59 protein-coding genes, 7 tRNA genes and 2 pseudogenes are annotated in these 56,087 nt (G+C 49.6%); 7 read left to right on the top strand and 61 right to left on the bottom strand.

The annotated features are described in order from the left end of the window. Positions 1–318: 318 nt before the first annotated feature. Together SHK35_RS01015 and SHK35_RS01010 are read left to right on the top strand one after the other, a co-directional pair. A pseudogene (locus SHK35_RS01015) lies at positions 319–862 on the top strand (dihydrofolate reductase family protein). A 172-nt stretch (positions 863–1,034) separates the two neighbouring features. After that, positions 1,035–1,949: a bifunctional helix-turn-helix transcriptional regulator/GNAT family N-acetyltransferase gene (locus tag SHK35_RS01010; protein ID WP_318708123.1), complete on the top strand. Its 915-nt coding sequence runs from the start codon at positions 1,035–1,037 to the stop codon at positions 1,947–1,949. A 32-nt stretch (positions 1,950–1,981) separates the two neighbouring features. Here the strand turns inward: SHK35_RS01010 and SHK35_RS01005 are convergent, their stop codons facing one another. The 15 genes from SHK35_RS01005 to SHK35_RS00935 all read right to left on the bottom strand — a co-directional run bounded on the left by SHK35_RS01005 (position 1,982) and on the right by SHK35_RS00935 (position 17,348). Beyond that, on the bottom strand, positions 1,982–3,010 hold the full coding sequence (locus tag SHK35_RS01005) for a DUF4097 family beta strand repeat-containing protein (RefSeq protein ID WP_318708122.1): 1,029 nt from the start codon (positions 3,008–3,010) through the stop codon (positions 1,982–1,984). A gap of 10 nt (positions 3,011–3,020) precedes the next feature. Continuing rightward, positions 3,021–3,713, bottom strand: coding sequence for a permease prefix domain 1-containing protein (locus SHK35_RS01000; protein WP_318708120.1), 693 nt, complete (start codon positions 3,711–3,713; stop codon positions 3,021–3,023). 78 nt (positions 3,714–3,791) lie between these two features. After that, complete coding sequence (locus SHK35_RS00995; RefSeq protein WP_318703154.1) at positions 3,792–4,115, bottom strand: PadR family transcriptional regulator; 324 nt, start codon at positions 4,113–4,115, stop codon at positions 3,792–3,794. Positions 4,116–4,267: 152 nt separating this feature from the next. Continuing rightward, the gene (locus SHK35_RS00990; protein WP_318708118.1) at positions 4,268–5,425 is read right to left on the bottom strand and encodes a Gfo/Idh/MocA family protein; all 1,158 of its coding nucleotides are present in this window, start codon (positions 5,423–5,425) and stop codon (positions 4,268–4,270) included. A gap of 128 nt (positions 5,426–5,553) precedes the next feature. Next, positions 5,554–6,237, bottom strand: coding sequence for a hypothetical protein (locus SHK35_RS00985; RefSeq protein WP_318708117.1), 684 nt, complete (start codon positions 6,235–6,237; stop codon positions 5,554–5,556). Between the two features lie 101 nt (positions 6,238–6,338). Beyond that, complete coding sequence (locus SHK35_RS00980) at positions 6,339–6,860, bottom strand: hypothetical protein (protein ID WP_318708115.1); 522 nt, start codon at positions 6,858–6,860, stop codon at positions 6,339–6,341. A gap of 121 nt (positions 6,861–6,981) precedes the next feature. Beyond that, on the bottom strand, positions 6,982–8,643 hold the full coding sequence (locus SHK35_RS00975) for an alpha-amylase family glycosyl hydrolase (RefSeq protein WP_318708113.1): 1,662 nt from the start codon (positions 8,641–8,643) through the stop codon (positions 6,982–6,984). Beyond that, complete coding sequence (locus tag SHK35_RS00970; RefSeq protein WP_318708112.1) at positions 8,643–9,920, bottom strand: chloride channel protein; 1,278 nt, start codon at positions 9,918–9,920, stop codon at positions 8,643–8,645. The genes SHK35_RS00975 and SHK35_RS00970 overlap by 1 nt, the downstream gene beginning before the upstream one ends. Before the next feature lie 26 nt (positions 9,921–9,946). Then, complete coding sequence (gene rpe / locus SHK35_RS00965) at positions 9,947–10,606, bottom strand: ribulose-phosphate 3-epimerase (protein ID WP_318708111.1); 660 nt, start codon at positions 10,604–10,606, stop codon at positions 9,947–9,949. A 66-nt stretch (positions 10,607–10,672) separates the two neighbouring features. After that, positions 10,673–11,509, bottom strand: a complete 837-nt coding sequence (locus SHK35_RS00960) for a peptidoglycan recognition protein family protein (protein WP_318708110.1) — start codon at positions 11,507–11,509, stop codon at positions 10,673–10,675. A gap of 366 nt (positions 11,510–11,875) precedes the next feature. After that, positions 11,876–12,835, bottom strand: a complete 960-nt coding sequence (locus tag SHK35_RS00955) for a transketolase family protein (protein ID WP_318708109.1) — start codon at positions 12,833–12,835, stop codon at positions 11,876–11,878. After that, entirely contained in the window at positions 12,835–13,677 is an 843-nt protein-coding gene (locus SHK35_RS00950) for a transketolase (protein WP_318703175.1), read from the bottom strand. Before SHK35_RS00950 ends, SHK35_RS00955 begins: the two co-directional genes overlap by 1 nt. A 138-nt stretch (positions 13,678–13,815) precedes the next feature. Beyond that, positions 13,816–14,520: an L-ribulose-5-phosphate 4-epimerase gene (locus SHK35_RS00945; protein ID WP_318708108.1), complete on the bottom strand. Its 705-nt coding sequence runs from the start codon at positions 14,518–14,520 to the stop codon at positions 13,816–13,818. A gap of 43 nt (positions 14,521–14,563) precedes the next feature. Beyond that, on the bottom strand, positions 14,564–16,162 hold the full coding sequence (locus tag SHK35_RS00940) for a xylulokinase (RefSeq protein ID WP_318708107.1): 1,599 nt from the start codon (positions 16,160–16,162) through the stop codon (positions 14,564–14,566). Further along, positions 16,134–17,348 carry a GntR family transcriptional regulator gene (locus SHK35_RS00935; RefSeq protein WP_318708106.1) on the bottom strand — a complete coding sequence of 405 codons (1,215 nt, stop codon included), beginning with the start codon at positions 17,346–17,348 and terminating at the stop codon, positions 16,134–16,136. The genes SHK35_RS00940 and SHK35_RS00935 overlap by 29 nt, the downstream gene beginning before the upstream one ends. Positions 17,349–17,513: 165 nt before the next feature. Here SHK35_RS00935 and SHK35_RS00930 point away from each other — a divergent pair, with 165 nt between their 5' ends. Further along, positions 17,514–19,373 (top strand): DUF885 domain-containing protein, encoded by a 1,860-nt coding sequence (locus SHK35_RS00930; RefSeq protein ID WP_318708104.1) that lies wholly within the window; start codon positions 17,514–17,516, stop codon positions 19,371–19,373. A gap of 7 nt (positions 19,374–19,380) precedes the next feature. On the opposite strand, the gene SHK35_RS00925 is transcribed toward SHK35_RS00930, so the two are convergent. From SHK35_RS00925 to SHK35_RS00900, 6 genes are all read right to left on the bottom strand, one after another. Further along, positions 19,381–19,833, bottom strand: a complete 453-nt coding sequence (locus tag SHK35_RS00925) for a MarR family winged helix-turn-helix transcriptional regulator (protein WP_318708102.1) — start codon at positions 19,831–19,833, stop codon at positions 19,381–19,383. A gap of 350 nt (positions 19,834–20,183) precedes the next feature. Continuing rightward, the gene (locus SHK35_RS00920) at positions 20,184–20,765 is read right to left on the bottom strand and encodes a hypothetical protein (RefSeq protein ID WP_318708101.1); all 582 of its coding nucleotides are present in this window, start codon (positions 20,763–20,765) and stop codon (positions 20,184–20,186) included. 241 nt (positions 20,766–21,006) lie between these two features. Then, the gene (locus SHK35_RS00915) at positions 21,007–21,618 is read right to left on the bottom strand and encodes a recombinase family protein (RefSeq protein ID WP_318708188.1); all 612 of its coding nucleotides are present in this window, start codon (positions 21,616–21,618) and stop codon (positions 21,007–21,009) included. Positions 21,619–21,990: 372 nt separating this feature from the next. After that, positions 21,991–22,422: a restriction endonuclease gene (locus tag SHK35_RS00910; protein WP_318703181.1), complete on the bottom strand. Its 432-nt coding sequence runs from the start codon at positions 22,420–22,422 to the stop codon at positions 21,991–21,993. 6 nt (positions 22,423–22,428) lie between these two features. Continuing rightward, on the bottom strand, positions 22,429–23,466 hold the full coding sequence (locus SHK35_RS00905; protein ID WP_318708100.1) for an aldose epimerase family protein: 1,038 nt from the start codon (positions 23,464–23,466) through the stop codon (positions 22,429–22,431). 45 nt (positions 23,467–23,511) lie between these two features. Continuing rightward, the gene (locus tag SHK35_RS00900) at positions 23,512–24,030 is read right to left on the bottom strand and encodes a DNA topology modulation protein FlaR (protein WP_318708099.1); all 519 of its coding nucleotides are present in this window, start codon (positions 24,028–24,030) and stop codon (positions 23,512–23,514) included. Between the two features lie 248 nt (positions 24,031–24,278). On the opposite strand from SHK35_RS00900, the gene SHK35_RS00895 reads away from it, so the two are divergent. Further along, positions 24,279–26,336 (top strand): methyl-accepting chemotaxis protein, encoded by a 2,058-nt coding sequence (locus SHK35_RS00895; RefSeq protein ID WP_318708097.1) that lies wholly within the window; start codon positions 24,279–24,281, stop codon positions 26,334–26,336. On the opposite strand, the gene SHK35_RS00890 is transcribed toward SHK35_RS00895, so the two are convergent. From SHK35_RS00890 to SHK35_RS00800, 19 genes and pseudogenes are all read right to left on the bottom strand, one after another. After that, the gene (locus SHK35_RS00890; RefSeq protein ID WP_318708095.1) at positions 26,333–26,860 is read right to left on the bottom strand and encodes a spore maturation protein; all 528 of its coding nucleotides are present in this window, start codon (positions 26,858–26,860) and stop codon (positions 26,333–26,335) included. The two genes, SHK35_RS00895 and SHK35_RS00890, sit on opposite strands and share 4 nt — an antisense overlap. Before the next feature lie 8 nt (positions 26,861–26,868). Next, a complete protein-coding gene (locus SHK35_RS00885; protein WP_318708094.1) occupies positions 26,869–27,474 on the bottom strand; it encodes a nucleoside recognition protein in 606 nt (201 codons plus the stop codon). A gap of 67 nt (positions 27,475–27,541) precedes the next feature. Beyond that, complete coding sequence (locus SHK35_RS00880) at positions 27,542–28,504, bottom strand: beta-ketoacyl-ACP synthase III (protein ID WP_318703188.1); 963 nt, start codon at positions 28,502–28,504, stop codon at positions 27,542–27,544. A gap of 42 nt (positions 28,505–28,546) precedes the next feature. Beyond that, positions 28,547–29,602: an NAD(P)H-dependent flavin oxidoreductase gene (locus tag SHK35_RS00875; protein WP_318708187.1), complete on the bottom strand. Its 1,056-nt coding sequence runs from the start codon at positions 29,600–29,602 to the stop codon at positions 28,547–28,549. A 5-nt stretch (positions 29,603–29,607) separates the two neighbouring features. Then, entirely contained in the window at positions 29,608–30,048 is a 441-nt protein-coding gene (fabZ, locus tag SHK35_RS00870; RefSeq protein WP_318708092.1) for a 3-hydroxyacyl-ACP dehydratase FabZ, read from the bottom strand. Between the two features lie 13 nt (positions 30,049–30,061). Then, positions 30,062–31,294: a beta-ketoacyl-ACP synthase II gene (fabF, locus tag SHK35_RS00865; protein ID WP_318708090.1), complete on the bottom strand. Its 1,233-nt coding sequence runs from the start codon at positions 31,292–31,294 to the stop codon at positions 30,062–30,064. Between the two features lie 65 nt (positions 31,295–31,359). Next, the gene (fabG, locus tag SHK35_RS00860) at positions 31,360–32,100 is read right to left on the bottom strand and encodes a 3-oxoacyl-[acyl-carrier-protein] reductase (protein ID WP_318708088.1); all 741 of its coding nucleotides are present in this window, start codon (positions 32,098–32,100) and stop codon (positions 31,360–31,362) included. Continuing rightward, positions 32,094–33,005, bottom strand: a complete 912-nt coding sequence (gene fabD, locus SHK35_RS00855; protein ID WP_318708087.1) for an ACP S-malonyltransferase — start codon at positions 33,003–33,005, stop codon at positions 32,094–32,096. The genes fabG and fabD overlap by 7 nt, the downstream gene beginning before the upstream one ends. Before the next feature lie 8 nt (positions 33,006–33,013). Continuing rightward, positions 33,014–34,021 carry an enoyl-[acyl-carrier-protein] reductase FabK gene (fabK, locus tag SHK35_RS00850; protein ID WP_318703193.1) on the bottom strand — a complete coding sequence of 336 codons (1,008 nt, stop codon included), beginning with the start codon at positions 34,019–34,021 and terminating at the stop codon, positions 33,014–33,016. Continuing rightward, a complete protein-coding gene (gene acpP / locus SHK35_RS00845) occupies positions 34,011–34,241 on the bottom strand; it encodes an acyl carrier protein (protein WP_318703194.1) in 231 nt (76 codons plus the stop codon). The genes fabK and acpP overlap by 11 nt, the downstream gene beginning before the upstream one ends. Positions 34,242–34,382: 141 nt before the next feature. Next, a complete protein-coding gene (locus SHK35_RS00840) occupies positions 34,383–35,594 on the bottom strand; it encodes a methyl-accepting chemotaxis protein (protein WP_318708086.1) in 1,212 nt (403 codons plus the stop codon). A 140-nt stretch (positions 35,595–35,734) separates the two neighbouring features. Continuing rightward, the gene (locus SHK35_RS00835) at positions 35,735–35,989 is read right to left on the bottom strand and encodes a spore coat protein (RefSeq protein WP_318708185.1); all 255 of its coding nucleotides are present in this window, start codon (positions 35,987–35,989) and stop codon (positions 35,735–35,737) included. Positions 35,990–36,033: 44 nt separating this feature from the next. Continuing rightward, a complete protein-coding gene (locus SHK35_RS00830; protein ID WP_318708085.1) occupies positions 36,034–36,219 on the bottom strand; it encodes a hypothetical protein in 186 nt (61 codons plus the stop codon). A 70-nt stretch (positions 36,220–36,289) separates the two neighbouring features. After that, on the bottom strand, positions 36,290–36,982 hold the full coding sequence (locus SHK35_RS00825) for an LrgB family protein (RefSeq protein WP_318708083.1): 693 nt from the start codon (positions 36,980–36,982) through the stop codon (positions 36,290–36,292). After that, entirely contained in the window at positions 36,979–37,371 is a 393-nt protein-coding gene (locus SHK35_RS00820; RefSeq protein WP_318708081.1) for a CidA/LrgA family protein, read from the bottom strand. Before SHK35_RS00820 ends, SHK35_RS00825 begins: the two co-directional genes overlap by 4 nt. A gap of 11 nt (positions 37,372–37,382) precedes the next feature. After that, positions 37,383–37,562 (bottom strand): DUF6472 family protein, encoded by a 180-nt coding sequence (locus SHK35_RS00815; protein ID WP_318703199.1) that lies wholly within the window; start codon positions 37,560–37,562, stop codon positions 37,383–37,385. After that, a complete protein-coding gene (gene rsmI / locus SHK35_RS00810) occupies positions 37,543–38,406 on the bottom strand; it encodes a 16S rRNA (cytidine(1402)-2'-O)-methyltransferase (protein WP_318708080.1) in 864 nt (287 codons plus the stop codon). Before rsmI ends, SHK35_RS00815 begins: the two co-directional genes overlap by 20 nt. A gap of 44 nt (positions 38,407–38,450) precedes the next feature. After that, positions 38,451–39,188, bottom strand: a complete 738-nt coding sequence (locus SHK35_RS00805; protein ID WP_318708079.1) for a tRNA1(Val) (adenine(37)-N6)-methyltransferase — start codon at positions 39,186–39,188, stop codon at positions 38,451–38,453. Between the two features lie 169 nt (positions 39,189–39,357). Beyond that, positions 39,358–40,263, bottom strand: a pseudogene (locus tag SHK35_RS00800) (PSP1 domain-containing protein); the annotation flags it as partial. A 186-nt stretch (positions 40,264–40,449) separates the two neighbouring features. On the opposite strand from SHK35_RS00800, the gene SHK35_RS00795 reads away from it, so the two are divergent. The 3 genes from SHK35_RS00795 to SHK35_RS00785 are packed head-to-tail and all read left to right on the top strand — an operon-like array spanning position 40,450 to position 42,798. Then, positions 40,450–41,253: a MerR family transcriptional regulator gene (locus SHK35_RS00795; RefSeq protein ID WP_318708078.1), complete on the top strand. Its 804-nt coding sequence runs from the start codon at positions 40,450–40,452 to the stop codon at positions 41,251–41,253. A gap of 1 nt (position 41,254) precedes the next feature. Beyond that, on the top strand, positions 41,255–42,070 hold the full coding sequence (locus tag SHK35_RS00790; protein ID WP_318703222.1) for an ABC transporter ATP-binding protein: 816 nt from the start codon (positions 41,255–41,257) through the stop codon (positions 42,068–42,070). Further along, positions 42,067–42,798, top strand: a complete 732-nt coding sequence (locus tag SHK35_RS00785; RefSeq protein ID WP_318708076.1) for an ABC transporter permease — start codon at positions 42,067–42,069, stop codon at positions 42,796–42,798. The genes SHK35_RS00790 and SHK35_RS00785 overlap by 4 nt, the downstream gene beginning before the upstream one ends. A gap of 35 nt (positions 42,799–42,833) precedes the next feature. Here SHK35_RS00785 and SHK35_RS00780 read toward each other — a convergent pair whose 3' ends face one another. The 21 genes from SHK35_RS00780 to SHK35_RS00680 all read right to left on the bottom strand — a co-directional run bounded on the left by SHK35_RS00780 (position 42,834) and on the right by SHK35_RS00680 (position 55,959). Then, positions 42,834–42,974: an AgrD family cyclic lactone autoinducer peptide gene (locus tag SHK35_RS00780; RefSeq protein WP_318708075.1), complete on the bottom strand. Its 141-nt coding sequence runs from the start codon at positions 42,972–42,974 to the stop codon at positions 42,834–42,836. Then, the gene (locus SHK35_RS00775; RefSeq protein WP_318708073.1) at positions 42,967–43,587 is read right to left on the bottom strand and encodes an accessory gene regulator B family protein; all 621 of its coding nucleotides are present in this window, start codon (positions 43,585–43,587) and stop codon (positions 42,967–42,969) included. The genes SHK35_RS00780 and SHK35_RS00775 overlap by 8 nt, the downstream gene beginning before the upstream one ends. 236 nt (positions 43,588–43,823) lie before the next feature. Next, the gene (locus SHK35_RS00770; RefSeq protein WP_318708072.1) at positions 43,824–45,173 is read right to left on the bottom strand and encodes a sensor histidine kinase; all 1,350 of its coding nucleotides are present in this window, start codon (positions 45,171–45,173) and stop codon (positions 43,824–43,826) included. After that, positions 45,173–45,895, bottom strand: a complete 723-nt coding sequence (locus SHK35_RS00765) for a LytR/AlgR family response regulator transcription factor (RefSeq protein ID WP_318708070.1) — start codon at positions 45,893–45,895, stop codon at positions 45,173–45,175. Before SHK35_RS00765 ends, SHK35_RS00770 begins: the two co-directional genes overlap by 1 nt. A gap of 74 nt (positions 45,896–45,969) precedes the next feature. After that, positions 45,970–46,701: a histidine phosphatase family protein gene (locus tag SHK35_RS00760; RefSeq protein WP_318703209.1), complete on the bottom strand. Its 732-nt coding sequence runs from the start codon at positions 46,699–46,701 to the stop codon at positions 45,970–45,972. Further along, entirely contained in the window at positions 46,702–47,694 is a 993-nt protein-coding gene (gene holB, locus SHK35_RS00755; protein ID WP_318708069.1) for a DNA polymerase III subunit delta', read from the bottom strand. A gap of 17 nt (positions 47,695–47,711) precedes the next feature. Beyond that, positions 47,712–48,152 carry a YaaR family protein gene (locus SHK35_RS00750; RefSeq protein WP_318703211.1) on the bottom strand — a complete coding sequence of 147 codons (441 nt, stop codon included), beginning with the start codon at positions 48,150–48,152 and terminating at the stop codon, positions 47,712–47,714. A gap of 55 nt (positions 48,153–48,207) precedes the next feature. Further along, the gene (locus tag SHK35_RS00745) at positions 48,208–48,798 is read right to left on the bottom strand and encodes a guanylate kinase (RefSeq protein ID WP_318703212.1); all 591 of its coding nucleotides are present in this window, start codon (positions 48,796–48,798) and stop codon (positions 48,208–48,210) included. Between the two features lie 3 nt (positions 48,799–48,801). Beyond that, entirely contained in the window at positions 48,802–50,223 is a 1,422-nt protein-coding gene (pyk, locus tag SHK35_RS00740) for a pyruvate kinase (RefSeq protein WP_318708068.1), read from the bottom strand. A 20-nt stretch (positions 50,224–50,243) separates the two neighbouring features. Then, positions 50,244–51,719 (bottom strand): aminotransferase class I/II-fold pyridoxal phosphate-dependent enzyme, encoded by a 1,476-nt coding sequence (locus SHK35_RS00735; RefSeq protein WP_318708066.1) that lies wholly within the window; start codon positions 51,717–51,719, stop codon positions 50,244–50,246. Then, positions 51,720–52,310, bottom strand: coding sequence for an HD domain-containing protein (locus SHK35_RS00730; protein WP_318703215.1), 591 nt, complete (start codon positions 52,308–52,310; stop codon positions 51,720–51,722). Positions 52,311–52,364: 54 nt separating this feature from the next. After that, positions 52,365–53,921 (bottom strand): L,D-transpeptidase family protein, encoded by a 1,557-nt coding sequence (locus SHK35_RS00725; RefSeq protein ID WP_318708064.1) that lies wholly within the window; start codon positions 53,919–53,921, stop codon positions 52,365–52,367. A gap of 121 nt (positions 53,922–54,042) precedes the next feature. After that, positions 54,043–54,363: a branched-chain amino acid transporter permease gene (locus tag SHK35_RS00720; RefSeq protein ID WP_318703217.1), complete on the bottom strand. Its 321-nt coding sequence runs from the start codon at positions 54,361–54,363 to the stop codon at positions 54,043–54,045. After that, on the bottom strand, positions 54,348–55,040 hold the full coding sequence (locus SHK35_RS00715) for an AzlC family ABC transporter permease (protein WP_318708063.1): 693 nt from the start codon (positions 55,038–55,040) through the stop codon (positions 54,348–54,350). The genes SHK35_RS00720 and SHK35_RS00715 overlap by 16 nt, the downstream gene beginning before the upstream one ends. Positions 55,041–55,260: 220 nt before the next feature. Continuing rightward, positions 55,261–55,333 (bottom strand) — tRNA-Lys (locus SHK35_RS00710). A 29-nt stretch (positions 55,334–55,362) separates the two neighbouring features. Next, a tRNA-Phe gene (locus SHK35_RS00705) sits at positions 55,363–55,435 on the bottom strand. Between the two features lie 6 nt (positions 55,436–55,441). Beyond that, positions 55,442–55,515, bottom strand: a tRNA-Met gene (locus SHK35_RS00700). Positions 55,516–55,547: 32 nt separating this feature from the next. After that, positions 55,548–55,629 (bottom strand) — tRNA-Tyr (locus SHK35_RS00695). A gap of 21 nt (positions 55,630–55,650) precedes the next feature. Continuing rightward, a tRNA-Thr gene (locus SHK35_RS00690) sits at positions 55,651–55,723 on the bottom strand. Between the two features lie 51 nt (positions 55,724–55,774). Beyond that, a tRNA-Val gene (locus SHK35_RS00685) sits at positions 55,775–55,847 on the bottom strand. 38 nt (positions 55,848–55,885) lie between these two features. Beyond that, positions 55,886–55,959, bottom strand: a tRNA-Asp gene (locus tag SHK35_RS00680). Between the last annotated feature and the right edge of the window lie 128 nt (positions 55,960–56,087).

Genomic DNA, 56,087 nt, shown 5'->3' with positions numbered 1-56,087 from the left:
TTGAAAAAATTGAATACCATCTTAAACATCATTATGGGGGCTTTTGTTGGTGTATTTATCGGGCATGGGATTTATACTGTTTGGAACTTCAAGACTCATCCCAAATTATACGCTATGCGATCGGCGCCGTGGTATACAAGCGTCTTAATGTATGGTGCATTTACCATCATTGTGTTACTGATTTGCATTGTGATAAAAGCAATCATTAATCATAAATCTAAACAGAGGAACAACCGATAGCCTGACCGAATTGCTATTCGTTTTCATAGAGGAGAGAATATGCCTCAGTTTTGTTCAATGAGAATTTGGAGGAACGGAATGGAAAGGCCAATTACAACGCCATTTATGCTTATGTCTGTTGACGGAAAAATCAGCACAGGTGCAACAGACGCTTTAGATGTGGATAAGAATTTTCCTAAAATCGCGGGCGTTCAAGAGGGACTGCACCAGTATTATGAGATAGAGCAGACAACCGATTTATGGTCGCTCAACTCCGGCAGGGTTCAGGAGAAAATTGGCGTTAACACGAAGAAAATGCCAAACAAGACGCCGATTTCCTTTGTGGTAATCGACAACAATCATTTAACTGAACATGGTGTCCGTTATCTTTGCACCCTGTCAAAAGATTACCATACAAACCGGCGGCACGTTAAACGGGTTGTTTCTTCGAGAGAAGCTGTTTGATTATATCGATATTGTCGTTGCCCCTGTTTTAATTGGCGGCAAGGACACATCCACCCTGATTGACGGAAAATCTCTGCTGTTAGACAGCGAATTATCACACTTAGGAGTGTTGAAATTGCAGGATTGTATTGTTTTGGAGGACTCATACCTCAGATTGCGTTATAAAGTGATTCGCTGACCAGCTTCCCATTTATTGGGGCATCAAGCAGAGTGTCAAATCGGAATTCCCAATATGCAAGAAAATCGCGACACAGACGCTTTTATAGCTGCATATATTAGTTGACTCAGTCCTCTAAATTTTCTATATTGTGGACAGAGTCAACAATTTACATTTGAAGGGAAACAAAGACATGAAGGAAATTGATATCATTACAGAAATCAGAAGCTTTAACCGGTTTTACACAGGTATTTTAGGCCTGCTGAACCAGCACATTCTGGACTCCGGCTATTCTTTGACAGAATCAAGGGTTCTTTTTGAAATCAGCAAGACAGAATGCTGTACGGCCAATCAGCTCTGCTCCACGCTGGATATTGACCGCAGCTACATGAGCAGAATCATACGGAAGTTTGAGAAAAACGGATTGCTTATCCGTCAGACAGACAGCTCCGACAGCCGCAACATGGAAATTCAGCTGACCGAAAAGGGAAATCAGGTGTTCCAGGAATTGAATCACCGTTCCAACGAACAGGTCAGAGGTCTCATCGCAGGCCTGAACGATGGGGAAAAGGAAAGCCTGATTCATTCCATGCGCACCGTCAAGAAATTTTTTTCCATGGCGTCAAAAAACATATCCATTCGCCCCTTTCAGGAAAAAGACATAGAATATGTGATCGACAGACAATTATCCCTGTATCAATCAGAAAGACAGTTCACCACACAGACCTGGAAAAAATATCTCACACAAGGAGTGCTGGAGCTTGTGGAAAAATTTGATCCAAAAAAGGACTGTATGCTGATACTGGAATGCGGCGGAAATGCTTCGGGCTGTATCGCCATCACTCACACCCAGGACAATACGGCACAATTAAGGTACTTTTTCCTGGAGCCGGAAATACGGGGGCTGGGAGCCGGCACTGCCCTTTTGAATCAGGCCTTGGAATTTTGCCGAGAGAAAAATTATTCCCATGTATTCCTCTGGACAGTGAGTGCCCAGGAATCTGCAAGAAGGCTTTACCAAAAGGCAGGCTTCCGAATCTCTCAGACAAGCGAAAATAATACCTGGGGAAGCCCGGTGCTGGAAGAAAAATGGGACTTGGATTTATAATAGTTCTTCCCGCACCGGAGCTTTCCCGGCAGTCACCGTCTCACCCGGACGTCCCCGCTGGCAAAGCTGCAGGAAACGGAATACTGCGGGCTCTCCCCCACACTTCCCTCCGCCCAGTTTCCTTTATCGTTGAAGGACAAAGCCTGGTCGAAGGAGGTCTGAATACTGCCGCTTGTGGTTCTTGCTTCAAAGGAAAAGGTGCAATCCTGCGGCAGGTGCAGCTTGGCGTCACCGCTGCTTCCCCTTAGATCAATATCTCCCCCAAGGGTTGTCACTCCCAGGGAGATGTCCCCGCTGCCTGTCTCTATCCGGGCCGCTCCTCCAGCATCCCCCACCTGAATGTCTCCGCTGCCTGCGGAAGCGCTCAGATTTCCCTGACAGAGTCCGATTTCCGTATCGCCGCTGGATGCGCTTGTCTGCAGATTCCCCCGGCAGCTGCCAATCTCCTGATCCCCGCTGGAAGAGTTCACCTGCAGATTTCCACTGCAGCTTCCTATATTTATGTCGCCGCTGGCAGTGGACAGCGTAAAATCCCCTTCACAGACTTCGATTTCCACATCGCCGCTGGATGCGGAAATGCTGCCTGCTGCCGTCCGCAAAAGTTCGGCCTGCACGTCCCCGCTTCCACTTTCCACCTCCAGCGTATCCAGCTGTTCAAAAAGCACCCCCGGAACATACAGCTTTACATACTCCCTTTTCCATCCCCCAAAGAAGTTCCGGTCTTTATCCCTGCGGACGGACACCACACCGCCTGTCTTTTCCAAGGCTGCATATTCCTCTTCCTTCGCCTTATAGGAAAAATATTCCTCCAAAATCAGAGCTTCCCCCTCCGTCTCACAAAAAATAATATCACATCCCGTCTTGGAAAAATCCACCTTTAATTGTGACACATCTGTCACATTCAATTCCCGGGTATTCTGCAGTGTACAGAAAGGGCCTCCGCTCTTCCACTCCCAGCCCAATTTTTTGCCCCCTCCCGGCAGGCAGTAAATCAGCACCGCTGTCAGGCAAAGGGCCAGCACAGTTAAAATTACAATCAAAGCTATTTTAAGTCCCTTCATGGCGCCCCTCTCATTTCTCATCCTTCTTCAGACTGAATACAAGCGAAATAATGCTTTCCAGGCAGGCTAAAATCAAAAAGATCACCCAGGTAATCCCCCAGGCTCCTGTGGTAAAGCTCACCACAAAATAGCAGGCAATCCCCAGAGTCCACAGAACAGTGCTCAAAGCGTCCTTTACCGCCTTATCCTTTTTCCGCTCGTTTTTCCATGCCTTGTACTCTTCCACCATGTTTTCCTCTTTTTTCTGATACTTGGGATACATCATGGAACTATAAATCAGCATACAGGTAGGAGGAATGCAGAGAATGCAGGCGAAAATCACGCCAATCATTCCTGTCTCCATTCCAAGCAGGCTTTCTGTGTAATCCTCAAGACTGGCAAAAATAAGAAGCACCGCCAGAGCCAGAATATAAATCCCCACAGAAGCAGACGTAATCACCGCTCTTTTTTTCTGAAGCTGCTGTCGGCCCAGGGGCTCCCTTTCCTCTTCCTCCCCTCTCAGCTCCGAAAACAGCTCCTCCACATTCCCTATGGAATGAATCACAATGTCAAAGGCGTCCTCCTCCTTGTAGCCCTGGCTTAGCAGATCCGCCATTTTTTCCTCTCCATTGTTTATGATTTCCTCCCGCAGATCTACCGCCGCTCTGGTCTTGGGCGCATCCTCAAATAATTCCTCTATATATTCTCTGATTTTCTGATTCATATTTCCCTCTTTTCTGCGCCTGCGCGCTATTGCTCTTTTCCTTTCACTATCTCTTTTCAGTCTCCTTTGGCAAATGACTTACACAAGGAGCCTGTCGATCATATTCTTGGCCTCTTCCCACTCCTTTTTATATCTGTAGTAGGCCTCCCGTCCGCTTTCCGTAATGCTGTAGTAGCGGCGTCTGGCACCCACATTCTCATCTCCCCAGTAGGTGCGGATATAGCCTGCCTGTTCCAGCCTCCGGAAAGCTGTGTACAGGGTAGCCTCCTTCAGCTCGTAGGCGTTTCCCGTCTTTTTCATAATATCCTTGTTGATCTGATAGCCATAGCTGTCATGAGAAAGCAGGCTGGCCAGAATGATGGTCTCCGTATGTCCCCTCAAAATATCGGACGTAATAGACATTCCCTCACTCCTTCCTTTTGTACGACTAACATATCACGATATACCTCATCTGTCAAGGTATATTTAAAATTAATATATTTTAATAATTGCTGTAAAATGCCGCAAAAAAGCAGGAACTCCCTCTTTGGGGAGTTCCCGCCTTTCCTTGTTTTTTATTCTTTATCAGACGCCCTTTCGCGCTCTTTTTCCGCTTTGCAGTGTGCCTCCAGGCATTTCTCATACTGGCTTTCATCACAGGGTATGTCTACCCACTGTTTTGTCCAGTCGGACAGATAGGCGGCATTGACATTTTCCAGCGCCCTTAGTCCATCTGAAAATCCAGCCAGAGGCACAGCCTTTCCCTGGATGGTGTCTGCAAAATTCTGCAGCACAATCAAATATTCATCCCTCTCCTGAAGAATCTCCTTACTCTCCTTCACATAGGGGATCACCGGGTTAGACTCTTCTGCGGTCTTGGATACCTGAGCAGTTGAGGAGGCGTTTTTGTAAAAGGTGAGCACACGATTGTCCTCCACCGTAAGCTTTCCCATGTCTCCATGGATTTCCAGACGGTTGGTGCCGGGAGAATCCCCGGTGGAGGAAAAGAAGGTCCCCTCCATGCCATTTTCATAAGAAAACAAAAGAGTAGCCTCATCGTCTACGGAAATGGAGCTGTAGCGCCCATAGCGGATTCTGGCAAACACCCGGGAAGGCTGCCCGAACAGCCAATTCCACATATCCATAAGATGCTGGCACTGGTTTAACAAAAGGCCTCCGCCCTCGCCATTCCAGGTGCTGCGCCAGGCAGACATTTTATGATAATATTCCGGCCTGTACCAGAAATTTGCAGTCCACAGCACATGGTGCAGACGCCCCAGCTCTTGTCTCTCTAAGATTTCCTTCACCTGCCGGTAAATTTCTCTTGCGCGCCAGTTAAAAATCATGGCCTCCACCAAAGGTTCCCTGTGGCCATCCGCCCCTTCCAGGCGCTTTCTGCCGTCCACAACTCTCCCACACTCTAAAGCAGTGATTCCCAGGGGCTTTTCGCAAAGCACATGAAGTCCTGCCGCCTTCGCCTTTTCAGCCATGCGGACATGCTCTCTGTGGGGCGTAGTAATAATCAACGCGTCAAATTCCTCTGCCGCCTCAAACATGCTGTCCTCATGAGGAAAAATTTTTACCTGGGGCATCTCCCGGCGGATTTTGTCCTGCATCTTAGGATTTCTACAAAGAATGCCAAACAGAGAAAGGCCTTCAATCTGTCCCTTGTAAATCCGGTCCGCATACTTGCTCCCCATATTGCCATAGCCTGCGATCACTGCTTTTTTCACTAGTTTTCCTGCCTTTCTTCTATTCTGCCTTTCCTCTACGGCGTCAGCATCACCTTTAGCGCCGTATCATCCTCCTGCGCAGTCTCAAAAGCCTTTTCCCACTGCGCAAGGGGGAAGCTGTGGATTTTCTATTCTTTTGCAGACAGCTTTCGATACTCTCCCTTTCTGTCGTAGGAATCCAGCAGATAGGAATCATCTGTGAGCACACAGTCGATCTCCAGATCATCCTGGCGGTAGCGGCTGTGCCTGCGCAGGTCTTCTCTGGGCCTCTCCTGCTTGGCCTGAAACTCCTTTTTCCCCGAAAACTGTCCCGTCAGATATTTCGACACCTTCTGGAACCGGATTTTTACCTTCTGAGCCAGCGTGGCCTGCCCGCTCCCCACAGCCTCCGCCGGGGAAAAGTAAGGATTTTGCTGCAGCAGGCTCTGAGGGGTCTGCACTCCCAGCGCTCCCGCCGCCACCTGGGGGCCGTGGAGCTTTCCGGAAGCGTCCTGGGTCTCTTCCAAAACAGGCTCCTGTAAGACTGTTTTTTCAGAATATGCCTCTTTGCTCCCTTCCTCCAGGGTCTCCTGGACGCCCCCTCCCCATAGATTCTGAGCAAACGTTTTTGCCGCATTCAGCGTACTTTTCAGCCAGGCGGACAAGGAAAAGGTCCCCTGGGGCTGTGTAACCGTTTCCGCAGACTGGGGCGTCGCGGAAGCGCTTTCCCACGCCGCGCCCGCTTTGCCCTCCAGCGAATGCGTCTGTGTATGAATACAGGTAGTCACATTATGTGTATCGCTATGACTGTTTCCCACTCCGTTTATCTGCATAGTGCCGTCCTCCTTATCAGTGCTGTGTGGTTTGACGGTTTCACTTATTGTATCGACAGATTACGGCAAAACCTTAATTTCCTTTTCCCTGTTAAATCCCATTATTGATATACAAAGCCGTCCGGCAGAAGCTGATCAGCTAACGCAGCCGCCTCTTTACGATTCTGACACGGAAATGAGATCACCTGCTGATTCTCTCCCCTTTCCGGCGACTCATTCAATAGAATTACTCCCTCTTCCAAAGGCGTTCTCTGAAAAATCATGCCTATGACAGGGAAATTCGCCCCGCGAGAGCTTCCATAAGCCAGAGTACCCATATTGTAGTGGCGGGAAGCGAAATTCACTCTATATAAAAAGCTGTCCTCACTCTGGGTGAAATCATAACCGGATAACATGATCCTTCCTTCAAAATAATCGTTATGAAAAAAATGAAGAAAATATTTTACATATTCCCCTTGTATAGCGATTGTGACCTCCTCACATATCTCAGGTCTGTCAAATTCCCATTTTTGCCCTTGTACGCTTCTGTCAATCTCATATTTTACGGGAATCAGGTTCAAGGCCAAAAATATCAAAAAGACAGCCGCCAAAAGCAAAATACCAATTCCAAGTTTACTTTTCATGCTATTCCCCATTCCGAAGCGTTTTTACGCAACCAAATATCTGAGTGTGAAGCAGCTCTGCATCGCAGAGCGTAAAACTTCTTGGCGAAGCGCCCTCTGGCGCAAGCTTTAGAATTTCTCTTCACACTTCCCCAAGCACAAGCACTGAATATGCAGGCATCACGGTCTCCGTCTGTGTCCGCTCCACGCCCTCTTCTCCGGTGAGCAGTTCTCCCAAAACCTCCAGTTCGGCCGCCGTCTTATCCCCCACGTCCACCTGGTCTAAGGAAACCGATGCGGGTTGGGCCGAAGTATTAAACACCAGCACGATCTCCCGGTCCTGATAGGTCTTGGAGATCACGCAGATCTGTTCATTGGAGACATTTTCATGGAAGGCAACCGTTCCCCTTGCAATCTCCGGGTTTTGATTGCGCAGGCGTATGGCGGCCTTCACATAATTGTAAATGGAATTCTCATCCTGACTCTGCTCCTCAAGACTGTCAAATTTCATCTGGACAGTATCCATGTCCGGAGGGCCGCTGCAAATCCCGGGAGCCGTTTCATCCTTGCTCCAGTACATGGGCGCTCTCTTATTTTCATCCTTTCCGGAGCCTTTCATCCCCAGCTCCTCCCCGTAGTAGAGAAACACATTGCCGCTCATCAAAAGGTTCAGGGCGTTCCCCATTTTTGTCTGGGCCTCGCTGTTTTCTCCCGCGTAGTAGCCCGCGCTGCGCCCCATATCGTGATTGGTATAAAAGGGTGCATTGATATAAGCAGGATTATAACCGGCAAAAAGCTCCTGCTCCTTAACAAGGGCCCTGCCATAGGACTCCGCCCCCGAGCGTCCGCTCACCACATTGGCAATCACCCCGGACTTATCCGCAAAGTCAAAATCAAACATACTGTCTACGCCGCTCTCATAATAGGGAGCATAGGAGGCGCTGTCCATCCAGCATTCACACACAAGATAGCTGTCAGGAGACTGGGCCTTTACAAAGTCATGAAACCAGCGCAAAATTTCCACATTTTTTTCCTCATTGCCGGTCACATACTCCTTCACCGCATCCAGCCTGAAGCCATCCACGCCTTTTTCCAGCCAAAACTGGGCTATCTGTTCAAATTCCCGCCGCACAGCTTCGTTTTCCAGATTCAAATCCGGCATTTCACTCCAAAACTGGGCCTCATAGTACCAGGAGGTTCCCTCCAGGGGAACATAGCCTCCCCTTTGTTCTCTGGAAAAGTGATAGTACTCCACATAAGGACACTCCTCCGGGTCCGGCGAAGCATCCTCCGGCAGGCTTCTCAGGTACTGCGCCGCACTCAAAAACCAGGGATGGGCGCTGGAAGAATGATTCATGGCGAGATCAATGATCACGCGGATTCCCCGGTTATGACACTGATCCAAAAGGGCTTCAAAGTCCTCCATGGTGCCATATTGAGGATCAATGTCCTGATAATCCAGCGTGTCGTATTTATGGTAGGTATTGGAGGGCATGACGGGCATCAGCCATATGCCGTTCACTCCCAGGTCTGTGTCCGTGGAGTCGTCGCCATCGTTTAAATAATCCAGCTTTTCCAGCACTCCCCTCAAATCTCCAATGCCGTCGCCGTCACTGTCGTAAAAGGAATAGACAAAGATTTCATAATAGGTTCTGTACTTATCGTCTATCACCTGCAAGGGCCTGTTTCCGGTCTCTCCCTCCTTTGAGGCGCAGGCCGTCAAAAAGGCCATGCACAGGCAGACTGCCAGGCACATCGCCAAGACATTTGTTCTCTTCTTTCCTTTCTTTTTCTTCTCCCACATCAGTTTTTCTCCTCTCTGCCGCTTTTCTTCAGTTCGGCCCGATACTTGGAATAAATGATTTTCTGGGTATGGTAAAGACTCTGATAGCCCGACAGCATATAGCTTACCGCAACCCCTGTCAAAAAGTAAGGCATCCCTTCCATTCCGAACAGCTCCAGGGCAATCAAAAGAGAGGTGATGGGGCTGTTGGTGACGCCGCAGAATACCGCGATCATCCCCACCGCCGCACAGAGAGAGGGTGACAGTCCCAGAAAGCCTCCCATAAGGCATCCAAAAGCCGCTCCCACGAAGAAAGAGGGAACGATCTCCCCTCCCTTATAGCCCGCCCCCAGGGTAATGGCCGTAAAAATCAGTTTCAAAAGGAAGGCCTCCGGACGCACCTGCCCCTCCAGGCATCGGTCAATCACATCCATTCCCGCTCCCAGATAATCCGTGGTGCCCAAAAGCGCCGTCAGGGCTACGATCAAAGCTCCGGCCAGCCCAATGCGCAGATACGGGTTGGGCAGATACCTTTTGCCCTGGGAGGCCGCCGTATGCAGCGCCACACAAAACAATACACTCAAAACCGCACACAGCATTGCCAAAATTAAAGTCTTGCTTCCCGTGACCACGGTGAATTCCGGCACATAAGCAATCCTCATACTTTCCCCATAAGCGCCCAAAGCTCTGGCAACCCCCGCCGCCGTCAGGGCAGACAGCGCACAGGGCACCAAAGCCGCATAATACATTACCCCTACGCTGACTACCTCCATGGGAAAAATGGCAGCCGCCATGGGGGTGCCGAACAAGGCGGAAAAGCAGGCGCTCATACCGCACATAATCATCACATGGGCGTCTGCGCCCTTCATGCGAAACAGCTTTCCAAAGCAGTTGCCCAGGCTGCCGCCCAGCTGCAGGGCCGCGCCCTCTCTTCCCGCCGACCCGCCAAAGAGATGGGTGAGGATGGTGCTCACAAAAATCAAAGGAGCCGTGGAAAAATGCAGCTGCTCCTCCGAGCGCACCGCAGAAAGCACGCTGTTGGTTCCTCCGTCATTGTCCCTATGGGCCAGATGATACAAAAATACAATCAGAAGCCCGGCCACAGGAAGTCCTAAAATCACAGCCGGATGACTGGTTCTGAAATCTGTGGCATACTGCATTCCATAAGAAAAGGCAGTGCCTGTAAGCCCCACCAAAACACCGGTGGCAACTGCGATTGCCACCCATTTGATAAAATTCAGGAATTTGCTTCCCACCCCCATAAGGAAGGTGTAAATATCCTTCTCCCGCCCCTTCATTTACTGCCTCATTTCCACGCTTATCTTTACGCCTGTTGCTCCATACGTCTTTTGAAATCTCTGATATTAGCGCCAATGTCACCTTGAAAAACCGCCGAGCCTGCCACAATCACATTGGCTCCCGCCTCCAGCGCCTGATGTACATTTTCCACCCGGATGCCGCCGTCCACCTGGATGTCAACACACAGCCTTTTCTCTTTTGCCATTTCCCGGATACGCCGCACCTTGTCAAGGCACTGGGGAATCAGCTCCTGTCCCCCGGCTCCCGGCTCCACCGTCATCACCAGCACCATGTCCACCATTCCAAGAAAAGGCGCTGCCGCCTCCGGTGGAGTGCCAGGCTTTATGGTGATTCCCGCCTTTTTCCCCATCCTTCTTATTGCCTGAATGGTTTTCTCCACATCAGCAGACGCCTCTATATGAAAATTGATCAGATCCGCTCCGCTCTCCGCAAAGGCCTCCACATGTCTTTCGGGCCTCTCCACCATCAAATGCACATCCAAAAACAGAGAGGTCTCTCTGCGTATGCACTTTAATACCGGCAGCCCAAAAGAAATGGATGGCACAAACATTCCATCCATAACATCAATATGCAGATACTGCGCGCCCGCTTTTTCCACCTCTTTGACCTGCTCTCCCAGCCTCCAGAAATCAGCGGACAAAATTGACGGTGATAAAATGTTCATAACACTCCCAAGCCTTTCTATCATTCCGTGCCTATTTTAGCAAAAAAAAACGTGAATAGCAACCTGCTATTTCACGTCTCTTTTCAACAGCTCCCAAGCGTCCTCATGCTCCACATAATAAACAGGGCATTTTTTGCCGCCGCAGTCATAATGGCGCAGTATGTCATCCCTGGTAAGATCATAGGTTTCCGTAAGCCAGGTAAGAAGCTCTATCAGCGCATCATAGGTCTCCTGGGTAAAGGACCCGTCCTCCGAAAGGTAGCAGCATTCTATGGAAATAGAATCCTCATTTCTGGTCTGCACCGCATAAGCGATCTCATCCAAAGGAATGCACTGAATGATCTCCCCTTCATAGCCGATGATGAAGTGGGCGCTGGCGCTTCTTTCATGGGTATCCTTAAGCTGCTCAAAATAGCTTCTGTTCTGGGCAGCGCTGGTCCCCCGGTTAGCCGTATAGTGTACAAAGATGCTGTTTACCTCCGTCAGCGCATCTCCTGGTCTGGAATATTCATTCACCGTAAGAAAATCCTCTGTCCAGGCAGGATGCCTTCCAAAGGCTTCTGCACTGATTCCCTGGATATCCTGTATTTCTTCCTCCCAGAGCGCTTTGGGTTCGCCGGATTCATCTATTGCATTCCCCAGGCTGGCCTCTGTCCCGCCTGCCTTGCTTAATGCCCACACTGCCAAAATTACCGCTGCAATCAAAACCACGAAAGCTGCGGTCACCACTGCCAGCCTTCTGTAGAAAAGCATTCTCGCCCGTTTCTTTCTTGCAGCCGCTTTGGCAAAGTCCCTTTCCCGGCGCTTTTTCTGAAACTGACTGTAATCCACCAGATAGGGATTGCGCTTCATATTCGTCAGTTCCAGACCCAGCTCCTTTTTCGGACTGCTTGCTTGTCCCATTTCTCTGCCTCTTTTCCTCTTAGGTACTTTCTTTCTCCTAATTAAAGAAGATGTTGGGGGTAAAAGGGGGTTCCGTCACAAATCGTCAGAATTGTTTGTCATCTGCAGGAGTCTTAGTTGCTCCTGGAATCGGCAAAGTTGCGTTGTGAGAAAAAAATCCGCTTGTTTGAGCGCAGCGAGTTCGGATTTTTGGGAACGCATTTAGCAAATTTGTCGATTCCTGGTGCAACTTGACTCCGAAGCCGCAAACAATTCTGACGATTTGTGACTGGGAGACCTTTTGACCCTGACATCTTAAAACATACAATAGCAGAAAAATGTTTCATTTTTGTATACGAAATTCTTAAGTTTTCTTAAGGTGCTTTCTTATAAAAATTCCTTCACGGACCGGTAAACGCCCTCCGCATCCAGTCCGTATTTCTGCACAAGGGCCGCTGCGGAGCCGGATTCCCCGAATACATCCTGCATACCCAGCTTCTTTACGGGAACGGGATACTTTGCGCACAGGCAGTCGCACACCGCGCTGCCTAAGCCCCCGATCACAGAGTGCTCCTCAACGGTTACCACCTTTCCGGTCTTTTTGGCACTATTTACCACGATTTCCTCATCCAGGGGCTTAATGGTGCAGATATTTACCACCTCGGCGCTTATGCCATCAGCCGCCAGCTTTTCTGCAGCGCCCAGGGCGGAATCCACACAGATTCCCGTAGCCACGATGGTCACGTCCTCTCCCTCCCGCACCACAGTGCCCTTTCCGATCTCAAAGTGATAATCGGGTCTGTCATTGATGACCGGCACCGCTGCCCGTCCAAAGCGGATGTAAACCGGTCCTTCATGCTCCAGGGCAGCCCTGACGGCGGCTCTTGCCTCTACATCATCGGAGGGACACATCACCACCATGCCGGGAATGGTCCGCATCAGCGCAATGTCCTCGTTGCATTGATGGGTTGCTCCATCCTCTCCCACAGTGATGCCTGCATGAGTTGCTCCAATTTTCACATTCAAATGAGGGTACCCTATGGAATTGCGCACCTGCTCAAAGGCACGGCCCGCCGCGAACATGGCAAAGGAGCTGACAAAGGGAATTTTTCCCACAAGGGACAGTCCTGCTGCCACGCCCATCATATTACACTCGGCAATGCCGCAGTCAATGTGGCGCTCCGGATAAGCCTTCTTAAAAATACTTGTCTTAGTGGCCGCCGCAAGATCCGCATCCAGCACCACCAGCTGGGGAAATTCCTCCGCCAGCTCCTTTAAGGCGTTTCCGTAGCTTTCTCTGGTAGCAATCTTTTTGACGGTGGTTTCCTTCACGTTATTTCCTGCCATTATGCTTCACCTGCTTTCTCTAATTCTGCGCCGATTTTTTCCAGGTCGGCCATTGCCACCGCATATTCCTCATCATTGGGAGCCTTGCCGTGCCAATCCACACTGTTCTCCATAAAGGATACGCCCTTGCCCTTTAAGCTATGTACCACAATACAGGTGGGCATTCCCTTGGTATTTCTCGCCTCCCCAAAGGCTGCCCTGAGAGCGTCAAAGTCATGAGCGTCTGCGTTAATCACATGGAAATTGAACGCCTCGAATTTTTTATCAATAGGATAGGGAGAGCATACCTGGTCGATAGGACCGTCGATCTGCAAATTATTGTTATCCACGATCACGCATAGATTGTCCAGCTTGCGGAAGCCTGCAAACATAGCCGCCTCCCAGACCTGCCCCTCCTCGATCTCTCCATCTCCCAAAAGAGTGTATATCCGGAAATCCTTTTTATCCATTTTTGCGCCAAGCGCCATCCCTACGGCAGCGGAAACGCCCTGTCCCAGGGAGCCTGACGACATATCCACGCCGGGAATATGAATACAGGGATGTCCCTGAAGGTAGGAGCCCAGCTTTCTCAAAGTAACCAGGTCTTCCACCGGGAAAAATCCTCTGTGGGCCAGGGTGGAATAAAGCCCCGGCGCTGTGTGTCCCTTGGACAGCACAAAGCGGTCTCTGTTCTCCATAGCAGGATTCTTGGGATCAATGTTCATCTCCTCAAAATAAAGATAGGTAAACACATCTGCCGCAGAGAGAGAGCCGCCCGGATGTCCTGCCTTTGCACTGTGGACTGCGGTCACTATGCCCTTGCGGATTTCGTTCGCCTGTTTCTGCAGGTCTAAATTGTTCATCGTTTCCTCCATTCTGCCGAAAGCCAATTAACGGCTGTCGCTGCTATCTGTCTTCCCAGATAATACTAGCATAAACCCCTTGCTTCGTCCAGCACAATTTGCTCAAAAAATGTTGATTGTGCTCGTGCACTGCCGCTTTTAAGGCTCTTCCCTCTGTCCATAATAGGCATTTGCTCCGTGCTTTCTGAAATAATGCTTATCCTGCAGCTCCTGAGGCGCCGGCAGTATTTTGGGCTGAATGCACTCTGCCCGGTAAGCCATCTTTGCCACTTCCTCCAGAACCACCGCATTATGTACAGCCTCAGCCGCATTTTTTCCCCAGGTGAAGGGACCATGATTTTTGCACAGCACTGCAGGCACTGCCATAGGATCCTTTCTCATAATTTTGAACGCCTCTGCAATCAAAAGCCCCGTGTTCTTTTCATAGGCCGTTTCGATCTCCTCCTTTGTCAGACATCTGACACAAGGCACCGGGCCATATATGTAGTCTGCGTGGGTGGTGCCGTAGCAGGGAATATCCCTGCCTGCCTGAGCCCAGCTTGTGGCGTAGGAGGAATGGGTGTGTACAATGCCGCCGATCTCAGGAAACGCCTTATACAGCTCCAGATGCGTGGGAGTGTCCGAGGAGGGCTGGTATTTTCCCTCAACCTTCCTTCCCTCCATATCCACCACCACCATGTCCTGTGGCGTAAGCTTCTCATAGGCCACACCACTTGGCTTAATCACAAACAGGCCGCTCTCTCTGTCAATGGCGCTTGCATTTCCCCAGGTAAAGGTCACAAGACCATATCTGGGCAGCTCCATATTTGCCTCATATACCAGTTGCTTTAATTCTTCCAACATTCCTTATATGCTTCCTTTCCCGAAAAAATCCGTATCAGGCCCCCTAAACGAGTCCTTCCACCGCCGCCTTCTCAGCTCCAAAGGCTCCCAAGTAACGCTCCATAAATTTCTCAAAGCCTGTCCCGTCCGCCTCTTCAGGCTCAATGGTGCTGCCAGACCATCCTGCAAAAACCTGTGTCTGAAGGTACTGAGACAGGCTCTGTCCTTCTTCCTTTTCCCAAAGATAAGCGGCTAACAGGGCCATTCCCCAGGCTCCGCCTTCGCTTGCGGTATCCATCACAGTCACAGGCGCTCCCATCGCTCCTGCCAGCAGGCGCTGTCCCACCACTGGGGTCTTGAACAATCCGCCGTGTCCCATCAGGGAATCCACAGTGACCTTCTCTTTATCTAACAGAATATCCATCCCTATTTTCAGCGTGGCAAGAGCGCTGTACAAATGGGTCCGCATAAAGTTTGCCAGGGTGAATTTTGCGTCAGGAGTGCGCACAAACAAAGGCCTTCCTTCGTCCACTCCCGTGATGGGCTCTCCCGAGTAATAATTGTAGGAGAGAAGTCCTCCGCAATCCGCATCCCCCTTCAGCGCTTCCCCATACAATGCCGTAAACAGTTCCCCCGGGGCAGCTTTTATGCCAAACAGGCCGGCAAATTCCTGAAACAGATTGACCCAGGCATTCAGGTCCGAGGTGCAGTTATTGCAGTGCACCATAGCCACCGGCATGCCGTCAGGGGTGGTCACCATATCGATCTCCTCATATACCTTAGTCAACGGCTTTTCTAAGACCACCATGGCAAAGATGGAGGTGCCTGCCGACACATTTCCTGTGCGGACAGCCACGCTGTTTGTGGCCGTCATTCCCGTGCCTGCATCTCCCTCCGGAGGACACATGGGAACCCCCGGCTCCAGCACACCGGATGGGTCTAAAAGCCTTGCCCCCTCCTCTGTCAGATATCCCGCATTTTCTCCCGCACAGAGCACCTTGGGCAGAATGCCGCGGATATTCCAGGCAAAGCCCTTGTCAGAAATCAGTCTGTCAAACTGCTCCAGCATCTTCTCATGGTAGTCACAGGTGCCTGAATCAATGGGAAACATTCCGGACGCCTCTCCCACACCCAGCACCCTTTTTCCACTGAGCTTCCAGTGAATGTAGCCTGCCAGTGTTGTGAGATAGTCAATTCTGTCCACATGCTCCTCCCCTTTCAGGATTGCCTGATATAAATGCGCAATGCTCCATCTCTGGGGAATATTAAAATCAAAGGCCGCCGTCAGCTTTTTGCAGGCCTCCTCTGTCATGGTGTTTCTCCAGGTGCGGAAGGGTACAAGCAGCTCTCCCTCCTTGTCAAAGGCCATATACCCGTGCATCATACCGCTGAAGCCAAGGCTGCCCAGCTTTTTCAGGGCCACGCCGTATTTTTCCCGCACGTCCTTTGCCAGACTTTGATAACACCCTTTCAGCCCCTTCCAGATATCCTCCAGGCTGTAGGTCCAAATATTGTTTTCCAGACGGTTTTCCCAGTCGTAGGCTCCCATGGCAATGGGCTGATGGCTTTTGTCCACCAAAACGGCCTTGATTCTTGTGGAGCCAAACTCAATGCCAAGAGCCGTGCTTCCTGTTTCAATTGCTTTTCTGATATCTTCGCTCATTTTCCCTCGTTTCTGCGCTGCCTTTTTTTATGGGAAGAGTCCGTACATGCAGCGCCTCTTTGGACTCTCCTTTTGCTTCCTTTTGAAAAACCGCACCCCCATACGCTCCATAATCCGCCACAGAATCCCGTTCCACCACCCTGGTTTCAAATTCAAAGGTTTCGCCGCTTTTATTTGTTTCCAGCATTTCCAGCAGAATCTGGGCGGCCTTTGCGCCAAGCCTTTCCTTTGGATGGGGCAGAGAGGTAATCGCCACCTCACTGTGCAGCGCCAGATCGGAATCATCAATGCTGATCACCGAAACATCCTGGGGAATCCGGATACCCTGCCCTGTCAGAAGCTGAATCATCTGAAAGGCGATCTGATCGTTATAACAAAACAACGCGCTGCATTCCTGTAATCTGCTTTGTATCTTTCCCACGCAGCAGTTAAGCTGCCTGGCTTCCTCCGTATCGATCCAGACCACCCGGGAATCCGTCACTTGATATTCCGCCCTTTCCAGGGCCTTAAGATAGCCAAGATACCGCAGTCTTCCCTGGCCGTCGTCCAGCTTAAGCACCGCCCCGATGTTTTTGTGCCCTCTTCCAATCAGATAATTCACTGCCGCTTTCGCTGCCTCCGTATCATTCAAGGATACATGGGGCACGTCCAGCTCAGGATAATAGGTATTAAGGAACAAAATCGGCACCTTGCGCCTAAGCAGCTGTCTGTAAAGATGGATATTGGGATTGGGCAGTCCGCTCTTTGTGCCCTCCACAATAATACCGGCCACATCCTCCCTGTGAATCAAATCCTCCAGAACGCTCCTCTCCCGCTCCAGGGAATTGTTGGTAAAGGAAATCTGCACGGAATATCCCCGCTCAAACAGCACATTTTCAATTCCCTGAATAATTTTGGGAAAAATGTAGCTGTCCACATAGGTGGTGATTACGGCAATCCGGTTACACCTCTCCAGATTTTCCCTACGGTCATAGCTGATATAGGTTCCGCTTCCCCTGACTCTGCGCACCACGCCCTGCTCTTCCAAAAAGCCGAGGGCCTTGCGCACGGTCTGTCGGCTGATATGGAACATTCCGCTGAGCTCATTCTCTGAATACAGCTTGTCCCCCGGTCCCAGCTTCCCCTCTCTGATTAAATTGTCTATGTAGTCAATCAGTTTCTGATATTTTTTCTGTTTTCCTTCCATGTCGGCCTCCGTTCTCAGTATAGTAAAGTTGTTATTTTCTGTCAATATATTCCCAGATTGTTTCCAGTACATTTTATTAAGTTGTATGCAATACAACTCATACTCTCTTTTCAGGCGGCATATATTGAAACAATTCTCATACCTACAAAGGCGGCGCGACCAATCTTGAAAAGACCTTTCCCTCTTTCCCGCAGACAGCTTCTGCTTGCTCTTGCCTTTCTTTTTGCTTTTGCGGGAATCACGCTATTCCTTTTTCGTTACAAGCGGGAGGAAAAACAATTTTCCCACATTACCTCCCAGCTGTTTACAGACGAGATGACCTCCAGTACCTTAAATATGCACTACACCATTGCCAATCCCGCTGATTTTGGCATTTACAGCTATAAGCCCATTCTTCCTTCCTACAGCAAAACGGGAACCTTGAAAGGGCAGGCTGCCACAGAGAACGTCATAGCAGCATTAAAGTCCCTGAATTCGGAAAAGCTTTCTGATGCCGACAGCTACACCCACAGGCTTCTTCTGCGCTCTTTAGACAATTCTTTAAAGGTCGGAAGCTTTGTGTATTATAAAGAGCCTCTCTCCCCTTCCTCCGGCATGCAGTCCCAGCTTCCCATCCTCTTAGCGGAGTACGCCTTCCGCACAGAGCGGGACGTGACGGACTATCTTTCCATCTTAGATCAGACAGATGAATATTTTGCTTCCCTACTGGTCTTTGAGCAGGAAAAGGCCCAGGCCGGACTTCTGATGCCTGCCTCCTCTCTGGAAAAGGTAAAGGAGCAATGTGACACGATTGTCACAAGCGAAGCTCTGGAAGCCGGAACCCATTTTTTACAGAGCACCTTTACAGAGCGCGTGGATGCGCTGTGTCAGGAGGGCATCCTTACAGAGGAAGAGGCCCAGGCCTATCAAATGCAAAATGACCGCCTGTTAAAAACAGTTCTCCTTCCCGCCTATGAAGCCTTGGCCGACGGACTGTTTGTTCTGGAAGATACTTCCATTCCTCTTGAGGGGCTTGCCTCCAAGCCGGAGGGACGCGCCTATTATGAATATCTTCTGGTTTCCGAAACCGGCTCCTACCGGAGCATCGAAGAAATAAAAGAACTGCTCTCCGCCAAATTCAGCCAGGAATATGAAGCCATACAAAGAATTGTGGCTCAGGACCCGACCCTGGTACAACGCCTTTCCTCAGAGGAATATGCGGTATTTCCCTACACAGAGGCGGAGGAGATGCTGCTTGACCTGCAAAGACGGATGTCCGGCAGCTTTCCCCAGCTGCCGGAAGATACGTCCGCAATGCCCGCCGTAACCGTAAAGGCTGTCTCCCAGAGCCTGGAGGAATATTGTGCTCCTGCCTTTTACCTGACCGCTCCTTTGGATGACACTGACAGCAATGTCATATACATTAATGAAAAAAATTCCCCGGGCGGATTAGAGCTGTACACCACTCTGGCTCACGAGGGCTACCCTGGCCACCTCTATCAGACCGTCTACAGTAATCGCAGCTTTCTTTCCCAGGGGGAAAACAAGGTCCGCCAGCTTCTGTGGTATGGGGGCTATCAGGAGGGCTGGGCTCTTTATGTGGAATTTTTAAGCTTCGATTATGCGTCTGCGCTGCTGGAGGAGAATGGGCGCTCTCAGGATGCTCTTTGTGTACAATTAGAAAAGCATAACCGCAGTCTGCAGTTATGCCTCTATTCTCTGTTGGATATTATGATACATGATCAAGGGGCCTCCTTCCGTCAGGTGGCCGAGGTGCTGGAAAACTTCGGCATCACCCAGGTTTCCTCCATAAAAGCCATCTATGCCTATATTGCGGAGGAGCCTTGCAACTACTTAAAGTATTACCTTGGCTATCTGGAAATTCTTTCTTTACAGCAGGAGGCCATGGCACAATGGGGAGATTCCTATTCCGACTATGCCTTCCACACCTTCTTTTTGGACTGCGGCCCTTCGGATTTTACCTCCCTGAAAGAGCGTCTCCTGGAAACCACGCCCGACGCCTCCCTGGTACCCATCGCCAGTTAAATGACGCTCACGAAAAAGTTGTTTTCCCAATTCCCCGGAAAAACTGGTTTAAATTACGCAAGGCCTTTTCCAGAATCTCCTGTTCCTGGGGGGTTAAGCCTTCCACCACCGCGTCTATCATCTGCTGGTGAAAGCGGCTGTGCTGTGCGAAGGCTTTTCTCCCTTTTTGAGTGAGAGAAACCAGCACCACCCTTCTGTCCTCTTCACTTCGGGTTCGCTCCACAAAACCTTTTTTCACCAGCCCGTTCACGGAAATAGTGAGGGTCCCCGTGGTGACGGACAAGGCCCGCGCCACAGAGGTCATATTTTTCGGCTCATGTATGTCTATGGCTTCAATGACATGCATGTCATTTACAGAGAGCTCCTTATACTCTCCGGTCCTGACGGCCTGTTCTTCAATTGCATTAATGTCACGAAATAGCCTCACCAGCACTTCGTTTAAAGTTGCGTTAAGATTCACTTTGCTGTCTCCTCCAGCATACTTTCCAAATAGCCCCTGCCCCAATGTCCGGAGCATAAGGAAATAATTGTTCATCCTCTATTGTACCAAGATTCCGGACATTTGTCATTCGCTATCCTCTATCTTTTCTGTAAACTTTTCGGCAGCGTGCTCCATTTTTTGGTTCAGCAGCTTTGTGCCGTCATAGCTGCCAGTAACAGTGTAAAACGTGCCGCCGATCTCTTTTTACAGGCCGAATTCCGGCAAGGCGACGCAAAACAGCCCGGACACTCAAGTGTCCGGGCTGTCTGCCTCGCAAGAGGATAAGCATCATAAAAACATTATACTTCGATCATTTTCCCGTATTTCACTCAGTTTAAGGCAAATCCCTTATAGTTGTTTCCTTCTATATCTGACTGGAAGAAGGTTACCGTCTCCCCGTTAGGACCGTAATAGACCACATGATCGCCGTACACGCCCTGCTTGTGCCAAACGGCCCGGGCGTTGTTAGTGTCGTAGATGACATCAGGCATAGCTTCCACACCCGATGCTTTGCTTCCGCCGCTTTCCATAGGCACATGAGCCACAATGGCCAGCAGAAGCCGCCAGATGAAACCCGCTCCAATCAGGCAGGCCACCAGAGGAAGCATCACTCTCTGGGCAGTGGTCTGACACCGGCCCACAATAACCACCACCATGTACCCAAGACAAAGAAGCATGACAATCACGGTTCCGACAATCTCCCCTGCCCCGCTGCCCAGTTCCTGCCCGGTAACCGCCTTAACCAAGGTACCGACAGTCGCAAACAGCAGCATGACCCCCAGCAGGATGACATAGGATCCCCCCACGCCGATAATGCCCGCCCATTTGCGGCGCAGACTGTTGTAGCCGATAGTTCCCACCAGACACAACACCAGCATAATCACACCCAATACTCCAACGATTCCTTCCATTCCAAAAACACTCCTTCTTTATAGCTGCGCGAGGCTGCACAGCCTTTCTGCCAACCACTCGTTTCTTGTTTTCAAAAGGTGTACTTTTCTGTAAGATGAATTTAGTACTCTTTTCATTGGCCAAGCAGTGTAAAAATTCGTCAAAAAATATGGAAATCTCTATTACGTTGTGCTATAATAATTTTATACTATTCGTTGGGGCAGTTACAAAAAAGTACACCTTTTTGTAAAAGTGTCCCATTTATGATATTCTGGCCTTTTCGTAAATCTTCGCCTGATAGCGGAAGGTGGCAAGCGGCATCCCACATTCACGCGCCGCCGCTGTTCCTGTGATTTTTCCGGCCTTCCACCTTTGATACACGTTGTGAAAATTTAGGGGTAAAGGTTTGGGAGGTCTCCCAAACTGAACCCCCTTTGCTTTTGCCGCCGCGATTCCCTCGGCCTGCCGCTGCCGGATATTGGTGCGCTCATTCTCAGCTACAAAAGACAATACCTGCAGTACAATGTCGGAAAGGAATGTCCCCATCAGATCTTTCCCTCTGCGAGTATCCAGCAAGGGCATATCCAGAACCACAATATCAACTCCTTTTTCTTTTGTCAGAACACGCCATTGTGCCAAAATCTCTCTATAGCTGCGTCCCAGGCGGTCTATGCTCTTCATATAAAGCAGATCGTCTTTTTTCAATTTTCTGAGAAGTTTCTTGTATTGCGGCCTGTCAAAATCCTTTCCGGACTGTTTATCCACATAAATATTTTTCTCAGGGACAGATAACTCTCGCAAGGCGATAAGCTGCCGATCCTCCTTTTGGTCTTTGCTGCTGACGCGGATATATCCGTAAGTAATTCCAGCGATTTATCTCCCCTCCTTTCCGCGTTTCTGCAAGACAATATCATCCAGCAAAGCGGCCATTTCTGCCGTCTCTCTGTAAATATCTTTGGTTCTCATAGATTTTACCCTCCTTTTATTATTCACCTCACGGCGAAGGCTTCACACTTGCGGGCGGATTTCGTTTCGTTGTTTCTTGGCATCTTCAAGCAAAAAATACGTCGTATCCCGCGATATATGCTGAATACGGCGCATTTCTTTGTTGCCCGGCCCCGCCCGGCAGATGACATAATTGTAATTTTTTCAGATTACTTTCTTATGGATCCAGAAGAAAGGGATAAAGGACTTACTCTTCCAGCATACTTTCCAAATAGCCCGTGCCCCAATGGGACAGGGGACTTACTCTTCCAGCATGCTTTCCAAATAGCCCCTGTCCCATAATAGTATCTTTAGTTTTTTCGCCGCTTCCACGGCGGAGGATGTAAAGTATTGGTTGGTAAGGACGGCGCCCACCATCCGGTCATAGTAGTCGCGGCCCGCGTATGCCTCCTGCACAGCCTTCACGCCCACTGGCGAGGTGTAGCATTTGCATTGGATGGCATAGGTCACGCCCTCCTTTTCCGCCAGAATATCAATTCCGTAATCCCCGCTTCCCCTTGTGACCTCGACCTCCAAAAAGCCGTGCTTTTTCAGCAGTTCTGCGCAGAAGTACTCAAAATCATGCCCTTCCATCAGGTCAATGCTCTGGGGCCTTCGCCTTCTGGCCCTTATGAAAAGCCAGATGCCTCCTCCGCACAGGACGGCTGCAAGCAGTATCAAAATAATGATCATAAAAAATCAATCCTCTTGTACGCACCCGAAGGCGTAAACCGTCCTGGAACGCATTACCTGGCCTGCATGAAATACCGGCTTTTCAAAAGCCGTGCAGTTTACCGCATTGGGAACATACTCTGTTTCCAGGCAGACGGAGGCATAGCCCTCATAAATCCTTCCGGCCTTCCCGGGCTTTTGCTCGGAAAACTTGCTTACAAACAATACAAGGCAAGGCATATCCGTTTCCACCTTCATATACCGGCCTGACTGCGGGCAGTACAACTGCGCCGCCTCCCGAAAGCCTGTGCCGTCTATGATATAGCTCTCGTCATAGCCTGGAGCTCCCTTCACCAAATCCACATGGCCGCTTTCCATGGCCTGTCCTATAGACCGTCTGCCGGTAAAATCAAGGGGCGTATCCTTGACGCTTTTAATCTCTCCCTCCGGCAGCCCTCTCTCACTCTTTGCCGCGCAGGATGACCCATGAATGGTGAGCAGATGATCCCTGGCGTCCTGACACCCAAGGTTAAAATAGGCGTGGTTGGTAGGCGACAGCACCGTATCCCCCTCCGGCGTCATACAATATTCTATAATCAGACGATGTTCGTCATCAAAGGTAAAGGAAACCTCCGCCTCCACCGCGCACTCATAGCCGCAGCTTCCCAAATCCCTCAAAAGGAACGTAATTTTGTTTTCCTCTTCTTCCAGTCTGGCCTGGAAAAGCTGGCGTGCAAAATTACTGCTTCCACTGTGCAGGCAATGGCCGCCGCTTCCCTTCTCCAGCTCGAACACCTTCCCGTCAATGACAAATCTGCCATCCGCTATCCGGCTGGCACAGCGTCCCACGGTTGCGCCCTCCGTGGTGGAGCCCTGTAATCCCTGGGGGCCCTCCACCCCTAAAACCACATCTCCAAGCTTTCCCGCCCCATCCAGCAGATACAGACTGTGCAGGGAAGCGCCATAGTCAAGAAATTCCGCATACTCTCCCCACTTGTTTGTAAGTCGGTACAGGGAAATCTCTCTCCCGTCAGGCAGACTGCCCCATAATTTCTTTTCGATCATACCTCTTCCTCCCTGAAATCATAATAAGACATGAAAGAACCAAAGTCAAAGCCCATTCTGTAAAAAACGCCTCACAGCCCCGGGACTTTTCAAAATAACCACCTTTTCGGCGCAGCCTTCGCAGACCGCCTTATAGTTTCTTTTATGGGCCCGGTTGCGTCCCTTCCATAGAATCCACCACAGAAACTCCCTGTCTATCTTTTCTTCACACCCTTTTGTCATGGATTCCCTGCTCTTCCCCCGATACTGAAAATAACGCTTCAGCGCTCTAAACAGGCAGATCCTTCTGGGAAACTTAAAAAAAATAATCTGTGTGGCTTCCCGAAGCCTCCGCTCATAGCAATCCTTTGTGTAATTCCCGTCTATCACCCAGCTATGGTGTGCATCCAGAAAGCTGTTTATTATATCCGCCTTTTCCTCCCGTTTTCTTTCCTTCCAGCCAGGCAGCCAGTGCACACAGTCCAGGTGCATCACCTCACAGCCCCATTTTTCTCCCAGCTTTCGTGCGAGCGTGGACTTTCCGCTTCCGCTGTAGCCGATTATCATAATTCTTCTGTCAGACATAAGCGCCTCCACTGTTTCCTGATATTCCGCCCACAATGCAGACGGCCTGCAAAAGTATGACTATCCTTATTTTACTCCTTTTTTCGTTTTGAAGGAATGAAAAAGTAAAAATCTTTTTACGCTTCCTTTACCTTTTTTTGATAGCATCCTTTTTCCCCATCCCATACACTGGTTTTGGGATTTGCGTCCGCGCGCTGTCTGGCGTAAATCTCTCTACGAGAATAAGCAGTGCAGAAATGAGGCTTTTCATGAAAAAACACAGGCATTCCTTAAAGCTTAGATTCCTCATAGACCTGTTTTGCACCTTCATGGTTCCCTTTGTGCTGGTGCTGGCTCTGGTTACCGCCTACATTTACTGGGCAGTGAAAAACGATGCGGAGCAAAACAGCGCCCTTTACGCATCCGTGCTCAGCAGCCAGCTGCAGGCGGAGCTTTCAAAATATGTGGCCATCGTGGAGACTGCCGCCATGCAGGAAGCGGTGAAAACTTTGGACTACACCCAGGCGGAGCCTTATCTGCAGGCTCTTTTGGAAAAAGAAGGAACCGATATATGGTCTCATTTTCTCATTGCCAATCAGTACGGAACGGAGCAGGCTCACACGGAGGGACAGGAGGGACACGGCTACTCTATCAGGACTTCGGAGGAATTTTCCGTTCCCTGGGAAACGGAAGCAACCTTTGTAAGCGAGCCTTCCATTTCCATCAGCACACAAAGAGCCGTCATGGGCATCGGCACGCCTATTTATCGGGAAGATAGAAAAGTAGGCGTTTTGATCGGTTATCTCCGTCTGGAAAGCGTGTCCCATATTTTAAATCAATTTCCGTTTACGGACAGCAGCTATGCCTTTATGCTCAATTCCGACGGGCTGCTCTCCGCCCACCCCGATCAGAGCCAGGTACTGAACACCTTCTGCGGGGTTCCCTCAGAGGATGACGCCGATGCAATGGCTTATTACAATAGTCTGCCGGATTCTCTGAAGCGGGTTTTCCTATCCATGACCCAGGGAAAAAGCGGCAGCGCCATCGTATCCCAAAACGGTGAATCCTCTCTGTACGCCTACTGCCCGTTGGGAATCCACAATATGTCCATCTGTGTGGTTTCCCCGCTGAATGAGGCCTTTCACCTGGTATACGGCTTAAGCCGTATGCTGCTGCTATGTCTGGCTTTGTTGTGTCTGACAGGCATCCTGGGCACCTTTTCCCTCTCCGTCAGAGTGTCCGCCTTGATTCAATGGATCGTAGAGCAGACCGCCATTTTGGCCAGAGGTGATACCGCCATTCAGGATAAAAAGCTGCCCTATGGAAAAACCCGGGAAATCCACTCCCTGAAATCCGCCGTCTTTTCCCTTTCCCACAGTCTGCAGGCGATCCTTTCCGATCTGGAGGCTCATTCCGGAAGGCTGAAAAATACCGTGTCCGACGTATCCTTGCAGGTAGGGGCGGCAGATTCCGGCATAGACAATATTTCCGCATATATCAATCAGTTTGCCGCAGGAATTGGAGAAGTCACGGAGTCCACCAAACTGCTTTTGGAAAATTCCTCCAAAAATCTGGAATTTGTGTCAGCCATCACCGCCTATGCTGAGGATGGCCGGGATTATACTGCTGATATGATGACGAAAGCGGAAGAATTTGAAAAAAATGCCACAGGCGGCAGAGCCTCGGCACTGGAGATGCTGACCCAGATGCGCCAGAATCTGCTTTCCTCCATAGAGGAGAGCAGCAAGGTCTCCATGATCGATGAGCTTACAAAGGAGATTCTGGAGATTTCAGAGCAGACAAATATGCTGTCTCTAAACGCCTCCATAGAAGCCGTCCGGGCCGGCAGTGCGGGAAAGGGCTTTGGAGTGGTAGCCTCACAAATCCGCTCTCTGGCCGAAAACTGCAGGATCACCGCCAGCAGAATCCAGACCATAGGCCGCACCGTAAACCATGCCGTGGTCAGCCTTTCTGACGATGCACAGGAGCTCCTTTGCTACATCGACAGCCGTGTGCTTAAGGATTATGAGACTTTTTTCAATGTAGCCAGACATTATCATACTGACGCCTCCAAGATTGCCGAGATGATGGCCCGCTTTTCCCAGCATGCCGGTGAGCTTCGCGCCTCTTTTGCCCAAATGGACAGCAGTATTTCCGGCATTTCCTCCACGATGAGTGAAAACCGTCAGGGGATCGGAGAAATTGCTGGACTGGCAAATGATTTAAACGGCGCGCTGCACAGCATTCACAGAGAAATGGATTCCTGCAGCCATGTGTCCCGCAGGATGAGCGAAAGCGTCTCCCGCTTTCATATCCAGGCCTCTTAAACCAGCATTCCCGCCAAAATCACGCTGGCTATGGTTCCCGCAAGGGTGGCCAGCAAAGCCCCGGTCAGGGTGTACCTGGTTTTGGATACCTTAGCCGCCAGAAAATAAACGCTCATGGTATAAAAAACCGTCTCCGTACAGCTCATCAGAATAGAAGTCACCATACCCACATAGGAATCGGGGCCCTCATTTTTAAAAATATCCAGTACCAGTCCCGTTGCCGCAGAGGAGGAAAAAAGCTTTACTGCCAGAAGGGGAATCATCTGGGAGGGAATTTTGGCCACATCTGTGACAGGCGAAAGCACCCTTCCCAGCATATCAAAAAATCCAGAGGAGCGCAGCACCCCCACCGCCACCATAAGTCCGATCAGAGTGGGCATGATCTCCACCACTGTTTTCAGGCCCTCCGCCGCTCCCTTCAAAAAGGTCTCATAAACCTTAACTCCCGACACCGTTCCATAACCCACTACAAAAAAGATCACCATGGGTATCATAATGTCGGACATATGTATGATAATCTCCATATGCCCCCCTATCTGTCCTTTGCCTTACAGTACAAAACGGCTATGAAGGTGCTAAGCAGTGTGGCTAAAATTGCGGGAGCGATAATAACTGCGGGATTTGCGCTTCCGTATTGGCTGCGGTAAGCAATCATATTCACCGGAATCAGCTGCAGGGAAGAAATATTGAGAATCAGAAAGGTGCACATTTCATTGCTGGCTGCCCTCTCTTTCGCTGCTTTTTCCAGATAAGTAGGATTGCCTCTTTCCTCCTCCAGCTTTGCCAGCGCCACCATGGCCTTCAAGCCCGCCGGGGTGCAGGCCCATCCCAGGCCCAGCACGTTTGCAATAATATTCGTAGCTATGTATTCTCTCGCTATATGATTCTTTGGAATTTTGGGAAACATAAAATTTAAGAAAGGGCCGATACCTCTGGTCAATTTTTCGATGATTCCTGCCTTTTTTGCAATTTCCATCAGTCCCATCCACAGCCCCACCACGCCGGCCATGGTAATGCACAGGGAGATGGCCTCTCCGGCGCTGTCTAAGGCAGCGTTGGTCACCTGACTCATCTGACCGGTGCAGGCGGCATAGATTACTCCCAGAAGTATCATGAAAGCCCAAATATAATTCAACATAGAAGCGCACGCTCCGCTACCGCATCTTACTGTCAATATATGCGGCTGTTTCGGCGCAAAGAACCTTTTACCACTCCAAAAGAACGCTGCCCCAGGACAAACCTCCTCCGAAGCCTGACAATACGATTTTATCTCCTCTTTTCAGCATACCCTTTTGATTCATCTCATCCAGAAGAATGGGCACGCTTGCTGCGGAAATATTTCCGCAGTGATCAAGGCTTATGGGGAATTTCTCCTCTGAGACCCCCAGCCTTTTGGCAACAGACTGCAGGATACGGATATTGGCCTGATGCAGCACAAACCAGGAAATGTCGCCGGCATCCATTCCAGACTGCGCAAGCACACTTTGGATGGATTTGGGCACTCTGCCCACCGCAAACTTGTACACCTCCTGCCCGTCCATATGCACAAATTCAGGCTCTGTGGGATGAGAGACCAAAGGGTTGTTATTGGGTCTTCCCTTACAGGACAATACATGCCCCTTTGCGCCGTCACAGCCCATATCAAAGGAAAGGACGCCCCGCTCATCCCTCTTTAAAACCGCGGCTCCCGCTCCGTCGCCAAAAAGCACGCAGGTGCTTCTGTCACTCCAATCCATAATCTTCGACAGAGTTTCTGCGCCCAGAATCAAAGCATTTTGATAAATACCCGCCTGTAAATACGCATGGGCTATATGCAGGGCAAACAGAAAGCCGGAGCAGGCCGCGTTTACATCAAAGGCCACTGCCCTTTTCGCCCCGATTTTGGCCTGCACCTCACAAGCCGTGGAGGGAGTCACATAATCCCCTGTGAGAGTTCCCACAATGATGAGCTCGATTTCCTCTCCGGACATGCCTGCATCCTCTAACGCCCTCAGGGCCGCCTCACAGCACATGAAGGACGTAGTTTCCTCCTTTGCCAGACGACGTTCCCTGATGCCCGTGCGTGTACGGATCCATTCATCCGAAGTATCCATTATTTTTGCCAAGTCGTCATTGGTCACTACTGTTTGGGGCAGACAGCTCCCGGTTCCCATGATTCTGGTTGTCATATTTTTTTCCTCTTCCATTGAAACTCTCTCATTGAAATTCTTTCATTGAAATTCTTTCATGATATCACTCACATGCTCCAGTTTATCTGCCCTGTAAGCATTGCTCCCGCAAAAGATCAGAGCGTGCTCCATATCTCCCTTCGCCGCATTCACAAGGGCCTCCGTAATACAGTAGGGAGTGGACGCAGGATCACAGGTGCTTACGCAGAGATGGCATTTTCCATGGGGAATGGGACCCTGGCCGGAACGCCGGACAAAGGCGTTTTCAATGGCCCTGCCCGGCATCCCCACCGGGCTTTTCACCAGCACGATATCCTCCCTGCGGGCATGGATATAGGCCTCCTTGTATTCCATGGGCGCGTCACACTCATAAGTAGTGACAAAACGGGTGGCCATCTGGATGCCGTCCGCTCCCAGATCAAAGGCCCTTTGGGCGTCCTGTCTGGTATAAATGCCTCCGGCCACAACAACGGGGATATCCTTCCCTTTTTCTCTCCCGCAGTTTTTTACATGCTCTACAATATCCCTGATTTCTCTGTCATAGTCCATCTGGTCAGGGTTTTGAAGCTCCTCATAGGAAAATCCAAGATGTCCTCCCGCCTCGGGGCCTTCGATCACCACAAGGTCCGGCAGTCTTTCATGCTTTTTTTGCCAATAGCGCAGAATCACCTGGGCAGACTTAAGGCTTGACACAATCGGCGCTATCTTTGTGCGGCTTCCCGAAACCAGCCTGGGAAGATTCATGGGAAGTCCCGCTCCTGAGATAATCAAATCCACCCCCGCCTCCACTGCGGCTTTCACATAATCCTCATACCTTCTGGTGGCCGTCATGATATTCACACCGATAATGCCTCCGGCCGCAAGCTTTCTGGCCTTTTGTATTTCTGTTTTGATCACTCTTAAGTTGGTGCCGATAGGGTCTTGGTCAAAGGAGGCCTCCCGGAAGCCGATCTGTGCCGTGGAAATGATTCCCACGCCGCCCTGGGCTGCAACGGCCCCCGCCAGCCCCGACAGACTGATCCCCACTCCCATTCCTCCCTGGATCACAGGAATCCGGGCAGTCAGCTCTCCTATTTTTAAGGGCGGGAAGCTCCTTATGGAGCTCACGGCTTTTCTCCGCCCACGGCAAAGGTGAGCTGTGCCTCCACCACAAGGCGGTCCCCCACATAGGCCTTGGCCTCTCCGATACCGATGGGGCCCTTTACCTTAATGATTTCCGTTTCCAGCCGCAGCACGTCTCCGGGAACCACCTTCTGCCGGAATTTTGCAGAGTTTATGGCTGCAAAGTAGGCGGTTTTTCCCTGGAAATCAGACTGGCTTAAAATAGCCGCCGCTCCCACCTGAGCCAGGGCCTCCACAATCAGCACGCCGGGCATCACCGGTTCCTGGGGAAAATGTCCCGCAAAATAAGGCTCGTTGTAGGATACACATTTTGTGCCCACAGCCCTCTTTCCCGGCTCCAGCTCTTCAATGGTGTCGATCAAAAGAAATGGCTGTCTGTGAGGAATGATTTCCATGATTTCTTTGATATTCAGTACCGACATTTCTTTTCCTCTCTTACTCATATTTTTTAATGAGAATGCTGGCATTATGTCCGCCAAAGCCCAGGGAATTGGACAGGGCATACTTAAATTCTCCTGTTACAGCCTCCCTGCAGTAATCAAGGTCCAGCTCTTCGTCAGGAATCCGATAGCCCACCGTAGGATGCAGATATCCTTCCTCAAGCTCCTTCACGCAGGTGATAAATTCCACAGCTCCCGCCGCACCCAGAAGATGTCCCACCATGGATTTCGTGGAGTTTATTTTTATCCTTTTTGCATGCTCCCCAAAGCACAGCTTAATGGCTCTGGTTTCAAACAGATCGTTGTGGTGGGTGCTGGTGCCGTGGGCGTTGATATAGGTAATTTCTTCCTTTGCAATGCCGGCGTCCGCCACCGCGTATTCCATGGCCTTGGCTGCGCCCTCGCCATCCTCAGCCGGAGAGGTGATATGATAAGCGTCGCTGGTGCTGCCGTATCCCACAACCTCTCCGTAGATTTTTGCCCCCCGGCTTAAGGCATGCTCCAGCTCCTCTAAAATCACGATGCCTGCGCCCTCGCCCATAATAAAGCCGCTTCTTTCCTTGTCAAAGGGAATGGAGCATCTTTCCGGGTCCTCGCTGGCAGAAAGAGCCGTCAAAGCGCTGAAGCCCGCAATGCCAATGGGCGTGATGCTGCTCTCGGTTCCCCCCGCCGCCATAACCTCGGCCTCCCCGTATTGGATGGAACGAAAGGCCTCGCCTATAGAATGGGTGCCTGTGGCACAGGCTGTCACCACATTGATGCTCTTGCCCTTTAGTCCGAATTGAATGGACACATTTCCTGCCGCCATGTTGGATATCATCAAAGGAACCATAAGGGGATTTACCCTGGAAGGCCCCTTCTCCAAAAGCTTTGTATGCTCCCGCTCCATGGCCTGCAAGGAACCAATGCCGGAACCCACCGAAACGCCCACGCGGAAGGGGTCCTCCTTCTCCAGATCAAGTCCCGCATCCGCAAGCGCTTCCCCGGCAGCCGCTACCGCGTACTGGCAGAAAAGCTCCATGCGCCTTGCGGCCTTAGCATCCATATACTTTTTTGCATCGAAATCCTTCACCTCTGCCGCCAGATGGCATTTATAGCCTTGGGCGTCAAATTTTATGATAGGGCCAAAACCAATTCTTCCCTCCCGGATTCCCTTCCAAAATGCTTCCACGCCAATGCCGATGGGCGTGACGGCTCCCAGTCCGGTAATCACTACTCTTCTGCTCATTTTTCCCTCATTTCTGCGCTTTTCAGCCGCATTTCTTCACTGTTTTCCCTTTTTCCAGGGCTGTGTCACATATACATTCCGCCGTCCACAGAAAGCACCTGGCCGGTGATATAGGATGCCTTGTCGCTGGCCAGAAAGGCTACCGCCTCCGCCACATCCTTCGGCGTACCCACACGTTTCTGGGGTATCTGGGCCAGCACTGCCTCCTTTGCGCTCTCAGGCATGGCCTGGGTCATATCGGTGTCAATGTATCCGGGTGCCACAGCGTTTACCGTAACTCCTCTTGCCGCAAGCTCTCTTGCAATACTTTTTGTCAGTCCGATCACTCCCGCCTTGCTGGCCGAATAATTTGCCTGTCCCGCATTTCCCAGCAGTCCGCTGACAGAGGCAAGATTGATGATCCGTCCGCCCCTTTGCTTCAAAAAGGCCCGGTACATGTGCTTTATAGTAAAGAAGGTTCCCTTCAGGTTCGTATCCATTACCGCGTCAAAATCCGCCTCGCTGATTTTCACTGCCAGATTGTCCCTGGTAATCCCGGCATTATTTACCAAGATATCAATACGCCCGTATTTCTCCAGCGCGTTTCGTATCATTTCCCCACAGGCCTCATAGTCCGCCACAGAGCATTGCACCGCCTCCGCAGTGCCTCCGGCTTCCGTGATTTCCTTCACCACCTGATCTGCCTTCTCTTTTGAACCGTTGTAATTTACAATGACCGCTGCGCCGTAGCCTGCAAGGGTCAGGGCAATTTCCCGACCGATGCCCCGGCCTGCGCCTGTCACCAGCGCTACCTTTCCTCTCAGCATGGCAATTTCTCCAAATCCTCAATTTTTTCTATAGAAAACACCCTTACATCTCTATTGATCTTGCGTAGAAAGCCCGACAGCGTTTTCCCCGGCCCGATTTCCACAAAGGTATCCGTTCCATCCGCAATCATGCGTTCCACGCACTGCTGCCATTTCACAGGAGAAGCCACCTGGCGCTTTAACAGATCCTTGATCTGCGTTTTATCTGCCACATAATCCGCCGTCACATTGGAAAGATAAGGAATCTCTATGTCCTGTACCTCAACTGTGGCCAGCTGCATTCCAAGCTTCTTTGCCGCTTCCCCAAGCATGGGAGAGTGAAAAGGGCCGCTGACCTTTAGGGGCACACAGCGTCTGGCTCCGGACTCCGTCATTTTTTGTGCGGCCTGGGAAACCGCTTCTTCCTCTCCGGTGATCACAATCTGTCCCGGACAGTTATAATTTGCCACCGACACCTGCCCCGGGGTCTCTTCACAAATACGCTCGATTGTTTCCGCATCCAGTCCCAGCACCGCAGTCATGGCGCCGCCCGAAGGCACGGCCTCCTGCATAAAGATGCCCCTCTTTCGCACAATCTGAAAAATATCTTCCAGGGCCATAGCCCTGCTTACCGCCAAAGCGCCGTATTCTCCAAGGCTTAAGCCCGCTGTCACATCCGGGGTAAGGCCTCTTTCCTCCACTGCCTTCCACATGGCAATCTCAGCCGTGAGCATGGCAATCTGTGTATATTCCGTAATATCCAGCCTGTCGTTTTCTGTAAAGCAAAGCTGCGCCACATCCAGTCCGCCCGCCTCTGACGCCATTTCAAACACCTGTCTGCAGACCGGAAAGGCCTCATAAAAATCCTTTGCCATTCCTGTGTACTGTGCTCCCTGTCCCGGGAAAATAAAAGCTGTCTTACTCATTTTTACCCTCATTTCTCTACGCCCAGCAGCCTGCTGCCGTCCGTCATGATTTCCTGGATAATCTCCTCACAGGTCTGCTCCTTATGTATGAGACCGGCGATCTGTCCGGCCATCACAGTGCCGCCTGTTACATCCCCCTCCATAACCGCCTTTCTGAGAGACCCCAGGGTAAGCTGCTCCAGCTCCTCCAGTCCGGCTCCTTCCTTTTCCAGACGCACATATTCTCTTGTCATCTGATTGCGGATGCAGCGGATGGGGTGCCCGTGTGACATCCCTGTCACTTCCGAATCGATATCCTTCGCCCGGATAATACGCTCCTTATACTTCTCATGGGTGATAGCTTCCTTCGCCACGCAGAAACGGGTGCCCATCTGCACTCCCTCTGCTCCCAGCATAAAGGCTGCCGCAAAGCCTCTCCCGTCACCGATGCCCCCTGCTGCAATTACAGGAATAGACACTGCATCCACTACCTGAGGCACCAGCGTCATAGTGGTGGCAGAGCCGATATGGCCGCCGGACTCCATGCCTTCCGCCACCACAGCATCCGCCCCCGCTCTCTCCATCAGCTTTGCCATGGCAACGCTGGCAACCACCGGAATTACCTTTACCCCAGCTTCCTTCCAAAGAGGCATAAACTGCGCCGGGTTTCCCGCGCCGGTGGTCACTGCCTTTACGCCTTCCTCCACAACGATCTGCGCCACCTGGGCAGCGTTAGGATTCATCAGCATTACGTTTACGCCAAAAGGCTTATCCGTCAGCTTTCTGGTTTCTCTGATCTGCTCTTTTACTACCTCCGGGGGTGCGCTGGCAGCTCCGATAATCCCAAAGCCTCCGGCGTTGGACACCGCCGCAGCCAGATGGCATTCCGCCACCCAGGCCATACCGCCCTGAAGAATAGGGTATTTGATTCCAAGTAATTCGGTGATACGTGTTTTCACAATCTGCCTCCTGCTCTCAACATCCGCCTGCGCGGTTCTTACTTCTGCATCCGCCCTGACGGACGCTTTACTCCACACCCTTACTCTTCATATATTCCATAAGATCGCCCACTGTGGATATTTTTTCCAGATCCTCAGAGGGAATCTCAATGCCGTACTCCTCTTCAAAGGCCATAACAAGCTCAAACAGATCCAAGGAATCCGCATTCAGATCCTCCTTAAAGGAAGAGCTCTCCGTAATCTCTACGCCTTCCAGATTTAACTGCTCTGTAATAATCTCTTTTACTCTTTCAAACATGTTTATTCTCCTTTATTCTATGTTTCAAATTATTTGATATTCAAAGTATATGAGGTGAAAAAGAATTTGTCAAGAAGAATCTGTCAGAAAAACAGCACCAGCGGCATGATCCAAAGGGGACCTATGCCGCCGGCACATCTTCTAATACCCGTTTACAATTTCCTGAAGGGCTTTTGCCTGCTCTTCAATGAGCTTGCTGGTCCGGGAGTTTTCCCCTGCAATGGAGGAGTTTTCCTGTACCACGCCCGCAATCTGCCCAAGGCCCTGGTTCACCTGCTCTATGGTGCCGGCCTGGGTTGACATTTTCTCATTGATACTGTTAATGTTTTCCCTTACCTGATTCATCAGATTTACAATTTCCTGCAGGGTTCTGTCCGTTTCTTCCGTAATTTCATTGCCGTTTTCCACCGCCTGAAGAGTCGTTTCAATCAGCTGTCTGGTATCCTTGGCAGCTTCTGAGCTCTGGGCCGCCAGCTTTCCGATCTGATCGGCCACAACGGCAAAGCCCCGGCCCGCTTCTCCGGCCCTGGCCGCCTCAATGGAAGCGTTTAACGCAAGGAGGTTTGTCTGCTCCGCAATCTCTTCAATGGTGGATATAATGCGGTTTACTTCCTGTGAGGTCTCATTGATTTTCTCCATGGCTTCAATGAGTTTTTCCATCTGCCTGCTGCCCGCCTGCAGATCATTGTCCGCCTGTATGGTCTGCTCCGTCGTCTTGTCCAGACTTTCCGCATTCAGCTTGGTGTGGTCTGCAATCTCCCCAATGGTAGCCGCCAGCTCCTGGATGGCGGCAGTCTGCTCATTTGCACCGTCCGACAGCTTATAAGCTCTTTCCGAGGAATCCGCAGCATATTCCACAAGCCTGCTGCAGGCCTCCTCCGCATGGGAAATCAGCTCCTGCTGCATATGTATGGCGCTCTGCAGGGTGGTAATGTCCTGCACCACCTCAATATGCCCGCAAAGCTCTCCGTTTTTATCGTACAGCTTATTCACATCCACCATGTAGTCCGACCCGTTCTGGTCGAAATAGGTTTCCGTGATTCCTCTGTTTAAGCATGTGATTCCGCAGTCCTGGGTGTTACAGATTTTTGCCCCCCAGCTGCTGCAATGCTTTCCTATGCTGTCCGCTCTGGTGATATGCAGCATTTCCTCCACCGGCTTATTGATAAAGGTCCATTTCATGTCCTTATCTGTCACCGAGATGGGAAAAGGAATGGCATCCAATATACTTTCATACCAGAATTTCTTTTCTTCAAATTCCCTTTCCATTCTCCTGCAGCGCACAAGCATCACCGCCGCAGAGCACAAGCACACTGCAGACACAATGAACAGAAAAATTAAAAGCCCCAACATAATTTCCTTCTCCTTTCGTTAATATTTTCATTTTATTCCCTTTTTTCCATTCTTTCAACTATTTTTCGCCGCAAAAAAACGCCTTCGGCATTTCCTCCGAAAGCGTTTCTTCCGCTGCAGCCCAATCCTCCAAAAGGAGCTTAAAGCGTTCCCTGAGTAAAGAGGCTTCTCACGTGATCTACCTCTTCCTGCGTCGCCTTGCCTGCAGGCACATAATAAGATTTTTCTCTTGCAATCTGATAGAGTTCCTCCTGTGACTGCTCACAGGCATTGCGCATCTGCTTTAACGTCTGTTTCAATTCTTTATTTTCCGACTGGGCAATCATCCCCGCATAGCGGACAAGCTCCCCATTGATACCCGCCAGGGTATCTGCTACCATTGTTTTTTCCTGCATCTGCATTGTTTCCCTCATTTCTGCCCGTCCTGGGCGCAAACCTTTTACTGCAAAAATTTCATAAGCTGCTGTTTGTTGTCCATGGCCGATCTGGCGCCCTTTTCAAAAAACTGTTTGATCTGGGTATCAGTGGCCTCTTTGGCATATTCCTGCATTTTACAGTGGGTAGTGTCAAATCCGCCGATCAGATGGCGCAGATTCTGCAGATCCAATTCTGAAATATTACTCATATCCATAACCTCCTGATTTTTTTTACGAGGTTATTGTTCACAAATCCTCCGGAAAGTATGCAGTATTTTCTTAAATAAAATTGGCAAACAAAGAGACGCCCGCTACAGTCATAATACCCGCCGCCACAATGGACAGACTGCTCATGGCGCCCTGAATTTCTCCCAGCTCCATCGCCTTTGTGGTTCCCATGGCGTGGGCTGAGGTTCCGATGGCCAGTCCCACGGCCACAGGCTCCTCAATTTTGAAAAGCCGGCACACCCCGTCGGCAATCATGCTCCCAAAAATTCCGGTGATGCAGATGGCCACCACCGTGATGGTCACAATCCCGTCCATTTTTTCGGAAATTCCCATTCCAATGGCCGTTGTGATGGATTTGGGCAGAAGGGTCACATACTGCTCATGATTCAGACCAAAGAAAAGGCTCAAAACAAAAATGCTCACCATGGCCGCAAGCACCCCTGAAGCAATTCCCCCGATAATGGCCCTGGGATATTTTTTCAAAAGCCCGAGCTGCCTGTAAAGGGGCACCGCCAGACTGACCGTAGCAGGCGTCAAAAGAAAGCTGATGTGGGAAGCCCCCTGGGCATAAATCTCAAAATCAATGGAAAAAACAAGCAAAACTGCGATTACCAAAAGGACCGCCACAAGCAGCGGATTTGCCAGAGCGCTTTTCGTCTTTTTCCTTACAAAAAGTCCGATTTCATAGCAGACCAGACTAAGGGCTGCCCCAAAGAAAGCTGACTGGGTTAATATTTCCTTCACTCTGCCTCCTCCTCTCCTACTGTTTTGTTCAGATTTTCCCTGGCCCTTTGGCTTCGAATCAGTCCCTGGGACACTCTTCCCGTGACCACCATAATCAATATAGTGGTCACTACGATAATCACAGTCAAGGGAAGCAGCAGCTCTCTCATGGCCTCCCAGCTTGTCATTATGCCCGCCATGGCCGGAATGAATAAAACAGGCATAATTTCCACCAGAAAATCCGCAGCCCCCTCCACTGCCTTTAAGGGAATGATTTTCGTAACCAGTCCCGCTAACAGCAGCACCAGTCCGTAAATACCGGCAGACACCGGGAGGGGAATCAGATATTCCAAAAGCTCTCCCAGAAAAGAGATGCTCAAAATTACGGAAAATTGTCTTAAGTATTTCATGGCCTTTCTCCTTACATCTGGTGCCTGACTACGCCGTACTCATCGTCCATGCGAAAATAAGGACATTCTCTCTGGTTTCCCGATAAGAAACGGTACATTTCATCCTCATCCAGATTCACCAGACAGGTGAAGCATTCATAATCCTCGTCATAAATGTAATTTACACACATATCACAGCTGGTTTTCGCCATTTTTTCCACACTCCAGATATTGATAAATCTCCCTTTTTCCCACACCTCTGTCCTTTGCCACCTGCTTCATAGCCTCTTTGCGTTCCATCCCCTTTGTCAGATAAAAGCTCATATGCTCCTCTATGCTCATGCTCTGCCACTGGGCAATCTCTTCCTCCCGTTTGTGGGCAAGGCTTCGTCCCTCAAGCACCAGCACATATTCCCCCCGGGGCGCATTTTCCCTGTAATGGGCCAAAGCGCCCGAAAGCGTGGTGGAAACCACTGTCTCGTACCGCTTGGTAAGCTCCCGGCACACCGCAAGCTTTCTGTCTCCCAGCACTTCAAAAAGCTCCTCCAGGGTGTGCACAAGGTGATGGGGCGCTTCATAGAGAATCATGGTGCGGCTTTCCTCCTTAAGCTCCTCCAAAACCGCCCTTCTCTCCTTTTTGTCTGCGGGAAGAAATCCCTCAAAGCAAAACCTTCTTGTGCTCAGTCCCGACAAGGTAAGCGCTGTAATGCAGGCAGCGGGCCCCGGAAGAGACGTCACCGTAATTTCCCTTTCCCGGCACATTCTAACCAGTACTTCTCCCGGGTCCGAGATGGCCGGGGTGCCTGCATCCGTGATCAGCGCAATATTTTTCCCCTCCAAAAGCAGCGCTGTCAGCTGCTTTGCCTTCTCCACCTTGTTGTATTCATGATAACTGGTCATAGGGGTATGAATGTTAAAATGATTCAACAGCTTGATGCTGTTGCGTGTATCCTCCGCGGCGATCAGGTCCACCGCCTTTAACGTCTCCACCACACGGGGCGTCATGTCTCCCAGATTCCCTATGGGAGTTGCACATAAAAACAACGTTCCTGTCATAAATCTCACCTCTATGCGCCTTATCCCCGGAAGCAGACGGCGCTTCAATATCCATACACATCATAAATCTCCGGTGTGTAAACCCCAGGCTTTTCATATACAATCAGAGGTTTTTCCACCGCCAGCCTGGGCCGCCCGCCCCTTACGGCCTCCAAAAGAACCATGTTGGGCTCCTTGTCCACATAAGGATACACCAGCCGCATGCGTTTGGGCTCCAGCTTATATTGTGACAATATCGTCATAATTTCTGCCAGCCGGAAGGGTCTGTGTACCATGAAAAAATGTCCTCCCGGCTTTAACAGCTTTCCCGCCTGTCTGACCACATCCTCCAAGGTACACAAAATCTCATGACGGGCAATGGCCTTGGGCTCCTCGGGATTGGCAAGACCATGACTGCCTATCATATAGGGCGGATTGCAGGTAATACAGTCAAAAGAAGCAGACGGGAATATTCGGTCTGCTTCTTTGATATCTCCTGTTATAATGTCTATCTTATGTGACAAACCGTTCAGGGCAACGCTTCTTCTGGCCATATCGGCGCTCTCTTCCTGTATCTCCAGCCCCGTCAAATGGGCACATTGGGTTTTGGCCTCCAGAAGAATGGGGATGATTCCTGTTCCCGTCCCCAAATCCAGCAGAATGTCTCCCTTTCCTGCGCGTACAAAGCCTGACAGCAAAACAGCGTCCATGCCGAAACAGAATTTTTCAGGATTCTGGATAATACGGTAGCCGTTCCTCTGCAATTCATCCAATCGTTCCTTATCTTTCAGCTCCACTGTCATTGCGTTTTGTTTTTCCTTCCTGCCTTGCCCTTCCTTCCTGTCTGGGTCTTCTCTCCTGTCTTGCCCGTCCTTCCTGTCTGGGCCTTCCCTCTTGCCTTGTTCTGCCTTCCGGCTTCCCCTTTTCCTCCGGTCTGGACTTTCCTTCCTGCTTTCCCTTCTCTTCCGGTCTCTCCTCCTGGTTTTCCTGCTGCTCTTCCTTTTCCAGGCGCTCCAGCTCCTTCATTTCCTCTTTTGAAAGCTCTAATTTTTCCTTCTTTCCATGCCTTCTCTTGAAGCGCAGCCTGTCCACCTCATATTCCCGTATTTCTTTTTCGTCGCCGATATCCACGACCACTTTTACCAGCTGACGCAGCACATTCACACTCTGCACCTCGCCTTTAAGGCCATCGTCCGTGGTTACATAATCTCCCAGATTTGGCAGTCTTCGGTTCAGCTCCTCGTAGGTCTCCTGTTCATTCTTCAGGCAGCACATCAATCTTCCGCAGACACCTGAGATTTTCGAGGGATTTAAAGACAGATTCTGCTCCTTTGCCATTTTGATGGACACAGGAACAAAGTCAGACAAATAGCTGTGACAGCAAAGGGCCCGTCCGCAGATGCCGATGCCCCCCACAATTTTCGTCTCGTCCCTGACTCCGATCTGGCGCAGCTCTATCCTTGTCTTAAATACGGAGGCCAGGTCCTTTACCAGCTCTCTAAAGTCGATTCTTCCGTCCGCAGTAAAATAAAAAAGCACCTTGTTATTGTCAAAGGTATACTCTGCGTCGATCAGCTTCATCTCCAGACCATGCTTCCGGATTTTCTCCTGGCAGATTTTAAACGCCTCTTTTTCCTTTACCTTATTGGCCGCCTCCTGCTCCATATCCCGCTTGTTTGCAATCCGCAGCACCGGCTTTAAGGGCTGTACCACCTTATCGCTTTCCACCATTCCCGGCTCCGAAACCACCGTTCCAAATTCTATTCCTCTGGCAGTTTCCACGATCACATGGTCCCCGCGCTTTACCTGAAATTTTACAGGATCAAAAAAATATATTTTTCCCGCCGTGCGGAATCTTACTCCTATTACCTTTATCATATATATGCTCCCATCTGCGCGGCTTGCGCGCCAAAACCAGGGTGTACTTCTCCATCGAGTGCTATTTTAACATACTTTTCAGCAAATGACCACTGTTTTATACGGTTTGCATTTTGCAGGCCATAAAAAGGGGGTTGCTTGTGACGCTGCGTAATATATTATAATGCAAAAAAGGAGGCAAAACCTATGGCAAAATATACAGCAATCCCCCAAGGCTATATGACCGTTGGCGAAGCAGCTAAAAAAATGGGCGTTACCGTCCGCACCCTGCAGTATTACGATAAAGAAGGGCTTCTTTCCCCCTCTGCGGAAAGCTCCGGCGGACGCAGGCTCTATACGGATAAGGATTTTGTCAAGCTGCACCAGATCTTATCCTTAAAATCTCTGGGCTTTTCTCTGGAGGATATCAAAAAGCGGCTGATCTCCCTGGACACCCCGGCGGATGTAGCCGAAGCCCTTACAAAGCAGGCTGATGAAATACGGTGCAAAATAGAGCAGCTTTCGGAAACCTTAACGGCCATTGAACAGCTGAAGGCAGAGGTTTTACAGATGCAGTCTGTAGATTTCAAAAAATACGCGGATATTATCGTAAATCTGCAGATGAAAAATGAATTTTACTATCTCTTAAAATGGTTTGACACAGAAACCCTGGATTATATCCGCAGCCGTTTTGATAAGGAGAGCGGGCTGGACTTTTTGGAGCGGTTCCAGCGTTTAAGCAATGGCCTTCTGCAGCTTGAAAAGGACGGGATACCTCCCGAAAGTGAAGAATGCCAGCAGCTTACCGGCACCTACTGGAGCCTGATTCTGGAATTTACCGGCGGGGATATGAGTCTTTTGCCCAAGCTGATGGAAATTGGCAGCTCCATAAAAAACGAGCCAGGCGGTCAGTCCCAGATTACAGGGGCTTATCTGGAATCGGCCTTGCATATCTACTTTTCGAAGCTTGGCGTAAATCCTTTTGATGGAGTGTCACAAAATGAAGATTGAAATGAAAAGCGCAGTGGAAGTAAGGGGACTGCAAAAAAGCTATGGCAGTCATGTGGTGCTGAAGGGGCTTCATTTCCATATTCGGACAGGAGAAATCTTTGCCCTTCTGGGCGTCAACGGCGCAGGCAAAACCACTACGCTGGAGTGTATTGAGGGGCTTCGGGAATATGATGAGGGCACCATCACCGTAAACGGAACCATGGGAATTCAGCTGCAGTCCTCCTCCCTTCCTGCCCATATAAAACCGATGGAGGCTGTGAGGCTGTTTGCAGCGTGGAACCGGGTAACGCCTGACCGGTCCATGCTGAATGCCCTTGGCATAAAAGAAATAGAAAAGAAGCAGTACTTACAACTGTCCACAGGGCAGAAAAGACGGCTCCATCTGGCTCTGGCACTTATTTCCTCGCCTGATATTCTGTTTCTGGATGAACCCACAGCCGGACTTGACGTGGAAGGACGGCGGTCTCTTCACAGCCAGATTCGTGCTTTAAAGGCCCAGGGGAAAACCATCGTACTGGCAAGCCACGATATGGCAGAAGTGGAAACTCTTTGCGACAGAATTGCTATTTTAAAGGAAGGGGAACTTGCATTTTGCGGCACCCCCTCCCAGCTCACCGATCTGGTGGGCAGACAGTTTACCATACAGCTGAAAACAAGGCAAGGCACAAAAATCCATAAAACCAGAGATGTAGCAGACACGCTGTTATCCTTGCTTGCCCAGGAAAAGAAAAAAGGCATCGAGGTACTGGACATCAAAGTAGACAGAGGCACACTGGAAGAACATTTTATGGAATTGACAGGAGGAGTGAAATCATGAGAGCTTTTCTTTATGGCGCAGTTTTACAGTGGAAATTGGATATCAGAAGCAAGTCCCTGCTGGTCACCTGCTATCTCGTTCCCCTGATATTTTTTGCGCTGATGGGAGGAATCTTTACTTCGATAATGCCGGATATGAAGGACACCTTGATTCCCGCCATGATTGTGATGGGAGTTTCCATGGGCGCATTTATCGGGCTGCCGCCCTCTTTGGCTGAAACCTATGGAAGTGATATAAAGAAAATATACGCGGCAAACGGAGTGCCCCTCTGCTTTGGATGGGCCGCCATGTATCTTTCCGCATTCATCCATCTTTTTCTGATGTGCCTCATTATACTTCTGACTGCGCCAATGGCTTTTGACGCAGCGCTGCCTTCAGACCTTCCCTTGTTTTTTGCCGCCCTTTCCATTTACATTGCCGTATCCCTAAGCGTTGGCAGCGTTCTGGGCCTGACGATAAAAAATCAGTCCAAGCTGACCATGGCTGCACAGCTTTTATTCCTTCCATCCATTATGCTGTCCGGAATTATGTTCCCCATTGGACTCCTGCCAGGGCCCCTTATAACAGCAGGAAAAATTTTCCCCGCCTTTTGGGGATACAGACTGATGCTGGACAATGGATTTCTGCCACAGAATTTATGGTACTTATCCTTTGTGTTTTTGATTACTGTTTCTTTTTGTGTCATATTACTAAAGGGTCTTCGGAGACCACCCCAAAGACCCTTCTGACTTTATAGGAACCTTTTACACTGTCCAAAAAAACTCTATTTTTCCTTCTTTTTCGGCCTTTTGGGCTGGTACAAAATGTTGGAGCAGTCCGGCGGCCAGCCCGTGTTTTTCATATCTGCCTGAAATTCCGCAGCCTTTTTCACTGCTTTCCAAATACTCTTCTTTCCGTTATTCATTCTCTTCCCTCCCTTCTGTCCTCAGACCATTTTCAGTCTTTATCTCCTGTTTTGCTGCCTTTGCCAGGCACAGCAAAAATCCACAGACCGTCATTCCCAATATGGCGCTGCAAATCCATTCCTGCGGCGCACCCACAAGCTGTAAAAAACCAACTGCAAGGATTTCTCCTGCCAGCACGAGACGTGAACGCCTTTTATACCATCTCATTTCCTCCGGATCAAAATTAAGATTGGGATGATTGACCGGCGCAAAAGCAAACACTGCTACAGCGGACAAAACCAGGCACAACACTCCTGCCTGCTGCCAGCGGACCAAAAGCGGCAGAAATCCCTTCATGACCGCCAGATAGACAACCATTGTCCCCAGAAAGCACCCTCTTTCCGTGGCTGCGTGATATCCGCCCGTTCTTCCCCGCAAGGTAAAGAAAAAGGCCAAAAACCACAGTCCCGGCACAAAAGTTCCTATAAGCAGAGACAGCCCAAGCAGCGCTGTGTAGCTCACTGTCTTTCCCACCAGCCTTCCCAGGCCATATTCGTAAATTTCCCTGTCCTGTTCCTCCAAAAGCCGGTTTCTGATCAAGCCGTCCGTCAGGTAGGTGACAACTCTTTCCACAGGAAGTCCCCCTTCCACATTGTTTTCCCAAGCCGGGTCTTTTTTTTACACTATCGCCCGCATTCCTCATAAAAAAAGAAAGCTCCAAGACATGGCGGCCAGAATCATCGTTTTTACTTCTATGGTGTTCCGGCAGAATTCCCCTTTTACCGCTTCTGCCATGTCTTGCACTTTCTTTATTTTATATAACATATTATTTCAAATTTGATAATAGCTTTTGCACAAAACGTCCATTTTCAGCGCAAAACGGACAAATTTCCACCTTCAGACATTTCAGGAGACATCGTGACATTCGCGCTGAGTATGATGGTGTAAGTAAACCAGCCGTCCTGATAACGGCATTCTCCTTCCCCATGGTATTTTGAAATGATTTCCTTTATATTGCTCATGCCGATGCCGTGGGCCAGCTTATCCTCCTTTGTAGTTTCAGCCACCTGATCCGTGACCTTGACTTTATCCTGCACTCTGTTGCTGACCACCAGCACAAAGCTTTCTCCCCGCCTTGCCATTTTCAGACGCAGTGTTCTCTCCTCTTCCTTCTGGATTTTTCTGCAGGCCTCCATGGCATTTTCCAGAAGATTCGACAGCAGTACAACCGTATCCGACTCCTGCAGCGGAAATTTTTCCATGTTTCCCAAGCTCATCACAAAGGTGATTTTCTCCCGCATGGCCTCCCGCAGCTTCTGGTTTACAATAATATCTATAATATCATTTCCCGTCCTTACCGAGTTGTCCTCCTCTATGTGCTTTTTCCATATCTGTTCCACATAGTGCAGGGCCTCCTGTGTCTTTCTTTCCTGCAAAAGCCCCTGAATGCAGCCTATATGGTTCTTAAATTCATGGGTGTTCCTGCGCTGGTCCCTGTACGCATTTTCCATGCTGTCATACAGCTTTAACTGCCCTCTGGCCTTTTCCTGCATCAGGCGGTATTTTTGATTTTCCTTCTCCTTCTGTATGATATCCCGCATACTGAAATAAAAGAACACATTCATCAGCATCAAGTCAAAGGAAACTACCAGCGCCGTGTTTTCCCGGCACTGCTCGTCCAGCAGAAGAAATACCAGGGCAACTACCGAAAACAGATTAAACGCCAGGAATCTCCACCATTCCTTTCTCCCCAGATCATAAAATATTTTATCACGGGAGAATATCCTCCTCAGCCACACAAACAAGAAAAACTCAAGCGTTTTTGCCAGGACTGTCACCACTGTAATATACGTGTCTGATGTATATATTACATGCCATCTATTTAAAATAAGACTTTCTATCAAGATGTAGAGAATAAAATCGCAAATGGTAAGCACCACCACAAATCCCACAATCACCAGACACATTTTCAGCAAGTGCGCCCGATAACGCAGCTGCATGAAAATCAGATATATAAGCATGGTGACCATAATTTTTAAGATAAGAAATTCTCGTAATCCCTTTGCATTGAGTGTGCACATACTGCACATCAAAAAGCCAAAAAACGCCGTCTGCCAAAAATTCCATCTTCCTCTTTTCTCAAAAAATATACTGATAAAAACATCACAGGAAATAATGTCCATCAGGCACAGCAGCATGGTCTGCATGATTCCACTCATCAAATCTCCTCCATGGCTTTCATATATTCCTCCCGCACCCACTGAAATTTATCCTTAGGGATGGGCAGGAATTGTCCGTTTGCCAGAGTGATCTGATACCGTTTCATGCTTTCCACAAACTGCATATTCACCAGATAGCTTTTATGTACTCTGCAAAAACCATACTCCCTCAGGCGTTTTTCCAGATCACTTAAGTTTCCGTACATTTCATGCTGCTTCTTTGCCTCACCTTGCATATGGAAATACAGTTTATGCCCAAAGCTTTCTACATAAAGAATATGCTTTACCCGTATATTTCTGGCTCCGTCTGAAAATTCCAGAAAAATACTTGCGTTTACCTTGTCTATTTTCTCCAGCAGGGCCCAAATGCACTCCCGCATCATGGCTTCCAAATCGTCCTTCAGCAGGAAACGAAACGCTTCAGCCTGATACCCAGCCAGCACATAATCCATGTATGCGGTCACAAAGATCAAAAGAATATCCGGGTTCTTCTGCTTGATCTGAAAGGCAATATCCAATCCGCTGCAGTCCTGCATATTAATGTCGAGAAACACAGCCTGACATTTCGCCAGCAGCTTCTCCTGCTCCAGCAGCTTTGTGCCGGAGGAGAAAGCATACAGCTCCACATCGGTTACTCCTGCCTTCTCAAGGTTCTCCTGGACAAGGGTCTTTACTTTTTCCAGATAAAAGGTTTCGTCATCACATATCACAAACTTCTTCATACGGCCTTATTCCTAAAACAGGTTTCTTTTGTTCAATTCCCCTAAAAACACACTCCTCCCCTTTATACTATGCTCTAATCGCATCGTTCCCCCTCATTGCCAAAGCATTCACAGAACCTTGCCGCAAAGGAAGGCGGCTCTCCCTTGGCGTACAGATGCGAAGTGTCCCCAAAGGACAACATTCGAAAGCTGGCAATCCCCTTCCTTCGTTCCTCAGTAGCCAGCGTGGTCACCGAGGAGGGCGCCGCACACAAGCCATGCCACAGCACCATGGGAGAAATATTCAGCAGGTGGCTGAGCAGTACACAGGCAACGCCAAAATGACAGAACAAAACAATGGTATCATTATTCGGCCTCTCTGCCCGGTAAAAGTGCCCTTCCCTATAATAGCCGTGGCGCTTAAGCAGCTCGTCCAGACACCCTGTCACCCACTTATATTCCTCCCCTACCTGGCTTTGTCTAAAAATTTCCGTATCCTGCCAGGTATCATATTTAAAATACGTTTCCTCCTGCATCCAATCCTGAGGCAGCCAGTCCCAGGCAATGGTTCTGTGAGACGTCACATCCGGCCTGCTGATATCCGGCTGAAATTCTCTGAGCCATTCACATTCCTCCGCCCTGGCATTTACTTTTTTCAAAGTGCAGGACGCCGTATCCTTAGCTCTGCCTAAGGGTGATACGTAAAAAGCCTTCACGGGAAGCCGTGAAAGCCTTTCAGAAAGATATTCCGCCTCTCTCCAGCCTTTTTCCGTCAATGAGTCAATCGAATAGTCCGGGTCTGCGTGTCTTACGATCAATATTTTCATTTAGCCGTTCTCCTTAATTTCCATCATCAGAAGCTCCATGGTCAATTCAAAATTTACATTGGCATTCAAACGGTTTTGGGCCTTTTCCAGGGCCTCCAAAACACTCTCGATTCCCTCATAGCTGCTTCTTCCCGCCGCCGTGCGCAGCGCCTGAATCTCCTCCTTAAACACCAGATGGTTCACATCGTTGGTGGCTTTAAACAACAGCACATCACGATACCACACTGCCATGATATCCAGATAATCATTGACCTCCATCTTATACTCTGTAATCTTTTTGATGGCCGCTATAATCTCCCATAGCTCCATATCCCTTGCGTATTTTAACAGCGAGACAGCCTCTGACTTTACCTTTTCAAAATCCTCGCTGGCTGCCAGGGCCTTTGCCTTTCCCATGTTTCCCCTGGCAAAAGCTGCGCACACCTCCGCTTTATAATCCGGCACCTTAAGCTGCTCCATCAAGTATTTCTTGATCAGCTCATCCGGAACCGGCTTCATAGTCAGCACCACACAGCGGCTTACAATAGTGGGTAAAAGCCCGTTCACATTGCCTGCAAGCAGAAGAATCACCGCATACTCCGGCGGCTCCTCCAGTGTTTTCAAAAGCGCATTCTGAGCCTGTACGGTCATTTTTTCCGCTTCACTCACAATATAAATTTTTTTGGGGCCGCTGTAGGGCTTGATGCCCACATCACTGTTAATCTGGCTGCGGATATCCTCAACGCTTATGGTTGCAGGCTTTTCGTGAACCACATGGATGATATCCGGGTGGTTATCCGACAATGCCTGTCTGCAGGAATGGCACTGCTGGCAAGGCTCGATTCCTCCCTTTTCACACTGCAGCGTCATGGCAAATATTCTTGCAATAAACTCCTTGCCCGAAGATTTTTCACCGCTTATGATATATGCGTGGGAAACCTTATCTCCTGAAATGGCGGCCTGCAGATGCTCTTTTATCTGCTCCTGTCCTATAATATCCCGAAATGCAGCCATGCTTCCACCCCCTTTTCTTATGTAAAGATATCCAGTAAAAGTCCTCTGATCTCTCCGATCTTGTTTAGAATCGCCAGATGATCCTGCTCATCCTTCATAAGCTCCTGCGCCAGCTGATCCAGATTCTCATCCACAAGCCGGATAATTCCATAAACTCTGTGCCGTCCCCTTCTGTCCAGGAAATTTTCTCTGGAAAAGACATGGGAACGGGTAACAACCTCATTTAAAAATTCCTTTACCAGCCCCCGGTAATGCTTCATATCCTTTACATCCCGGCGTTTGGAAAGCTTTTCCCCTTCCATGGTAATCTGTTCCATAAGGGTCTGGAGTCTGGCCTGCAGCTCTGCCTCCTCCACATGACTGGCCAGGGTAAACTTAAAGCTTCCATCCTCCGGCGGCTTTGAGACAGCCTGCTCCACCGGCTGGCTTGCCGTCACCTGATTTACCTTGATATCCACGCGCTACCTCCTTCGTGCGCTTCCCTGTGCAGAGGACATATTTTAACAGACCTTTTTAATCCTTTGCCTCTGCGATATACGCCTTGATCTCCTTTAAGCAGCTTGGCAGATCATCATTGTAAAAGCATCTGGTTATGCCCGCCTCCTTTTTCTTTTCCTCAGAAAAATCTATGCTGTCTGCCAGGAACCTCCGGCACATCTCCTCATATCCCGGAGACTCCTGCTGTTTTTCCCTGTCCAGAGCCCTCTGGAGGCGCACACCATCGTTTAATTCTATCATGATGGGCAGTACCCTTTCCGCACCGAAATATTCCTTGATATTCCGGTACGCCTCCAGTGTGCCTATCATAATATAATTCTCCCTGGCAAGCTGTATCTGCCCGTCATCCACCGTGAAGTATCTCCACAGTCCGTAATAGGTCTGATAAGCCCTCTCCTCAATGATTTTGTTTTCCTGCTTCAGCCGCTGATAATCTGCTTCACTGGCAAAGAAATATTCTCTGCCGTTCTTCTCTCCTGCCCGGATGGGCCTTGTAGTGTAGGGGACAATCGTTTTTAACCCAAGGGCATCCTCTGCCAAAAGCTCCTTAAAAATAGTATCCTTTCCCGTAGAGCTTTTCCCCATAAGACATATGATCTTACCCATCTGCTACACAACCTCTACCACATGGATCATATCTGTCTTTCCTGCAATACCCAGGGGCACTCCCGCAGTTATGACAACTGTGTCGCCAGTCTTGATCAGACCTGCCTGCTTGCTCTTAAATACAGCCTCCTCAAACAACGCATCCGTAGTCTGCTCCTTTTTGATCAGCACAGGACTCACGCCCCACAAGAGATTCAGCTGTCTGCATACCTTTTCATCCAGCGTGCACCCGATGATGGGGCAGGCAGGCTTGTAACGGGCAATCATGTTTGCCGTAAAGCCGGACATTGTGACGGTTATGATGGCATCCGCCTTCAAATCCATGGCCACACTGCAGGTTGCGTAAGAGATTGCCGTGGTAATGTCAGGCGTTTCCGTACGCTCCCCCTGTCTCTTCTGCATTCTGGAACGATAGTCAATGTCCTGCTCCGCACGCTCTGCAATTTTAGCCATAGTCTTTACGGCCTCCACCGGGTAAAGTCCCGCCGCGCTTTCTCCCGACAGCATGATAGCAGTGGTACCGTCATAGATAGCGTTTGCAATATCCGTAGCCTCCGCTCTTGTGGGGCGGGGATTCTTGATCATGGACTCCAGCATCTGCGTGGCTGTGATGACATGCTTACCCCGGGCCACTGCCATCTTGATCATTTTTTTCTGGAGAATGGGAACCTCTTCCATAGGCACCTCCACTCCCATATCGCCTCTTGCCACCATGATTCCGTCCGATACCTCCAGAATTTCCTCCAGATTATCGATTCCCTGCATGTTTTCAATTTTGGCGATGATCTTCATCCTGCTGCCCCGTTCTTCCAGGATTTTTCTTACCTCCAGAATGTCCTCCTTTGTGCGGGCAAAGGAAGCCGCCAAAAAGTCGAAGCCGTGCTCTGCGCCGAAAATAATGTCATCTCTGTCCACAGCGCTGATGTAAGGCATGGAGAGGATGGCCCCCGGCACATTCACTCCCTTATGGTTGGACACATAGCCCCCATTTATCACCCGGCAGACAATGTCATTTCCGGTTATCTCCTCCACCCGCATCTCAATAAGACCGTCATCAATCAGTATAGTGGTTCCTGCCTGGATATCATGCTTCAAATTTTTGTAAGTGATGGTGGCCCGCTCCGTTGTCCCAAGCACCTCATCCGTGGTCAGGACAAAGGTCTGGTCTGCCAAAAGCTCCACCTTCCCCCCTTCAAAATCCTTCAGACGGATTTCAGGCCCCTTGGTATCCAAAAGAGTGGCTACCGGCAGTCCCAGTTCTTTCCTCACCCGCAGCACTCTGTTAAATTTGGCAAGCTGCTCCTTATGGGTTCCGTGTGAAAAATTAAACCTGGCTACGTTCATTCCCGCAAGCATTAACTCACGCAGACGCTCCTCGCTCTCACTCGCAGGTCCGATGGTACAGATAATCTTTGTTTTTCTCATAACATTTATTCCTTTCCAGCTTATATATCAAGCACTTTTATTTGATAAGATTTTCCCCTTCCCACAATTCCCTGAACGGTCAGTCCCTGCTCCAAACAGAGCCTGATCCGCCTGTAGGCTTCCTCGCTGATTTGCTCTCCCGGCACAAGTATGGGAATCCCTGGTGGAAACAGATTGATAAACTCTGCCGCTGCTTTTCCCCGGGATGCTTCTAAAGGAATCAGCTTCGCCTTCATGTCCCACGCTCTGGTCAGGGGAATCACCCCGCCGCTGTTTTCCGGCAGGCCGCTCTCCCCCGGCGGTCTATGCTCTGCCAGTGAGCCATGCTCCTCCGGCGGCCTGGTCTCTTCCGGCCGCTTCTCTTTCTGTTCATACGCTGCCGCCAGCTGGCTGTCTATCTCAAGTAACGCCGCCGTCATGCGCTCATAGGCTTCTGCTGGGTCCGCTGCCGTAAACATGGCCAGACAATAGCTTCCTTCCGCCATTTCAAGCTGCAGATTATATTTTTGTATCAGAATATCATATAAATCCTGTCCCGACAATTCTGTTTTCCTGGTTGAGATAACCAGCTTTCCTATATCCTGTCTGCCATCCCCTTTTGCAGATATCCACTGCAGACATCTGCACTGGGAAAGCCTTTCCTCCATTTGAAAATATTGACGTGCAAATTCGCTGAAAAGCTCTCTGCCTTTCCGTTCCACAATTTCCAGGGCGTCGTCTATGCCCGCCAGCAGTACATAGGATGGGCTGCTGGACTGGTAAATATGCAGAAATCTCCTGAGCTTATCCCTGTCTATTCTGCTTCCGTTTACATGAAGAAGCGCCGACTGGGTCAAAGCAGGCAGTGTTTTATGTACACTGTGAATCACAAGATCAGCCCCACAGCTGCAGCTGTTGGGGGCAAAATACTCCGAAAATCCCAGATGCGCGCCGTGAGCCTCATCCACAATCAAGGGAATTCCTCTCTTGTGAACAATTTCCGCGATTGTCTTCACATCCGCTATTCTGCCTTCATATGTGGGAGACACCAAAAGCACCGCTGATATCTGGGAATCCCGCTCCAGGCCTTCTTCCACCTGTCTGGGGGTCACTGCGTCATAGATGTCATATCCAGGAAGCAGGCTGGGATACAGATAAGAAATTTTCAGGTTTCGCAGATACGCCGCGTGATAAGCAGACTTATGACAATTACGCGCCATAAGAATATGACCGCCTTGCGGGACTGCAGCGCTGACGGCGCTTAATATACCGCCGGTACTCCCATTGACCAGATAAAAGCTTTCCTCCGCCCCGTACAACACTGCCGCCCTCTCCTGCAGCGTTTTCAGAATTCCTCTTGGATCGTGAAGATTATCAAAATCACCTATTTCCGTTATATCTATCTTCACGATTTCCCCTGGCAGGTCTCCCATCTGGCGCCTCTTGTGCCCTGGCATATGATAGGGGTAATTCCCGTTTTTTCCATATTCCTCTAATTTCCGATATAATTGTCCCAATTATCCGCCGCTCTCTTCCTGACAGTCTTTCCCTGGCCTTTGCAGAATTTCCAAAGCTGCGCCATGGCCTCTGTGCAGACCAAAGGTTTCCAGCAGGGAACACCATTTGTCCGCCGCCGTCACAATCCATGCTTCGCGGCACATGGGAGGCACCACTGTAAGCGGCCACATATGCTTCTTGATAATGTCCTTTTCCCTGGGGGTTAAGGAGTACTCCTTTGACGCATTGGCAAGGGCCCGCCCTGGATGGTAAAACCCATGTAGTCTGTGAGGATTTTGAGAATCCTTTTTATGCCAGTCATATAAAAAATAGTCATGCAGCAAAGCTCCCCGAATCATTTCTTCCTGCCTGCACACAATCCCAAGCCGCTCACTGATGGCAATGCTGTATCTTGCAACATTCATGCTATGTGCATTCACCGTCATATTTCCATGCTGAATATACCGCTTGGTGGAATTAAAATTGGGGGATTTCAAAATATCTCCAGCCGCAGCCCTAAGCTGTCTGTGCAGCTTTCTGTGGCGTTCAAAATGTCTTTTCCATGCCTCTGCTCTTTTTTGGGAACGCCGCCCCAAAAATCTCTCCGCCATTGCATTCCTCCTTCCTGCTTTCCGGTTACACAAATGCGCCCTCACATAAAGGACTTAATAATAATAGCATATCACAGGAAACCCTGTAGATACATACTCATAAATTTGTGCCGCCTTGTCCAATGGAAGGTTGACACAGCCATGGGAACCGTTTGTGATATAAATGCTTCCCCCGAAGCTGCTGCGCCAGGTGGCATCGTGCATGCCGATATTTCCGTTAAATGGCATCCAGTAATTAACGGGAGTTTCATAATCCTCGCCCCGCAGCACAGCGTTTCGCGTTTTATAAGTGAGGCCAAATACGCCCGGAGGAGTCATCCTGCCGCTTTTTGTCATATCACCAGATACGAAGTCCGATTCCAGTACAATTTCGCCTTCCCAAAACAAGTACAAATGCTGATTGGACAAATCAATCTCCACATAAGAATCCCCAATATCATCGCTCCCCTTGTTCGCCCCCCTGCTGGTATATAAAGGCTCTTTCTCCAGCACACTTCCCTGATAAATCAGCTGAATCAGCTCCTGACTTTCCCCCTCTCTGTCCGTCCTCCAGCCGTATCCGCCACTTGGCAGCGTAAGCTCCGTCCCCAAAGCCGTTGTAAACTTTCTGTTTTTGCCATAAGTGTCCAATTCTCTTGCGGTGTCAGCAACAAACTCCTCCACCGCCTCTTCATCCAATACAGGCTCTTCCCCCTCCAAGGATATCCACTCCTTAATCTGCTCCCCGTCTACAACAATCTGAGTGCCATTCCAATCATAGGTAATGCAGGTGCTTACCCATGTGTTCATTGTACTGCAGGCTTCCGTAAGCTGCGCATCCTCCGCTTTCACCGAAGCCTCCACATAGCAGCCCGTCTCCTCTAATGAAACGGCATTTTCCCCGGCCGCAACAGCCTCCGAAATGCTTTTTACAGCAGCATCAGAGTCAAGCAGTGTGCCTTCTGTTTCCGGTATAATTTCATAGCCCTTCTCAGAATATTCACTGATATACGCATTCTGGGGCGCTGTCATGTTCTTCTCCTGAAATGCCTCCCAGCTCTTTAGCGTTTCCTCTAAAAGCTCCTCCTCAAAGGTATAGCTTCCGGCCAAATCATGGCGGTATGCTTTTCCTCCCAGCACCGCCTGTATCCAAAGCAAGGAATTCTGCTGAGCTAAAAGCGTCTGCAAAGCTTCCTCGGTGCCCTGTGACGTAAACCCAATATCCTGCGCTTCAATTACGCCTAAAACCTCCTGCCGGCCTTCCGTTTTGCTCCTTCCGGTCACCTCCAATGTGTAGCTTTGCGCCTGCCCGTCCAACAGTAAAGCAGCCTGGGCCGCATCTAAATTACTGCAGTTTATCTGGTTAATATACGTATTTGGCAAAAAATGCGACTGATAATATATGGCAGTTCCCCCATATGCCAGGAAAAGCAATGCAAGCAAAACGCTGACTGCAAAAGCAGCTATGCGCCGTCTTTTTTTCTTTTTCTTTCCGGATGTCTTTCCTGTTTGTTTTTGCGCTTCTGCATCCTGCTGCAATGTTTCCGTTTTCTGCTGGAGCGCTTCCTCTTCCTGCGTCCGTACCGTGCTTTTCTGCGCCTGCTTTTGATCCTCTATTTTTGTCTGGCTCATGACGATTCTCCCATACATCCTGCGTATGTAAAATTATTATATTGAAATTCAATTCATTATACCATTTTATAAGGAAAAAAAATAGCACTAAAAGGCTAAAAATCAACCTTTTGTGCTACTCTCAAAATACTGCCTGAACCAGTATCATATAAAAAACCGTTCCAGCTCCAATACTCAGCAGAGTACTCTTTTTCCACAGATGAAGGACAGCCACCAACGCAACAGCCAAAAATTCCGGCAAACCTCTGCTTCCCTCCAGCAAATTGATGTCTTTCAGACAGTAAACAACAAGAATTGCCATAATGGCAGGAGGCAGCACCTTTCCCAGATACTGCACCGTTGCCGGCACCTCCTTTCTCCCTCCCAATATCCAGAAGGGCAAGGCCCTGGTCAGCACTGTACAAAGCGCAACTACACCGATAATTGCTAATGAATGTCCCATTTTTTCCTGACTCCCAATAATATTAACGCCGTCAAGGTCAATGCCGGCAGCAAAAAGCTTTCCGCCCCCAGCAAAATCAGGCAGATAACTCCAATCACGCCCCCTATGATCGCCGGTCTATGTTCCCTGCTGTCCATCCATTGATTTAAAACAATGACTACAAACAAAGCTGTCATGGAAAAATCAACACCAGTAGTATCAAAGGTAATCAGCTGACCGATAACAGCTCCCAGCACCGATCCTGTTATCCAATATAATTGGTCAAACAAGGCAATGAAAAAGGAAATGTTTTTCTCGTCCAGTCCCTGAGGTGTTTTCAACCCACATAGCACAGAATAAGTTTCATCTGTCAGGGAAAACACCATATATGGGTACTTTTTCCCCATGCCTCGAAACTTTTCAATAAAAGAAAGTCCATAAAATATATGCCGTCCATTTACAAACACTGTCATGGCAGCCGCATAGAGCAGGCTGGCTCCGCTGGTAAGCAGCGTTACCAAGACAAACTGCATACTGCCTGCATAAATAACCACACTGCAAAAAAATGCCCACCAAAAGTTATATCCTGCATTCTGCAGCATCAGGCCAAAGGCAATCCCTAAAAACAAATAACCCAGCATAACCGGCACTGACTGTGCAAATGCAAACCGTATTTCTTTCAACCGCTTATTTTTCATCGTCTGCTTATTCCATATGGAATCGGATTCCATACGGAATCGTATTCCATTTATACCTTTACATGAAAAAAAAGCACTTTCATGCTTTTTTCTTTTTTCCCTGGTGAATGAGGCATCGGGGATTCTGAACCCACGGGGTTCGAATCATCTTCTTCCCTGGTTAGTGAGGCATCGGGGATTCTGAACCCACGGGGTTCGAATCATCTTCTTTCCTGATTAATGAGGCATCGGGGATTCGAACCCCGGACAACTTGATTAAAAGTCAAGTGCTCTACCGACTGAGCTAATACCCCATGCGCAACATATTTTTGTATATTGCAAATGCCCAGAACCGGAATCGAACCAGTGACACGAGGATTTTCAGTCCTCTGCTCTACCAACTGAGCTATCTGGGCATTGAGTAGCGGGGACAGGATTTGAACCTGTGACCTTCGGGTTATGAGCCCGACGAGCTTCCAGACTGCTCCACCCCGCGTTATTTAATTATTATGCTTCACTTAAAGCAAATGGATGGAGGTGGATTCGAACCACCGAAGCAATTTGCAGCAGATTTACAGTCTGTCCCCTTTGGCCACTCGGGAATCCATCCATATGGAATTGTATTCCATAGAGCCGATGATCGGACTCGAACCGATAACCTGCTGATTACAAATCAGCTGCTCTGCCAATTGAGCCACATCGGCACACCCTACTTTAGGCACCTAATCTAAAATCAGTGCACTCTACAAAGCAAATGGGGCCTATAGGGCTCGAACCTATGACCCTCTGCTTGTAAGGCAGATGCTCTCCCAGCTGAGCTAAGACCCCATAAGGATAAATCTATCCTGCGAAGCACCTCTTCGCTACGACCCAGATCGGACTCGAACCGACGACCTTCGCCGTGACAGGGCGACGCTCTAACCAACTGAGCCACTGGGCCATTTTCCAGATACAAGTAATCATAAATCCTATGAAATCAAAATTACATTGTACCCTCAAAACCGGACACTGGATCTTTCCACGCTTCCCGCAGGACTCCGGAACCTCACGCCCCGGAACCTTATGGAA

Source organism: Candidatus Acetatifactor stercoripullorum, assembly GCF_944382095.1.
Lineage (GTDB): Bacteria > Bacillota > Clostridia > Lachnospirales > Lachnospiraceae > Acetatifactor > Acetatifactor stercoripullorum.
The sequence above is the reverse complement of the archived record's forward strand: the minus strand, read 5'-3'. Positions and strand labels throughout refer to the sequence as shown.

Excerpts from the sequence above, each read along its gene's own strand:
- SHK35_RS00950 (WP_318703175.1), bottom strand. The coding sequence starts at position 13,677 with ATGAACAATTTAGACCTGCAGAAACAGGCGAACGAAATCCGCAAGGGC.
- SHK35_RS01005 (WP_318708122.1), bottom strand. The coding sequence starts at position 3,010 with ATGAAGGGACTTAAAATAGCTTTGATTGTAATTTTAACTGTGCTGGCC.
- rpe (WP_318708111.1), bottom strand. The coding sequence starts at position 10,606 with ATGAACATTTTATCACCGTCAATTTTGTCCGCTGATTTCTGGAGGCTG.
- SHK35_RS00715 (WP_318708063.1), bottom strand. The coding sequence starts at position 55,040 with ATGAAAAATAAGCGGTTGAAAGAAATACGGTTTGCATTTGCACAGTCA.
- SHK35_RS01010 (WP_318708123.1), top strand. The coding sequence starts at position 1,035 with ATGAAGGAAATTGATATCATTACAGAAATCAGAAGCTTTAACCGGTTT.
- SHK35_RS00770 (WP_318708072.1), bottom strand. The coding sequence starts at position 45,173 with ATGAGTGGAATCATGCAGACCATGCTGCTGTGCCTGATGGACATTATT.
- SHK35_RS00905 (WP_318708100.1), bottom strand. The coding sequence starts at position 23,466 with ATGATCGAAAAGAAATTATGGGGCAGTCTGCCTGACGGGAGAGAGATT.
- SHK35_RS00935 (WP_318708106.1), bottom strand. The coding sequence starts at position 17,348 with ATGGAAGGAAAACAGAAAAAATATCAGAAACTGATTGACTACATAGAC.
- SHK35_RS00820 (WP_318708081.1), bottom strand. The coding sequence starts at position 37,371 with ATGAAATACTTAAGACAATTTTCCGTAATTTTGAGCATCTCTTTTCTG.
- SHK35_RS00835 (WP_318708185.1), bottom strand. The coding sequence starts at position 35,989 with ATGCAGGAAAAAACAATGGTAGCAGATACCCTGGCGGGTATCAATGGG.
- SHK35_RS00765 (WP_318708070.1), bottom strand. The coding sequence starts at position 45,895 with ATGAAGAAGTTTGTGATATGTGATGACGAAACCTTTTATCTGGAAAAA.
- SHK35_RS00780 (WP_318708075.1), bottom strand. The coding sequence starts at position 42,974 with ATGAATAACGGAAAGAAGAGTATTTGGAAAGCAGTGAAAAAGGCTGCG.
- SHK35_RS00815 (WP_318703199.1), bottom strand. The coding sequence starts at position 37,562 with ATGGCGAAAACCAGCTGTGATATGTGTGTAAATTACATTTATGACGAG.
- SHK35_RS00745 (WP_318703212.1), bottom strand. The coding sequence starts at position 48,798 with ATGGGTAAGATCATATGTCTTATGGGGAAAAGCTCTACGGGAAAGGAT.
- SHK35_RS00720 (WP_318703217.1), bottom strand. The coding sequence starts at position 54,363 with ATGGGACATTCATTAGCAATTATCGGTGTAGTTGCGCTTTGTACAGTG.
- SHK35_RS00995 (WP_318703154.1), bottom strand. The coding sequence starts at position 4,115 with ATGTCTATTACGTCCGATATTTTGAGGGGACATACGGAGACCATCATT.
- SHK35_RS00895 (WP_318708097.1), top strand. The coding sequence starts at position 24,279 with ATGAAAAAACACAGGCATTCCTTAAAGCTTAGATTCCTCATAGACCTG.
- fabG (WP_318708088.1), bottom strand. The coding sequence starts at position 32,100 with ATGCTGAGAGGAAAGGTAGCGCTGGTGACAGGCGCAGGCCGGGGCATC.
- SHK35_RS00955 (WP_318708109.1), bottom strand. The coding sequence starts at position 12,835 with ATGGCAGGAAATAACGTGAAGGAAACCACCGTCAAAAAGATTGCTACC.
- SHK35_RS00725 (WP_318708064.1), bottom strand. The coding sequence starts at position 53,921 with ATGAGCCAGACAAAAATAGAGGATCAAAAGCAGGCGCAGAAAAGCACG.
- fabF (WP_318708090.1), bottom strand. The coding sequence starts at position 31,294 with ATGAGCAGAAGAGTAGTGATTACCGGACTGGGAGCCGTCACGCCCATC.
- SHK35_RS00880 (WP_318703188.1), bottom strand. The coding sequence starts at position 28,504 with ATGACAACCAGAATCATGGGAACCGGGAGCTGTCTGCCCCAAACAGTA.
- SHK35_RS00975 (WP_318708113.1), bottom strand. The coding sequence starts at position 8,643 with ATGTGGGAGAAGAAAAAGAAAGGAAAGAAGAGAACAAATGTCTTGGCG.
- SHK35_RS00785 (WP_318708076.1), top strand. The coding sequence starts at position 42,067 with ATGAGAGCTTTTCTTTATGGCGCAGTTTTACAGTGGAAATTGGATATC.
- SHK35_RS00970 (WP_318708112.1), bottom strand. The coding sequence starts at position 9,920 with ATGAAGGGGCGGGAGAAGGATATTTACACCTTCCTTATGGGGGTGGGA.
- SHK35_RS00805 (WP_318708079.1), bottom strand. The coding sequence starts at position 39,188 with ATGACAGTGGAGCTGAAAGATAAGGAACGATTGGATGAATTGCAGAGG.
- fabZ (WP_318708092.1), bottom strand. The coding sequence starts at position 30,048 with ATGTCGGTACTGAATATCAAAGAAATCATGGAAATCATTCCTCACAGA.
- SHK35_RS00885 (WP_318708094.1), bottom strand. The coding sequence starts at position 27,474 with ATGTTGAATTATATTTGGGCTTTCATGATACTTCTGGGAGTAATCTAT.
- SHK35_RS00830 (WP_318708085.1), bottom strand. The coding sequence starts at position 36,219 with ATGAGTAATATTTCAGAATTGGATCTGCAGAATCTGCGCCATCTGATC.
- pyk (WP_318708068.1), bottom strand. The coding sequence starts at position 50,223 with ATGAGAAAAACAAAGATTATCTGTACCATCGGACCTGCGAGTGAGAGC.
- SHK35_RS01000 (WP_318708120.1), bottom strand. The coding sequence starts at position 3,713 with ATGAATCAGAAAATCAGAGAATATATAGAGGAATTATTTGAGGATGCG.
- SHK35_RS00890 (WP_318708095.1), bottom strand. The coding sequence starts at position 26,860 with ATGGAGATTATCATACATATGTCCGACATTATGATACCCATGGTGATC.
- SHK35_RS00840 (WP_318708086.1), bottom strand. The coding sequence starts at position 35,594 with ATGTTGGGGCTTTTAATTTTTCTGTTCATTGTGTCTGCAGTGTGCTTG.
- SHK35_RS00940 (WP_318708107.1), bottom strand. The coding sequence starts at position 16,162 with ATGAGCGAAGATATCAGAAAAGCAATTGAAACAGGAAGCACGGCTCTT.
- holB (WP_318708069.1), bottom strand. The coding sequence starts at position 47,694 with ATGGCTGCATTTCGGGATATTATAGGACAGGAGCAGATAAAAGAGCAT.
- fabD (WP_318708087.1), bottom strand. The coding sequence starts at position 33,005 with ATGAGTAAGACAGCTTTTATTTTCCCGGGACAGGGAGCACAGTACACA.
- SHK35_RS00900 (WP_318708099.1), bottom strand. The coding sequence starts at position 24,030 with ATGTCTGACAGAAGAATTATGATAATCGGCTACAGCGGAAGCGGAAAG.
- rsmI (WP_318708080.1), bottom strand. The coding sequence starts at position 38,406 with ATGACAGGAACGTTGTTTTTATGTGCAACTCCCATAGGGAATCTGGGA.
- SHK35_RS00910 (WP_318703181.1), bottom strand. The coding sequence starts at position 22,422 with ATGATCATTATTTTGATACTGCTTGCAGCCGTCCTGTGCGGAGGAGGC.
- SHK35_RS00790 (WP_318703222.1), top strand. The coding sequence starts at position 41,255 with ATGAAAAGCGCAGTGGAAGTAAGGGGACTGCAAAAAAGCTATGGCAGT.
- acpP (WP_318703194.1), bottom strand. The coding sequence starts at position 34,241 with ATGTTTGAAAGAGTAAAAGAGATTATTACAGAGCAGTTAAATCTGGAA.
- SHK35_RS00980 (WP_318708115.1), bottom strand. The coding sequence starts at position 6,860 with ATGAAAAGTAAACTTGGAATTGGTATTTTGCTTTTGGCGGCTGTCTTT.
- SHK35_RS00730 (WP_318703215.1), bottom strand. The coding sequence starts at position 52,310 with ATGGCGGAGAGATTTTTGGGGCGGCGTTCCCAAAAAAGAGCAGAGGCA.
- SHK35_RS00760 (WP_318703209.1), bottom strand. The coding sequence starts at position 46,701 with ATGAAAATATTGATCGTAAGACACGCAGACCCGGACTATTCGATTGAC.
- SHK35_RS00920 (WP_318708101.1), bottom strand. The coding sequence starts at position 20,765 with ATGGAAGGAATCGTTGGAGTATTGGGTGTGATTATGCTGGTGTTGTGT.
- SHK35_RS00985 (WP_318708117.1), bottom strand. The coding sequence starts at position 6,237 with ATGCAGATAAACGGAGTGGGAAACAGTCATAGCGATACACATAATGTG.
- SHK35_RS00795 (WP_318708078.1), top strand. The coding sequence starts at position 40,450 with ATGGCAAAATATACAGCAATCCCCCAAGGCTATATGACCGTTGGCGAA.
- SHK35_RS00945 (WP_318708108.1), bottom strand. The coding sequence starts at position 14,520 with ATGTTGGAAGAATTAAAGCAACTGGTATATGAGGCAAATATGGAGCTG.
- SHK35_RS00960 (WP_318708110.1), bottom strand. The coding sequence starts at position 11,509 with ATGGGACAAGCAAGCAGTCCGAAAAAGGAGCTGGGTCTGGAACTGACG.